Annotated in this window: 52 protein-coding genes (2 of these 52 running past the window's edge); 22 read left to right on the plus strand and 30 right to left on the minus strand. The window is 70.0% G+C overall.

The window, feature by feature from the left end:
- Together ACZ4EG_RS14295 and ACZ4EG_RS14300 are read right to left on the minus strand one after the other, a co-directional pair.
- Positions 1-603: the 5' portion of a phosphatase PAP2 family protein gene (locus ACZ4EG_RS14295; protein ID WP_453558682.1), read on the minus strand. The gene continues 261 nt to the left of window position 1, outside the view; 603 of the gene's 864 nt are visible here — the first part of the coding sequence; the start codon lies at positions 601-603; its stop codon lies off the left edge, out of view.
- Between the two features lie 183 nt (positions 604-786).
- Entirely contained in the window at positions 787-1,821 is a 1,035-nt protein-coding gene (locus ACZ4EG_RS14300) for a LacI family DNA-binding transcriptional regulator (protein WP_363298842.1), read from the minus strand.
- A 432-nt stretch (positions 1,822-2,253) separates the two neighbouring features.
- On the opposite strand from ACZ4EG_RS14300, the gene ACZ4EG_RS14305 reads away from it, so the two are divergent.
- The 5 genes from ACZ4EG_RS14305 (at position 2,254) to ACZ4EG_RS14325 (ending at position 8,927) form a co-directional block, all read left to right on the plus strand.
- On the plus strand, positions 2,254-3,528 hold the full coding sequence (locus ACZ4EG_RS14305) for an extracellular solute-binding protein (RefSeq protein ID WP_467790846.1): 1,275 nt from the start codon (positions 2,254-2,256) through the stop codon (positions 3,526-3,528).
- A gap of 105 nt (positions 3,529-3,633) precedes the next feature.
- Entirely contained in the window at positions 3,634-4,638 is a 1,005-nt protein-coding gene (locus ACZ4EG_RS14310; RefSeq protein ID WP_467790847.1) for a carbohydrate ABC transporter permease, read from the plus strand.
- Between the two features lie 13 nt (positions 4,639-4,651).
- A complete protein-coding gene (locus ACZ4EG_RS14315) occupies positions 4,652-5,572 on the plus strand; it encodes a sugar ABC transporter permease (RefSeq protein WP_453558676.1) in 921 nt (306 codons plus the stop codon).
- A 163-nt stretch (positions 5,573-5,735) separates the two neighbouring features.
- Complete coding sequence (locus ACZ4EG_RS14320; protein WP_453558763.1) at positions 5,736-7,418, plus strand: glycoside hydrolase family 13 protein; 1,683 nt, start codon at positions 5,736-5,738, stop codon at positions 7,416-7,418.
- A 135-nt stretch (positions 7,419-7,553) separates the two neighbouring features.
- Positions 7,554-8,927, plus strand: coding sequence for an alpha-amylase (locus ACZ4EG_RS14325; RefSeq protein WP_467790848.1), 1,374 nt, complete (start codon positions 7,554-7,556; stop codon positions 8,925-8,927).
- A gap of 10 nt (positions 8,928-8,937) precedes the next feature.
- On the opposite strand, the gene ACZ4EG_RS14330 is transcribed toward ACZ4EG_RS14325, so the two are convergent.
- Positions 8,938-11,010, minus strand: coding sequence for a carbohydrate-binding module family 20 domain-containing protein (locus ACZ4EG_RS14330; protein ID WP_467790849.1), 2,073 nt, complete (start codon positions 11,008-11,010; stop codon positions 8,938-8,940).
- A gap of 190 nt (positions 11,011-11,200) precedes the next feature.
- Here ACZ4EG_RS14330 and pulA point away from each other — a divergent pair, with 190 nt between their 5' ends.
- Together pulA and ACZ4EG_RS14340 are read left to right on the plus strand one after the other, a co-directional pair.
- The gene (gene pulA, locus ACZ4EG_RS14335) at positions 11,201-16,603 is read left to right on the plus strand and encodes a pullulanase-type alpha-1,6-glucosidase (RefSeq protein WP_467790850.1); all 5,403 of its coding nucleotides are present in this window, start codon (positions 11,201-11,203) and stop codon (positions 16,601-16,603) included.
- Between the two features lie 32 nt (positions 16,604-16,635).
- Positions 16,636-17,010: a 5-carboxymethyl-2-hydroxymuconate Delta-isomerase gene (locus ACZ4EG_RS14340; RefSeq protein ID WP_467790851.1), complete on the plus strand. Its 375-nt coding sequence runs from the start codon at positions 16,636-16,638 to the stop codon at positions 17,008-17,010.
- Here the strand turns inward: ACZ4EG_RS14340 and ACZ4EG_RS14345 are convergent.
- The 5 genes from ACZ4EG_RS14345 to ACZ4EG_RS14365 all read right to left on the minus strand — a co-directional run bounded on the left by ACZ4EG_RS14345 (position 17,007) and on the right by ACZ4EG_RS14365 (position 22,340).
- Positions 17,007-17,696, minus strand: coding sequence for a TetR/AcrR family transcriptional regulator (locus tag ACZ4EG_RS14345; protein ID WP_467790852.1), 690 nt, complete (start codon positions 17,694-17,696; stop codon positions 17,007-17,009). The genes ACZ4EG_RS14340 and ACZ4EG_RS14345 overlap by 4 nt on opposite strands.
- A 68-nt stretch (positions 17,697-17,764) precedes the next feature.
- Positions 17,765-18,814 (minus strand): PDR/VanB family oxidoreductase, encoded by a 1,050-nt coding sequence (locus ACZ4EG_RS14350; RefSeq protein WP_467790853.1) that lies wholly within the window; start codon positions 18,812-18,814, stop codon positions 17,765-17,767.
- The gene (locus ACZ4EG_RS14355) at positions 18,814-19,740 is read right to left on the minus strand and encodes a metal-dependent hydrolase (RefSeq protein ID WP_467790854.1); all 927 of its coding nucleotides are present in this window, start codon (positions 19,738-19,740) and stop codon (positions 18,814-18,816) included. Before ACZ4EG_RS14355 ends, ACZ4EG_RS14350 begins: the two co-directional genes overlap by 1 nt.
- 81 nt (positions 19,741-19,821) lie before the next feature.
- Positions 19,822-21,738 (minus strand): hypothetical protein, encoded by a 1,917-nt coding sequence (locus tag ACZ4EG_RS14360; protein WP_467790855.1) that lies wholly within the window; start codon positions 21,736-21,738, stop codon positions 19,822-19,824.
- A 50-nt stretch (positions 21,739-21,788) separates the two neighbouring features.
- A complete protein-coding gene (locus tag ACZ4EG_RS14365) occupies positions 21,789-22,340 on the minus strand; it encodes a tetratricopeptide repeat protein (RefSeq protein WP_467790856.1) in 552 nt (183 codons plus the stop codon).
- An 85-nt stretch (positions 22,341-22,425) separates the two neighbouring features.
- On the opposite strand from ACZ4EG_RS14365, the gene ACZ4EG_RS14370 reads away from it, so the two are divergent.
- Entirely contained in the window at positions 22,426-22,845 is a 420-nt protein-coding gene (locus ACZ4EG_RS14370; RefSeq protein ID WP_453558648.1) for a hypothetical protein, read from the plus strand.
- Between the two features lie 101 nt (positions 22,846-22,946).
- Here ACZ4EG_RS14370 and ACZ4EG_RS14375 read toward each other — a convergent pair whose 3' ends face one another.
- The 9 genes from ACZ4EG_RS14375 to ACZ4EG_RS14415 form a co-directional block, all read right to left on the minus strand.
- A complete protein-coding gene (locus ACZ4EG_RS14375; RefSeq protein ID WP_467790857.1) occupies positions 22,947-24,482 on the minus strand; it encodes a DUF1996 domain-containing protein in 1,536 nt (511 codons plus the stop codon).
- Positions 24,483-24,677: 195 nt separating this feature from the next.
- Entirely contained in the window at positions 24,678-25,331 is a 654-nt protein-coding gene (locus ACZ4EG_RS14380) for a LuxR C-terminal-related transcriptional regulator (protein WP_453558643.1), read from the minus strand.
- Positions 25,316-26,584, minus strand: a complete 1,269-nt coding sequence (locus ACZ4EG_RS14385) for a sensor histidine kinase (RefSeq protein WP_467790858.1) — start codon at positions 26,582-26,584, stop codon at positions 25,316-25,318. The genes ACZ4EG_RS14380 and ACZ4EG_RS14385 overlap by 16 nt, the downstream gene beginning before the upstream one ends.
- A 51-nt stretch (positions 26,585-26,635) precedes the next feature.
- A complete protein-coding gene (locus ACZ4EG_RS14390; protein WP_467790859.1) occupies positions 26,636-27,673 on the minus strand; it encodes an NAD-dependent epimerase/dehydratase family protein in 1,038 nt (345 codons plus the stop codon).
- A gap of 77 nt (positions 27,674-27,750) precedes the next feature.
- Positions 27,751-28,314, minus strand: a complete 564-nt coding sequence (locus ACZ4EG_RS14395) for a winged helix-turn-helix domain-containing protein (RefSeq protein WP_467790860.1) — start codon at positions 28,312-28,314, stop codon at positions 27,751-27,753.
- Positions 28,315-28,643: 329 nt separating this feature from the next.
- Positions 28,644-29,564: a DUF6891 domain-containing protein gene (locus tag ACZ4EG_RS14400; RefSeq protein ID WP_467790861.1), complete on the minus strand. Its 921-nt coding sequence runs from the start codon at positions 29,562-29,564 to the stop codon at positions 28,644-28,646.
- Positions 29,565-29,649: 85 nt separating this feature from the next.
- Complete coding sequence (glnII, locus tag ACZ4EG_RS14405; RefSeq protein WP_467790862.1) at positions 29,650-30,678, minus strand: glutamine synthetase; 1,029 nt, start codon at positions 30,676-30,678, stop codon at positions 29,650-29,652.
- A 415-nt stretch (positions 30,679-31,093) separates the two neighbouring features.
- Positions 31,094-31,837: a hypothetical protein gene (locus tag ACZ4EG_RS14410; protein ID WP_467790863.1), complete on the minus strand. Its 744-nt coding sequence runs from the start codon at positions 31,835-31,837 to the stop codon at positions 31,094-31,096.
- 120 nt (positions 31,838-31,957) lie between these two features.
- On the minus strand, positions 31,958-32,326 hold the full coding sequence (locus ACZ4EG_RS14415; protein WP_453558623.1) for an arsenate reductase family protein: 369 nt from the start codon (positions 32,324-32,326) through the stop codon (positions 31,958-31,960).
- A gap of 235 nt (positions 32,327-32,561) precedes the next feature.
- Between ACZ4EG_RS14415 and ACZ4EG_RS14420 the strand changes: the two genes are divergently transcribed.
- Complete coding sequence (locus ACZ4EG_RS14420) at positions 32,562-32,876, plus strand: hypothetical protein (RefSeq protein WP_363298820.1); 315 nt, start codon at positions 32,562-32,564, stop codon at positions 32,874-32,876.
- A 74-nt stretch (positions 32,877-32,950) separates the two neighbouring features.
- On the opposite strand, the gene ACZ4EG_RS14425 is transcribed toward ACZ4EG_RS14420, so the two are convergent.
- Positions 32,951-34,141, minus strand: a complete 1,191-nt coding sequence (locus ACZ4EG_RS14425) for a winged helix DNA-binding domain-containing protein (protein ID WP_467790864.1) — start codon at positions 34,139-34,141, stop codon at positions 32,951-32,953.
- A gap of 194 nt (positions 34,142-34,335) precedes the next feature.
- Between ACZ4EG_RS14425 and ACZ4EG_RS14430 the strand changes: the two genes are divergently transcribed.
- Positions 34,336-35,676, plus strand: a complete 1,341-nt coding sequence (locus ACZ4EG_RS14430; protein WP_467790865.1) for a DUF2252 domain-containing protein — start codon at positions 34,336-34,338, stop codon at positions 35,674-35,676.
- An 11-nt stretch (positions 35,677-35,687) separates the two neighbouring features.
- Here ACZ4EG_RS14430 and ACZ4EG_RS14435 read toward each other — a convergent pair whose 3' ends face one another.
- On the minus strand, positions 35,688-36,446 hold the full coding sequence (locus ACZ4EG_RS14435) for an alpha/beta hydrolase (protein ID WP_467790866.1): 759 nt from the start codon (positions 36,444-36,446) through the stop codon (positions 35,688-35,690).
- 99 nt (positions 36,447-36,545) lie between these two features.
- Here ACZ4EG_RS14435 and ACZ4EG_RS14440 point away from each other — a divergent pair, with 99 nt between their 5' ends.
- Complete coding sequence (locus ACZ4EG_RS14440) at positions 36,546-36,815, plus strand: hypothetical protein (protein WP_363298816.1); 270 nt, start codon at positions 36,546-36,548, stop codon at positions 36,813-36,815.
- A 19-nt stretch (positions 36,816-36,834) separates the two neighbouring features.
- On the opposite strand, the gene pspAB is transcribed toward ACZ4EG_RS14440, so the two are convergent.
- The 3 genes from pspAB to ACZ4EG_RS14455 all read right to left on the minus strand — a co-directional run bounded on the left by pspAB (position 36,835) and on the right by ACZ4EG_RS14455 (position 38,928).
- Positions 36,835-37,419: a PspA-associated protein PspAB gene (gene pspAB, locus ACZ4EG_RS14445; RefSeq protein WP_467790867.1), complete on the minus strand. Its 585-nt coding sequence runs from the start codon at positions 37,417-37,419 to the stop codon at positions 36,835-36,837.
- 2 nt (positions 37,420-37,421) lie between these two features.
- Positions 37,422-38,339, minus strand: coding sequence for a zinc metalloprotease HtpX (htpX, locus tag ACZ4EG_RS14450; protein WP_467790868.1), 918 nt, complete (start codon positions 38,337-38,339; stop codon positions 37,422-37,424).
- 133 nt (positions 38,340-38,472) lie between these two features.
- A complete protein-coding gene (locus ACZ4EG_RS14455; RefSeq protein ID WP_467790869.1) occupies positions 38,473-38,928 on the minus strand; it encodes a MarR family winged helix-turn-helix transcriptional regulator in 456 nt (151 codons plus the stop codon).
- A gap of 130 nt (positions 38,929-39,058) precedes the next feature.
- On the opposite strand from ACZ4EG_RS14455, the gene ACZ4EG_RS14460 reads away from it, so the two are divergent.
- The 8 genes from ACZ4EG_RS14460 (at position 39,059) to ACZ4EG_RS14495 (ending at position 45,974) form a co-directional block, all read left to right on the plus strand.
- Positions 39,059-39,385: a rhodanese-like domain-containing protein gene (locus ACZ4EG_RS14460; RefSeq protein ID WP_390709263.1), complete on the plus strand. Its 327-nt coding sequence runs from the start codon at positions 39,059-39,061 to the stop codon at positions 39,383-39,385.
- Between the two features lie 52 nt (positions 39,386-39,437).
- Complete coding sequence (locus ACZ4EG_RS14465; protein ID WP_453558608.1) at positions 39,438-40,016, plus strand: YceI family protein; 579 nt, start codon at positions 39,438-39,440, stop codon at positions 40,014-40,016.
- Between the two features lie 619 nt (positions 40,017-40,635).
- Positions 40,636-41,823: an aminotransferase class I/II-fold pyridoxal phosphate-dependent enzyme gene (locus ACZ4EG_RS14470; RefSeq protein ID WP_453558605.1), complete on the plus strand. Its 1,188-nt coding sequence runs from the start codon at positions 40,636-40,638 to the stop codon at positions 41,821-41,823.
- The gene (locus tag ACZ4EG_RS14475) at positions 41,813-42,313 is read left to right on the plus strand and encodes a DUF6190 family protein (RefSeq protein WP_453558602.1); all 501 of its coding nucleotides are present in this window, start codon (positions 41,813-41,815) and stop codon (positions 42,311-42,313) included. Before ACZ4EG_RS14470 ends, ACZ4EG_RS14475 begins: the two co-directional genes overlap by 11 nt.
- Positions 42,314-42,335: 22 nt before the next feature.
- Positions 42,336-43,142 (plus strand): dihydrodipicolinate synthase family protein, encoded by an 807-nt coding sequence (locus ACZ4EG_RS14480; protein ID WP_453558600.1) that lies wholly within the window; start codon positions 42,336-42,338, stop codon positions 43,140-43,142.
- Positions 43,139-43,975 (plus strand): iron-containing redox enzyme family protein, encoded by an 837-nt coding sequence (locus ACZ4EG_RS14485; RefSeq protein WP_467790870.1) that lies wholly within the window; start codon positions 43,139-43,141, stop codon positions 43,973-43,975. The genes ACZ4EG_RS14480 and ACZ4EG_RS14485 overlap by 4 nt, the downstream gene beginning before the upstream one ends.
- Entirely contained in the window at positions 43,972-45,267 is a 1,296-nt protein-coding gene (locus ACZ4EG_RS14490; RefSeq protein ID WP_467790871.1) for a methyltransferase domain-containing protein, read from the plus strand. Before ACZ4EG_RS14485 ends, ACZ4EG_RS14490 begins: the two co-directional genes overlap by 4 nt.
- Positions 45,264-45,974: a DsbA family oxidoreductase gene (locus tag ACZ4EG_RS14495; protein ID WP_467790872.1), complete on the plus strand. Its 711-nt coding sequence runs from the start codon at positions 45,264-45,266 to the stop codon at positions 45,972-45,974. The genes ACZ4EG_RS14490 and ACZ4EG_RS14495 overlap by 4 nt, the downstream gene beginning before the upstream one ends.
- A gap of 173 nt (positions 45,975-46,147) precedes the next feature.
- Here ACZ4EG_RS14495 and ACZ4EG_RS14500 read toward each other — a convergent pair whose 3' ends face one another.
- The gene (locus tag ACZ4EG_RS14500) at positions 46,148-46,405 is read right to left on the minus strand and encodes an SCO2583/SCO2584 N-terminal domain-containing protein (RefSeq protein ID WP_467790873.1); all 258 of its coding nucleotides are present in this window, start codon (positions 46,403-46,405) and stop codon (positions 46,148-46,150) included.
- A gap of 311 nt (positions 46,406-46,716) precedes the next feature.
- Between ACZ4EG_RS14500 and ACZ4EG_RS14505 the strand changes: the two genes are divergently transcribed.
- Positions 46,717-46,974, plus strand: coding sequence for a hypothetical protein (locus ACZ4EG_RS14505; RefSeq protein WP_467790874.1), 258 nt, complete (start codon positions 46,717-46,719; stop codon positions 46,972-46,974).
- 115 nt (positions 46,975-47,089) lie between these two features.
- Here ACZ4EG_RS14505 and glnA read toward each other — a convergent pair whose 3' ends face one another.
- The gene (gene glnA, locus ACZ4EG_RS14510; RefSeq protein ID WP_390709254.1) at positions 47,090-48,499 is read right to left on the minus strand and encodes a type I glutamate--ammonia ligase; all 1,410 of its coding nucleotides are present in this window, start codon (positions 48,497-48,499) and stop codon (positions 47,090-47,092) included.
- A 210-nt stretch (positions 48,500-48,709) separates the two neighbouring features.
- Between glnA and ACZ4EG_RS14515 the strand changes: the two genes are divergently transcribed.
- Positions 48,710-49,177, plus strand: a complete 468-nt coding sequence (locus ACZ4EG_RS14515) for an RDD family protein (RefSeq protein WP_467790875.1) — start codon at positions 48,710-48,712, stop codon at positions 49,175-49,177.
- A gap of 123 nt (positions 49,178-49,300) precedes the next feature.
- On the opposite strand, the gene ACZ4EG_RS14520 is transcribed toward ACZ4EG_RS14515, so the two are convergent.
- From ACZ4EG_RS14520 to lipB, 4 genes are all read right to left on the minus strand, one after another.
- Complete coding sequence (locus tag ACZ4EG_RS14520; RefSeq protein ID WP_390709252.1) at positions 49,301-49,999, minus strand: DUF4191 domain-containing protein; 699 nt, start codon at positions 49,997-49,999, stop codon at positions 49,301-49,303.
- A 59-nt stretch (positions 50,000-50,058) separates the two neighbouring features.
- Positions 50,059-50,256 (minus strand): SCO2195 family GlnR-regulated protein, encoded by a 198-nt coding sequence (locus tag ACZ4EG_RS14525; protein WP_263207964.1) that lies wholly within the window; start codon positions 50,254-50,256, stop codon positions 50,059-50,061.
- Positions 50,257-50,527: 271 nt separating this feature from the next.
- The gene (lipA, locus tag ACZ4EG_RS14530) at positions 50,528-51,493 is read right to left on the minus strand and encodes a lipoyl synthase (RefSeq protein WP_453558574.1); all 966 of its coding nucleotides are present in this window, start codon (positions 51,491-51,493) and stop codon (positions 50,528-50,530) included.
- Positions 51,494-51,627: 134 nt separating this feature from the next.
- Positions 51,628-52,425, minus strand: coding sequence for a lipoyl(octanoyl) transferase LipB (gene lipB, locus ACZ4EG_RS14535; RefSeq protein ID WP_453558571.1), 798 nt, complete (start codon positions 52,423-52,425; stop codon positions 51,628-51,630).
- A 239-nt stretch (positions 52,426-52,664) separates the two neighbouring features.
- Between lipB and ACZ4EG_RS14540 the strand changes: the two genes are divergently transcribed.
- Positions 52,665-54,101 (plus strand): regulator, encoded by a 1,437-nt coding sequence (locus ACZ4EG_RS14540; protein ID WP_390709249.1) that lies wholly within the window; start codon positions 52,665-52,667, stop codon positions 54,099-54,101.
- Positions 54,102-54,108: 7 nt separating this feature from the next.
- Here the strand turns inward: ACZ4EG_RS14540 and ACZ4EG_RS14545 are convergent, their stop codons facing one another.
- Together ACZ4EG_RS14545 and ACZ4EG_RS14550 are read right to left on the minus strand one after the other, a co-directional pair.
- Positions 54,109-55,464: an NAD(P)/FAD-dependent oxidoreductase gene (locus ACZ4EG_RS14545; RefSeq protein WP_467790876.1), complete on the minus strand. Its 1,356-nt coding sequence runs from the start codon at positions 55,462-55,464 to the stop codon at positions 54,109-54,111.
- A 161-nt stretch (positions 55,465-55,625) separates the two neighbouring features.
- Positions 55,626-56,438, minus strand: the 3' portion of a protein-coding gene (locus tag ACZ4EG_RS14550) for a TIGR01777 family oxidoreductase (RefSeq protein ID WP_467790877.1). The gene runs 87 nt beyond the window's last position; only the last 813 of its 900 coding nucleotides appear in the window; its start codon lies beyond the right edge, outside the window; it ends in the stop codon at positions 55,626-55,628.

Here is a 56,438-nt window from a genome sequence, read left to right on the forward strand (position 1 = left end):
CCAGCCGATGTGCATCGACGGCATCGCGGCGTACTGGTTCGACATGTGCTTCAGATCCCCCGAGGCCATCGAACCCCAGGTGTGGTGGACCATCACGGTGTCGACGAAGTGGCCGCCGTTCATCAACCGCGGCGGGGCGAGTGGATACAGGTAGTAACCGACCAGGGCCACGCCCGTCGTCGCGAACAACACCAGACGTGTCGCCGCGTAACGGCCCGGGTGGCTGCGGTACAGCCACACCAGCACGGCCAGCGTCACCACGAAGTGCAGCGTCGCGTAGTAGTAGTTCATGCCCACGACCAGCCAAGACGCCGAGTTCACGGTGTGGTTGACCGACTCCTCGACGGCGATTCCCAGCCGGTGCTCGGTCCTCCAGAGCCAGTCGGCGTTGCGCAGCGCCGCACCCCGTTGCTCCGGAACCGCGTTGCGGATGAGCGAGTACGTCCAGTAACTCACCGCGATCAGCAGGACCTCGAACCAGAGACGGGGCCGCCGCGGAGTGCGCAACCGGCGGAGGAAACCCTGTTCGCCCTCGCCCGTGACGGCCTGCGGAACGGCCACCTGCTCGCGACCTTCCGGTTCTGTCACGGTCGAGTCACTCATAGGCACAGAGTCTGCCAGAAAAGGCTTGTCCGACCGATCATCCCAAGGTCGGGTTCCTGCCGCACGTTCTACCGCGGGACGACTCCCGGGCCTCCTACCAGCGCAGTGTGCGGAATGGGGGATTTCTCCCCCTCAGGGAGGACTCCAGGCGGGTTCAGGAATCGGGCAGGGATCAGGGAGGAATCAGGGACGATTCCGCTCCCCGGGGGCCGAAGCGGTCGAGCCGCGCACCACCAGTTCCGGCATGAAGACGAACTCGCTGTGCGGAGCGGGCGTCCCCCCGATCTCCTCCAGCAGCGTGCGCACCGCGGCCTGCCCCATCGCCGGCACCGGCTTGCGGACCGTGGTGAGCGGCGGATCGGTGAAGGCGATCAGCGGGGAGTCGTCGAAGCCCACCACCGAGACGTCCCGGGGCACTTCCAGACCCCGCTGCCGGGCGGCCCGTATCGCACCCAGAGCCATCATGTCGCTGGCGCACACCACCGCCGTACAGCCGCGCTCGATGAGCGCCGTGGCGGCCGCCTGGCCGCCCTCCAGGGTGTACAGCGAGTGCTGCACCAGCTCCGTCTCGATCACCTCGGCGCTCAGCCCCACCTGGTCCTGCATCGCGCGCACGAAGCCCTCGATCTTGCGCTGCACCGGCACGAACCGCTTCGGCCCCAGGGCGAGACCGATGCGGGTGTGCCCCAGGGAGGCGAGGTGCGTCACGGCCAGCGTCATCGCCGCCCGGTCGTCCGGCGAGATGAACGGTGCCTGCACCTTCGGCGAGAAGCCGTCGACCAGCACGAACGGCACACCCTGCGCCCGCAGCCGCTCATAGCGCTGCATGTCGGCGGTGGTGTCCGCGTGCAGTCCGGAGACATAGATGATCCCGGCGACCCCGCGGTCGACGAGCATCTCGGTCAGCTCGTCCTCCGTCGACCCGCCCGGCGTCTGCGTGGCCAGAATCGGTGTGTAGCCCTGCCGGGTCAGCGCCTGGCCGATGACCTGGGCCAGCGCCGGGAATATCGGGTTCTCCAGCTCCGGGGTTATCAGGCCCACCAGGCCCTCGCTGCGCTGCCGCAGCCGTACCGGACGCTCGTAACCGAGCACGTCCAGCGCGGCCAGCACGGACTGGCGGGTGGTGGCGGCGACGCCCGGCTTCCCGTTGAGGACGCGGCTTACGGTCGCTTCGCTCACCCCCGCCTGCGCTGCGATGTCGGCAAGCCGTGTGGTCACGGCACCGGACTGTACCGGCCGTACCTCGCCTTGCGCACCAATGGGACGCCGTGCGCGGGCGGCCCCACGGCCCGCTGTGGGTTGCTGCGTCATCGCGCTCCCTCGTCCTTCTGGTCGGCTGGTCGGCGTCCGTTCCGCAAGGGATGATTCCCGTCTTGGAAAGCTGTGGCAAGAGCTTGCAGAGTCTTGCACAACTGTGCGCCTGCCCGCTGATCGGCTGGGCAGCAGGGTTGCGGCGGGGTCTAGCCGAGGTCACAACGAGGTAACCCTCGTGTTCTCTTGCACTTTTTTTCTGCAAGGTCTTTCGCAACGCTTACATCGCTGTTACGTTCTCGACGCCCGGCGGCCGCAAAGGCGCAGTCGGCAAGTCGCAGGAGCGGCGGACGGGACCGCTCTCTGCACCACTCGGGCTTTAACCCTCAAGGAGAACTCATGCGGCGTGGCATAGCGGCCTCCGCGCTGGTGGCGTCCCTCGCCCTCACGGCGACGGCGTGCGGCGGGAGCGACAGCGGCAGTGACAAGGCGGACGGCCCGGTCACCATCACCTGGTGGGACACGTCCAACGCCACGAATGAGGCACCGACGTACCAGGCCTTGATCAAGGACTTCGAGGCCGCCAACAAGAACATCAAGGTCAAGTACGTCAACGTGCCCTTCGACCAGGCGCAGAACAAGTTCGACACCGCCGCCGGCTCCAAGGGCGCCCCGGACTTGCTGCGCTCCGAGGTCGGCTGGACCCCGGCCTTCGCCAAGAAGGGCTACTTCCTGCCGCTGGACGGCACCGACGCCCTCGCGGACAAGGACAAGTTCAAGTCCAACCTGATCACGCAGGCGCAGTACGAGGGCAAGACGTACGGCGTGCCGATCGTCACCGACACCCTCGCGCTCGTCTACAACAAGGCCCTCTTCAAGAAGGCCGGCATCAGCGAGGCCCCCAAGACCTGGACCGAGCTGAAGGCCGACGCCGCGAAGCTCAAGGCCAAGGCCGGCGTCGACGGCTACTGGGGCTCCACCCAGGCCTACTACGCCCAGTCCTTCCTCTACGGCGAGGGCACCGACACGGTCGACGCCTCCGCCAAGAAGATCACGGTCAACTCGGACGCCGCCAAGAAGGCGTACGGCACCTGGCTGAGCCTCTTCTCCGGCAAGGGCCTGCACAAGGCCGACACCACCGCGGACGCCTACGCCCACATCCAGGACGCGTTCGTCAACGGCAAGGTCGCCGCGATCATCCAGGGCCCCTGGGAGATCACGAACTTCTACAAGGGCTCGGCCTTCAAGGACAAGTCCAACCTGGGCATCGCCACCGTCCCGGCCGGCTCCTCCGGCAAGGCGGGCGCCCCGACCGGCGGCCACAACCTCTCGGTCTACGCCGGCTCCGACAAGGCCCACCAGGCCGCCGCGCTGAAGTTCGTCAACTTCATGACCTCGGCGAAGTCCCAGTCGACCATCGCCCTGAAGAACTCCACGCTGCCCACCCGTGACGACGCCTACACCGACCAGGTCAAGGCCGACCCGGGCATCGCCGGCTACGGCACGGTCCTTGCCGCCGCCCAGCCGCGCCCCGCGCTGCCCGAGTACAGCTCCCTGTGGGGCCCGCTGGACACCGAGCTGCCCAAGATCGCCGGCGGCAAGGAGTCCCTGGACAAGGGCCTGAGCAACGCTGAGCTCGCGATCCAGAAGCTGGTTCCGGACTTCAGCAAGTAAGCCCCCTGTGGCCGCCGGATCTCCCTAGGAACATGGGGGGAGAGATCCGGCGGCCACCGGCCGTGCCCAGCCCGTCCCCCTTGAACATCCAGAAGGTGTCGAACCATGACAGTCGCCATCGACCGCGCGACCGGCAAGCGCCGCGGTGACCGCGCGCCTCGGCCCGGGCTGGGCCAGCGCCTGAAGAACGGATTCCAGAAGCACTGGTACGCCTACGCGATGATCGCCCCGGTGGCCGTCGTGCTCGGCGTCCTGGTGATCTACCCCCTGGTGTACGGCCTCTATCTGACCCTCACCGACGCCAACAGCCTCAACACGGCCCGCACCATCGGCGTCAACCACATCGATGCGACATACAAGTTCATCGGCCTCGACAACTACAAGGACATCCTGTTCGGCCCGACGTCGTACGACCGCTTCTGGTCGCACTTCATCTGGACGATCGTATGGACGGCGCTCTGTGTCGCCCTGCACTACGGCATCGGTCTCGGCCTCGCCCTGCTGCTCAACCAGAAGCTGCGCGGCCGCACCTTCTACCGGCTGATCCTGATCCTGCCGTGGGCCGTGCCCACCTTCGTCACCGTGTTCGGCTGGCGCTTCATGCTCGCCGACGGCGGCATCATCAACTCCTTCCTCCACACGCTCCACCTGCCGACACCGGACTGGCTGGAGGACACCTTCTGGCAGCGCTTCGCCGCCATCATGGTCAACACCTGGTGCGGTGTGCCGTTCATGATGGTCTCGCTGCTCGGCGGCCTGCAGTCCATCGACTCCACCCTCTACGAGGCCGCCGAGATGGACGGCGCCAACGCCTGGCAGCGGTTCCGGTACGTCACCCTTCCGGGGCTCAGGTCCGTCAGCTCCACCGTCGTACTGCTCGGCATCATCTGGACGTTCAACCAGTTCGCCGTCATCTTCCTGCTGTTCGGCAACACCGCCCCCGACGCGCAGATCCTGGTCACCTGGGCCTACTACCTCGGCTTCGGACAGCAGCCGCGTGACTTCGCTCAGTCCGCCGCCTACGGCATCCTGCTGTTGGCCATCCTGATCGTCTTCACCTCGTTCTACCGCCGCTGGCTGAACCGCAACGAGCAGCAGCTCGCGATCTGAGGCAGGAGCCCCCATGAGCACCACGACACCTCCCGAGATCACCGCCGAAAAGCCGGTGACCCCGCAGGCTCTTGCCGCGCAGAACGGCGGCCCCGCGCGCCGCCGGGGCGAACGCGGCCTCATCGCCTCCCTCGCCTCCCACGGCATCCTCGTCGTCGCGAGCCTGATCGCGCTCTTCCCGATCGCCTGGCTGACCTTCCTCTCACTCGGCCCGGACAAGGACGACTACCTCCACCCCGGAGGCATCTGGTCGAAGATGACGTTCGACAACTACTCGTTCGTCCTCCAGCACACGAACTTCTTCGACTGGATGAAGAGTTCGCTGATCGTCTCGCTGGGCACCACGGTCATCGGTGTGATGGTCGCCGCCACCACCGGCTACGCCGTCTCCCGCATGCGCTTCCCCGGCTACAAGAAGCTGATGTGGGTGCTGCTGGTCACCCAGATGTTCCCGATCGCCGTCCTCATCGTGCCGATGTACCAGATCCTCTCGGACCTGCAGCTCATCGACACCTACTTCGGCCTGATCCTCGTCTACTGCTCGACCGCGGTTCCCTACAGCGCCTGGCTGCTCAAGGGGTACTTCGACACCATCCCCTTCGAGATCGACGAGGCGGGACGCGTCGACGGCCTGAGCCCCTTCGGTACCTTCGCCCGGCTGATCCTGCCGCTCGCCAAGCCCGGACTTGCCGTCGCGGCCTTCTACAACTTCATCACCGCCTTCGGCGAGGTCGCCTTCGCCTCGACGTTCATGCTGGACGACAGCAAGTACACCTTCGCCGTCGGTCTGCAGAGCTTCGTCAGCGAGCACGACGCGCAGCGCAACCTGATGGCCGCCACGGCCGTGCTCGTCGCGATACCCGTCTCCGCGTTCTTCTACCTCGTGCAGAAGAACCTGGTGACCGGCCTCACCGCCGGCGGCACGAAGGGCTGAGCCCCTCAAGGAAAAGGCTCCCGCGCGCCTGACCGCGCGGGTGGCGGCCGCGGTGCTCCTCCGACCCCGCTGGCACCGCGGCCGCCTCACACACCCCCGGCCCTACACCCGCCGCCGTACGCAGACCCCCATGACCCGAACCGAGTTACGCATCAAGGACGCCATGAGCCAGCAGCACCCTGCCGCCCCGGCCCCGACCGCCGCCGTCGTCACCGTCGCCAAGCGCCGCGACTGGTGGCGGGACGCGGTGATCTACCAGGTCTATCCGCGCAGCTTCGCCGACAGCAACGGCGACGGCATGGGCGACCTGGAGGGCGTACGCTCCAGACTTCCGTACCTGCGCGACCTCGGCGTGGACGCCGTATGGCTCAGCCCCTTCTACGCCTCGCCGCAGGCCGACGCCGGCTACGACGTCGCCGACTACCGCGCCGTGGACCCCATGTTCGGCAACCTCCTGGACGCCGACGCGCTGATCCGTGACGCCCGCGAACTGGGCCTGCGCATCATCGTCGACCTGGTCCCCAACCACTCTTCCGACCAGCACGAGTGGTTCAAGCGCGCGCTCGCCGAGGGGCCCGGCTCGCCGCTGCGCGACCGCTACCACTTCCGCCCCGGCAAGGGCGAGAACGGCGAACTCCCGCCCAACGACTGGGAGTCCATCTTCGGCGGCCCGGCGTGGACGCGCGTGACGGAGCCGGACGGCACTCCCGGCGAGTGGTACCTGCACCTCTTCGCCCCCGAGCAGCCCGACTTCAACTGGGAGCACCCGGCGGTCGGCGACGAGTTCCGCTCGATCCTGCGCTTCTGGCTGGACATGGGCGTCGACGGCTTCCGCATCGACGTCGCCCATGGACTGGTGAAGGCGGCGGGCCTCCCGGACCTCGGCTCCCACGACCAGCTGAAACTGCTGGGCAACGATGTCATGCCGTTCTTCGACCAGGACGGCGTGCACGCCATCTACCGCCAGTGGCGCGTGGTCCTCGACGAGTACGCCGGCGAGCGCATCTTCGTGGCCGAGGCATGGACCCCGACCGTCGAACGCACCGCGAACTACGTCCGCCCCGACGAGCTGCACCAGGCCTTCAACTTCCAGTACCTGGGCACGGAGTGGGACGCCGAGGAGCTGCGGACGGTCATCGACCGCACCCTGGAGGCCATGCGCCCGGTGGGCGCCCCCGCCACCTGGGTGCTGTCCAACCACGATGTCACCCGCCACGCCACCCGCTTCGCCAACCCGCCCGGCCTCGGCACCCAGATCCGCACCGCGGGCGACCGCGAACTGGGTCTGCGCCGGGCCCGTGCCGCCACGCTCCTGATGCTGGCGCTGCCCGGATCGGCGTACATCTACCAGGGCGAGGAGCTCGGCCTGCCCGACGTCGTCGACCTGCCCGACGAGGTGCGCCAGGACCCGGCGTTCTTCCGGGGCGCCGGTCAGGACGGCTTCCGTGACGGCTGCCGCGTCCCGATCCCGTGGACCCGTACGGGCTCGTCGTACGGCTTCGGCAGCGGCGGCAGCTGGCTTCCGCAGCCCGCGACCTGGGCCGAGCTGAGCGTCGAGGCGCAGACGGGCTTGCCGGGTTCGACGCTGGAGCTGTACCGCTCCGCGCTGAGCGCCCGCCGCTCGCAGCCGGACCTCGGAGCCGGCGACTCCGTGGAGTGGCTGCGCGCCCCCGAGGGCGTCCTGGCCTTCCGGCGCGGGGAGTTCGTGTGCGTCGCGAACACGACGGGGGAGTCGGTGACGACCCCGGCGTACGGCCGTGTCCTGCTCGCCAGCGGTGAACTGACGGAGGCCGACGGCGAGGCGAAGGTGCCCGCGGACACGACCGTGTGGTGGACGACCGCGTGATCACCGCCGCATAACTTCTTGCATCAACTTTCAACGGCCCGCTGCCCTTTTGGGTGGCGGGCCTTTAACATCTCGCCAACCGAAAGGTTTCAGCAAGGTTTCAGCAAGAGCCTTCAACGACGAAGGAACCCCCACATGGCACGTAGAACCCTCTCCGGAGCGCTGGCTCTCACGGCCGCCGCCATTGTCATGACCCCGACGGTCGCACACGCCTCCCCGCCGGGCACCAAGGACGTCACCGCGGTCCTCTTCGAGTGGAAGTACGCCTCGGTCGCCCGCGAGTGCACCAACGCCCTCGGTCCCGCCGGCTATGGATACGTGCAGGTCTCCCCGCCTGCCGAGCACATACAGGGCCCGCAGTGGTGGACGTCGTACCAGCCCGTGAGCTACAAGATCGCGGGCCGCCTCGGCGATCGCGCGGCCTTCCAGAACATGGTGAACACCTGCCACGCGGCGGGCGTCAAGGTCGTCGTCGACACGGTCGTCAACCACATGGCGGCGGGCAGCGGCACCGGCACCGGCGGCTCGTCGTACACGAAGTACGACTACCCAGGCCTGTACTCCTCCTACGACTTCGACGACTGCACGGCCCAGGTCACCAACTACGCCGACCGCTGGAACGTCCAGCACTGCGAACTCGTCGGCCTCGCCGACCTCGACACCGGCGAGGAGTACGTCCGCAAGACCATCGCCGGCTATATGAACGACCTGCTCACCCTCGGCGTGGACGGCTTCCGCATCGACGCCGCCAAGCACATCCCCGCGGAGGACCTGGCCAACATCAAGACCCGTCTGACCAACCCCTCCGTCTACTGGAAGCAGGAGGTCATCTACGGCGCGAACGAGGCCGTCCAGCCCACCGAGTACACCGGCAACGGAGACGTCCAGGAATTCCGCTACGCCTACGACCTCAAGCGCGTCTTCAACAACGAGCGCCTCGCCTATCTGAAGAACTACGGCGAGGGCTGGGGCTATATGAGCAGCTCGGTGGCCGGTGTCTTCGTCGACAACCACGACACCGAGCGCAACGGCTCCACCCTCAACTACAAGGACGGCGCGAACTACACCCTGGCCAACGTCTTCATGCTGGCCTACCCCTACGGCGCCCCGGACATCAACTCCGGCTACGAGTGGGCGGACGTGGACGCGGGCCCGCCGAACGGCGGCACGGTCAACGCCTGCTGGCAGGACGGCTGGAAGTGCCAGCACGCCTGGCCGGAGATCAAGTCGATGGTCGCCTTCCGCAACGCGACGCGCGGCCAGTCGGTGACGAACTGGTGGGACAACGGCTACCAGACCATCGCCTTCGGCCGGGGGAACAAGGGCTATGTGGCGATCAACCACGAGTCCTCGTCCCTGACCCGGACGTACCAGACGTCCCTGTCGGCGGGCACCTATTGCAACGTCCAGAACAACACGACGGTGACGGTGAACTCCAGTGGGCAGTTCACCGCCACCCTGGGCAGCAACACGGCGCTCGCGATCTACGCGGGCAAGTCGAGCTGCTGAACCCCGCCTGCTACTTCCAGGTGTCGCTCGTCGTGTAGCCGGACGAACTGCCCGTCGTGTACGAGCGGTTCGTGCCGGACTCCCAGGTCACGTTCCCGGAGCCGTCCTTCTTGACGTATTTGTACTCGAATGACGTGCTCTTGGGGACGATGGCCGGCTTGCTCCAGGTCGGGTAGGACGCCGACGAGAGCGGGATCGCGTCGCTCGTGTTCCAGGAGCCGAGGGACGGGATGGAACCGACGACGTAGACGTTGGTGCCCCAGTCGGTCGTGGCGTTGACGTTGAAGGTGACATCGGTGGCGTTGGCGGTGGCCACGTTCCAGGAGCTGTTGACCGTGATGGCCGAAGTTCCCGCGGAGGCTGTTCGGTTGGCGTTGGATTCCCAGGTGACGTTGCCCGAGCTGTCCTTCTTGATGAACTTGAACTCGAACGACGTGTTGATCGGCACGCTCACCGCGCCCGACCGGATCGGGTAGCCGGACGACGACAGCTGGACCGCCTTCGACGTGTCCCAGCCGCCCAGTGCCGAGATCGAGCCGACGACGTACACGTTCGTGCCGGAGGCCGTCGGGGCGTATTCGTTGAACGTGGCGGTCACCGTCGAGGTCGAACCGCCGCCGCCCGTGTCGTCGCAGCCCACCGTGCAGGTGTAGGAGGAGTTGTAGAAGGCGATCGCGCGCTTGGCGGGGATGGTGAGCGTCGCGCTGCCGCCCGACACCGTCACCGTCGTCGCTCCGCCGTCGATGACGTTCTTGTACGTGCCGTCGGCCATCCCTGTGGTGAAGGTGTACGTGGCGGAGGACGAGCCGTTGTTCAGCGCGAAGAAGCCCGCGCCGCCGCGCCCGAAGCCGATCACGCTCGACGACTTGGTCTGCCAGTTGGAGACCGCCGCCGTGTCGACCGCGTTGTGCCAGGCCACCATGCCGACGACCGCCGTGTCCCGGTCGAGGCAGTACCAGGAGCCGCCGGCGCAGTCCGTGTTCGTCACGAAGCCCGAGGAGTTCGGCGGCGCCTGGTCGCTCTGGGTCCATTCCCAGCTGGCGTACACCGTCGGCGTCGACCACTTGTAGGCGAGCTGGAAGAGGTTGGCGAGCTTGTACGTGTCGCCGTCCTTGTACGACATGTGCAGGCCGTTGCGCTCGGTGTCGTGGTTGGTCACGAAGGACACCGAGTTCGTGGCGGGCAGGATGCCGGAGGAGGACAGCGACTCCAGGTCGCTCGCATTGCCCTGGAACGCGGACTTCAGCCTGCTTGCGTAGGTGAAGTCGAGGACGTCACCCGCGGCGTAGTAGTCCGAGGGCTGGGGGGTCGAGCCGGGATAGATCTCCTGGAAGACGTACGGCGCCGAGCCCGAGGCGGTGTTCGTCAGCTTGGACTCGATCGCCGCCAGGTCGGTCTCGGGGATGTGCTTGGCCGCGTCCACGCGGAAGCCGTCGACACCGAGGGCCAGCTGGGAGTTCAGGAAGCCCGCGATGCCGGTGCGGACGGTGTCGGTGCCCGTCTTCAGGTCGGGCAGGCCCAGCAGCTCGCAGTTCTGGACCTGTGTGAGGTTCGAGTAGTCCTGGATCGTCAGGTCGGAGGTGGGGCAGGACGACGAGTCGTGGTAGTCGGCGCGGTCCCACTCAGGGGTGTCGTACTTGCTGGTGATCGTGGTGCCGTTGTAGCCGGTGCCGGTCTGGGCGGCGGTGTGGTTGATCACCGCGTCTGTGTAGACCTTCACGCCCGCCGCGTGACAGGTGCTGATCATGGACGCGAACTTCGCCGCCGTACCGAAGCGGCTGTTCAGGTTGTACGAGTACGGCTGGTAGACGTCCCACCAGTAGTAGCTGGACTGCTTCAGGGACTCGGCCGGCGGGGCGACCTGTACCGCGCCGTAGCCCGCGGGGCCCAGCACGCCGGTGCACTCAGCGGCGATCGAGTCCCAGTTCCACTCCCACAGGTTGGCGATCACATCGCCCTTGGCTGTCGTGTCGGCCTGCGCGGGAGTCGGCGGCAGGGCGAGCGCGCCGGCGAGCGCCAGCGCGCCGGCGGCCATGGCCCCGGCCGTCCTGCGGAAGACACCCGGGGGTCGGTGCTTGGTCATGTGCGGCTCCGAGTTGTGAGGGTGAGGCTTCAACAACCCGTGAGCGTGCGGCGGTTGAGAAGGACACGTCAAGGTTGACGCTGAAACTTCTTGCTATGAGTTTCAAGGGTCTTGCTGTAAACCTTTCGGCAGCGATACGGTCGCGCGGGGTCGGACCCAAAAGAGCCGCAATCGCAAGGAGTTCCCGCCTGTGATACCGAGATGGCCGGCGCCGCCGAAGCGCCGAACCGCCCCTGTCAGACGGGTCGCGGCCGTCACTGTCGCCGCGCTCGCCGCAGCCTTTGTGCAGCCCCTCGCCGCCCACGCGGACGCCCCGCCCCCACCGCTTTCGGACGCGAAGCTCGCCGCTCAGCCCGCCCGGCACGACGACACGCGCGAGCAGTTCTACTTCGTCATGCCGGACCGTTTCGCCAACGGGGACAAGTCCAATGACAAGGGCGGTCTGACCGGGTCGCGCCTGAGCACCGGCTACGACCCCACCGACAAGGGCTTCTACCAGGGCGGCGACCTCAAGGGCCTGACCAAGCGGCTCGACTACATCAAGGGTCTCGGCACCACCGCCATCTGGATGGCGCCGATCTTCAAGAACCGGCCGGTGCAGGGCACGGGCGCCAACGCCTCCGCCGGGTACCACGGTTACTGGATCACCGACTTCACCCGGGTCGACCCGCACTTCGGCACCAACAAGGACCTCGAAACCCTCATCTCCAAGGCGCACGCCAAGGGCATGAAGGTCTTCTTCGACGTCATCACGAACCACACCGCCGACGTCGTCGACTACAAGGAGAAGTCCTACGACTACCTGTCCAAGGGCGCCTTTCCTTATCTGACCAAGGACGGGCGGCCCTTCGACGACTCCGACTACGCGGACGGCCGCAGGAAGTTCCCGGCCGTCGACGCCGACTCCTTCCCGCGCACCCCGCAGGTCACGAGCAACAGCAAGGTCCCGGCCTGGCTCAACGACCCGACGATGTACCACAACCGGGGCGATTCGACGTACGCCGGTGAGTCGACCACGTACGGCGACTTCTCCGGACTCGACGACCTGTGGACCGAGCGTCCCGAGGTCGTCAGCGGCATGGAGAAGATCTACCAGCGCTGGGTGAAGGACTTCGGCGTCGACGGCTTCCGGATCGACACCGTGAAGCACGTGAACATGGAGTTCTGGACGCAGTGGGCGACGGCGCTGGACAAGTACGCCGCCGCGCACGGCCGCAAGAACTTCTTCATGTTCGGTGAGGTCTACTCCGCCGACCCCGCCATCACCTCCCCGTACGTCACCCAGGGCCGCCTGGATGCCACCCTCGACTTCCCCTTCCAGGAGGCGGCCCGCCAGTACGCCTCCCAGGGCGGCAGCGCGCAGAAGCTGGCCGGGGTCTTCGGCGACGACTACAAGTACACGACCGACAAGGCCAACGCCTACGAACAGGTCACCTTCCTCGGCAACCACGACATGGGGCGGATCGGGTATTTCCTCGACCAGGACAACCCCAAGGCCACGGACGCCGAGCTGCTGAAGAAGGACCGGCTCGCCAACGAGCTGATGTTCCTCAGCCGCGGCAACCCGGTCGTCTACTACGGCGACGAGCAGGGCTTCACCGGCTCCGGCGGCGACAAGGACGCCCGCCAGACGATGTTCGCGTCCAAGGTCGCCGACTACCTCGACGACGACGAGATCGGCACCGACCGCACCCACGCGAGCGACTCCTACGACAAGAGCGCACCGCTCTACAAGGAGATCGCCGCTCTCGCCAAGCTCCGGAAGGACAACCCGGCGCTCTCCGACGGAGTCCAGACCGAGCGGTACGCGGCCGACGAATCCGGCATCTACGCCTTCACCCGCACGGACGCCAGGACCGGCGCCGAGTACGTCGTCGCCTTCAACAACGCCGACGAGGCGAAGACCGCCACCTTCGCGACCGGCTCCGCGGACATGACGTACCGCGGGATCTACGGCACGGACGCCACCGCGAAGACCGACGCCGACAAGAAGCTCACTGTCACCGTTCCGGCCGGCTCAGCCGTCGTCCTCAAGGCGGCCGGCACCCTCGCCAAGCCCGCCACCAAGCCGACGATCACCCTCAAGGCCCCGGACAGCGGCGCCACCGGCACCGTCGAGCTCTCCGCCGACGTCGAGGGCGGTCAGCTCAACCGGGTCGTCTTCGCCGCCCAGGTGGGCAACGGCAACTGGCGCGTCCTCGGCTCCGCCGACCACGCCCCGTACAAGGTCACCCAGGTCATCGGCAAGGACGTACCCTCCGGCACCGCCCTGCGCTACAAGGCGGTCGTGATCGACTCCGCGGGCCGGACCGCGAGCGCCACCGCCGCGAGCACCACCGGTACCCTGCCCGCCCCGGAGGTCCCCACGGCCTCCTCCCGCGACTACGCGATCGTCCACTACAAGCGCACCGACGGCGACTACGCGAACTGGGGCCTGTACGCCTGGGGCGACATCGCCGACGGCGAGGCCACGAACTGGCCCGCCAGCCACCCCTTCGTCGGCCGCGACGCGTACGGCGCCTTCGCCTACGTCAAGCTGAAGTCCGGCGCCTCGAACGTCGGCTTCCTGGTCATCGACAAGGACGGCAACAAGGACGTCTCCGCCGACCGGACCATCGACGTCACCAAGACGGGTGAGGTCTGGGTCGAGCAGGGCAAGACGGATGTACTGACGCAGCGGCCCGACCATCCCGCGCAGGACAAGACCAAGGCGGTCATCCACTACCACCGCGCCGACGGGAACTACGACGGCTGGGGCCTGCACGTCTGGACGGGCGCCGCGAACCCCACCGACTGGTCGAACCCCCTGAAGCCGGTGAAGACTGATGCCTATGGCGCGGTCTTCGAGGTGCCGCTCAGCGACGGTGCCACCAGCCTCAGCTACATCATCCACAAGGGCGACGACAAGGATCTCCCCGCCGACCAGTCCCTGGACCTCAAGTCCAACGGCTACGAGGTGTGGCTGTTGAACGGCCAGGAGAAGTACCTTCTGCCGCAGCCCGCGGGCAGCGCGGCCGCCCTCGACCTGACCACCTCCAAGGCGGTCTGGATCGACCGGAACACGGTCGCCTGGAACGGCGTCGACGGTGCCGTCTCCACCCAGCTGCTCTCCTCCCACGACGGCTCGATCGCCGTCAAGGACGGGACGCTGACCAGCGACGACGAGCGCTGGCTGCGACTGACGAAGACGACTCTCACCGACGCCCAGAAGGCGAAGTTCCCGCATCTCAAGGACTACACGGCCTGGTCCGTCGACCCGCGTGACCGGGACCGGGTGCGCCAGGCGCTGAGCGGTCAGATCGTGGCCTCGCAGCGCGCGGCGAACGGCGCGGTGCTGGCCGCGACCGGTGTGCAGATCGCGGGTGTGCTCGACGACGTGTACGACGCGACCAAGGCGAAGCTGGGACCGGTCTTCCACGACGGCAGGCCGACCCTCTCCGTCTGGGCGCCGACGGCACAGAGCGTCGCCCTGGAGCTGGACGGCTCCAAGGTGGCCATGCACCGCAACGCCACCACCGGCGTCTGGTCCGTCACGGGCCCGTCGTCCTGGAAGAACAAGCCCTACCGGTACGTCGTGAAGGTCTGGGCCCCGAGTGTCCGCAAGGTCGTGACGAACAAGGTCACCGACCCCTACTCGGTCGCCCTCACCGCGAACTCCGAGCGCAGCCTGGTCGTCGACCTGAACGACAAGGCCCTCGCCCCGGGCGGCTGGTCGACCCTGCACAAGCCCAAGGCCGTGCCGTTGAAGGACGCGCAGATCCAGGAGCTGCACATCCGGGACTTCTCCGTCGCCGACAAGACGGTCCCGGCGAAGGACCAGGGCACCTACCTGGCCTTCACCGACCAGGGCAGCGACGGTTCGAAGCACCTGCGTGAGCTGGCGAAGTCGGGCACGTCGTACGTGCATCTGCTGCCCGCCTTCGACATCGCCACCATCCCCGAGAAGAAGGCCGACCAGGCCACCCCCGACTGCGACCTGGCCTCCTTCGCGGCCGACTCCGACAAGCAGCAGGAATGCGTCGCGAAGACCGCCGCGAAGGACGCCTACAACTGGGGCTACGACCCGTACCACTACACGGTCCCCGAGGGTTCGTACGCCACCGACCCGAACGGCACCGCGCGCACGGTCCAGTTCCGCAAGATGGTCAAGGGGCTCAACGACGACGGACTCCGGGTCGTGATGGACGTCGTCTACAACCACACGGCGGCCAGCGGCCAGGCGGACACCAGCGTCCTGGACAGGATCGTGCCGGGCTACTACCAGCGGCTCCTCGCCGACGGAAGCGTGGCCAACAGCACCTGCTGCTCCAACACCGCGCCCGAGAACGCCATGATGGGCAAGCTGGTGGTCGACTCGATCGTCACCTGGGCCAAGGAGTACAAGGTCGACGGCTTCCGCTTCGACCTCATGGGCCACCACCCGAAGGCCAACATCCTGGCCGTGCGCAAGGCCCTCGACGCGCTGACCCTCGACAAGGACGGCGTCGACGGCAGGAAGATCATCCTCTACGGCGAGGGCTGGAACTTCGGCGAGGTCGCGAACGACGCCCGCTTTGTGCAGGCCACGCAGCAGAACATGGCCGGCACCGGCATCGCCACCTTCTCCGACCGGGCCCGTGACGCGGTGCGCGGCGGCGGCCCCTTCGACTCGGACCCCGGTATCCAGGGCTTCGCGTCGGGGCTGTACACGGACCCGAACGCGTCCACGGCCAACGGCACGAAGGAGGAGCAGAAGGCCCGTCTGCTGCACTACCAGGACCTGATCAAGGTGGGCCTGTCCGGCAATCTGAAGGCCTTCACCTTCACCGACACCGCAGGCAAGGAGGTCAAGGGCTCCGAGGTCGACTACAACGGCTCGCCCGCGGGCTACGCGGCCGCGCCCGGCGACGCCCTCGCCTATGTCGACGCGCACGACAACGAGTCCCTGTTCGACGCCCTCACCTACAAGCTGCCCAAGGACACCTCCGCGTCCGACCGGGCCCGGATGCAGGTGCTGGCGATGGCCACGGCCGCCCTCTCGCAGGGCCCGTCCCTGTCCCAGGCGGGCAGCGACCTGCTGCGCTCCAAGTCGCTGGACCGCAACTCCTTCGACAGCGGCGACTGGTTCAACGCCATCCACTGGAACTGCGCGAACGGCAACGGCTTCGGACGCGGGCTGCCCATGGCCGCCGACAACGAGTCCAAGTGGTCGTACGCCAAGCCCCTGCTGAGCTCGGTGAGCGTCGGCTGCCCGCAGATCACCGGTACCTCGGCCGCGTACCAGGACCTGCTCCGGATCCGTACGACGGAGAAGGCGTTCTCCCTCGGCGCGGCCGCGCAGGTGCAGTCCCGGCTCTCCTTCCCGCTGTCGGGGAAGGACGAGACGCCCGGTGTGATCACCATGGAGCTGGGCGACCTGGTGGTGGTGTTCAACGCGACGCCTCAGCAGCAGGAGCAGCGGATCGGCGCCCTTGCCGGGGCGGCCTACCGGCTGCACCCGGTGCAGGCGAGCGGCACGGACGCGGTGGTGAAGACCTCCTCCTACGCGGCCGGCTCGGGCACGTTCACCGTTCCGGCGAGGACCGTGGCGGTGTTCACCCGGGCGGCGAAGTAGGGTCGGGGCGTCGTCGTAGAACAGGAGTGTCCATGCCGCAGATCACCGTCGACTACACCGCCGTGCTGGAGGACTCGGATGCCTTCGACATGGACGGCTTCGCGCGGGCCCTGCACGAAGCTGTCGTCGAGATCGCGGCGGCCAAGCCGGAGGCGTGCAAGACGCTGTTCCGGGACGCGCTCTCCGCGTACGCCTACGAGCCCATGGATCGGCAGCCCGCCATCGTGCATGTGACCATCGGGCTCCTCGCCGGGCGCAGCGAAGAGACGAAGGCGAGGCTGACGGAGACCGTGCTGGAAATCCTCCGCAGGCATGTCACGCCGGAGGACGGAGTCACCCTGCGCGCCTCCGCCGAGGTGCGCGACCTGGATCCGTCCTACCGGAAGTTCGAAGGCCAGGACGGCTAGGACGCCAGGGACATGAGCCGGCCGACCAGGTCCGTGAACGGACCGTCGGCCGGCTCTTCCTTGAGCATGTCGCGCAGGAGGGCCGCCATCTCGTCGTCGTTGGCGGCGCTCACCGCGGCCAGCGCGGCGAAGTCATGGACGAGCTGGACCTCCAGCTCGGCGCGGGGGATGCGCCGGCCGTCCAGCCAGATCAGGGCCGTCGACTCGGTGAGCGAGATCCAGGACCGTATGACCAGTTCCAGTCGCGCGGGCGGATCGGTGACGCGCAGATGCAAAAGGATCTGTTCGTACGCGGCCTGCCGTACGGAGTCGATGAGCGCGTTCGTGGCGGACGAGCCGACTGCCGGGCCGCCGCGCATCAGGGCCGAGAAGCCCGGCCCGTGCTCGTCCACGAAGTCGAAGAACCGGCGCATCACGCGCAGCAGCCGGCGGCCCAGCGGGCCCTCCTGCGGTTCGACGAACCGGCCGGCCAGGTCCTCCGCGGCACGCTTCAACGCGGCCTCGTACAGGCTGAGTTTGCCGGGAAAGTAGTGATAGACCAGCGGGCGTGAGATACCCGCCGCCGAGGCTATCTCGTCGATCGAGACCTCGTCGGGCGAGCGGCGGCTGAACAGTTCGAGGGCGACGCCGATCAACTGCTGCCGTCGCTCCTCCACTCCCATTCTGCGGCGAACCCCGGTAGTCATGCGAACACCTTACCGATCGGATCCGGACCGTAACGGGCCGGACCGGTCGCTGCGTTCACATGGAACCGTCACATGTCCAGCACGAGACGCTCACTTCGCGCACGCGAGACACAGATCAGCATCGAGTCGGCCCGCTCTGCGTCCGTGAGCAGCTCGTCCCGGTGTTCCACCTCGCCCTCCAGCACACGCTGTTGGCAGGTCCCGCAGAAGCCCTGCTCGCAGGAGTACGCCGTGTCGGGCAGCTCCTTGCGTACGGCGGCCAGCACGGTGGAGTCGGCGGGGACGGTCGACGTCCGCCCGCTGCGCCTGAGTTCGAGCTCGAACTCCGCGTTGCCGTCGAAGGACGCGCGCGGTGCGAACCGCTCCAGGTGCAGTGCGGCGCCTGCCGGGAGCCGCTCCTCGACCGCTGCCATGAGTCCCTCGGGCCCGCAGCAGTACACGGCGGCTCCCTCGGTCACGTCCGCGAACAGCGCGTCCAGGTCCGGCCGCCCCTCCTCGTCCTCGGCGACCACGGTCAGCCGGTCTCCGGCGACCTTCTCGACCTCTTCCAGGAACGGCATCGAGGCCCGCGACCGCCCGCCGTACAGCAGCCGCCACTCGGCGCTCTCCGGCAGGGCCCGCAGCATCGGCAGGACCGGGGTGATCCCGATGCCGCCGACGACGAAGACGTACGAGGGCGCCTCGACGAGCGGGAAGCGGTTGCGCGGCCCGCGCACCTCCAGCTCCATGCCCTCGGCAAGCTGCTCATGCACCTCGCGCGAGCCGCCCCGGCCGTCCGGGACCAGCCGGGTGGCGACCGTGTACGAGGAGGTGTCCTCGGGGTCCCCGCACAGCGAGTACTGCCGCACCAGCCCGGACGGCAGTACCAGGTCGAGATGGGCGCCCGGCTCCCAGCGGGGCAGCGCCCGTCCCTCCAGGCGCAGCCGTACGACCCCGTCGGCCACCGTCTCGTGCGAGGTCACCAGCAGCCGCAGGGCCCGCGACCGCGGCCGGCCGGAGATCGGCGGGTCGAGGGCGGGCAGCGGCCACAGCGGGGAGTCCTGGACCCGGCGCCGCAGGGCCCGTCTGGCCAGCAGCGCGGCACCCGCGAGGACGACGACGGTCCGCAGCCTCGGCATCAGGACGCTCCCTTCTCGGCGGCCTGCGCCGCGGGGGAGGAGGCCAGATAGGCGACGGCCTGTGCGGTGCAGCCCTCCTGCGAGGGGTGGTAGGTCCGGCTGAGGTAGCGGGGGATGGACGTCAGCATGTCGCCGGCCGCGGGCAGGGTGCCGCGCCGGCCGCTCAGATAGAAGTCCTTGAAGGAGGCCTTGCCGTCGAGCAGTGTGGGGTCGTTCTCCATGAAGAAGCGGGCCCCGCGCTGCCACAGGAACACCAGCGCGGTGAAGGCCGTCGCCCAGGTGCGCGCCCGGCGTCGGTAGCTTCCGTCGACGTGCATGAACAGGTCGAAGGCGACGGAGCGGTGTTCGACCTCCTCGGCGCCGTGCCAGCGCAGCAGGTCCAGCATGGTCGGATCGGCCTGGCGCCGGTCCAGTTCGTCGGCGTTCAGGATCCAGTCGCCGAGGAAGGCCGTGTAGTGCTCGATGGCCGCGATGAGCGCCACGCGCTCCAGCAGCCACCACTTACGGGCCCGGCCCGGCGATGGGGGTACCACCCACGCGTTCAGCAGTGGGGGAGTGCGGTCGCCGAGCAGCTTCTCGAAGAACCAGTCGACCTGCGCGGTGTAGGGCGTCGGGTCGAGGCCGAGATCCTTGAGATGCGGCAGCACCTCGTCATGGGCCTGGGAGTGCATGGCCTCCTGGCCGATGAACCCGATGACGTCCTCGCGGAGCCGGTCGTCCCGGATGAGCGGCAGCACCTGCTTGTAGACGTGCACGAACCACCGCTCACCGGCGGGCAGCAGCAGGTGCAGCACATTCATGGTGTGCGTGGCGAACGGGTCCCCGGGCACCCAGTGCAGCGGGGTGCCCTCCCAGGAGAAGGAAACCTTGCGGGCCTTGAGCGGTATCCGCTCGGACTCCACCGGCCGGGCCTGCGTGTTAGACATGGCGTCAATGTACTGGCGGGTAAGTCCGAGGGGAACCCTTGTGCGCCCTACTTGTTGACAGAAGTGTCAGCTAGCCGACGGCTAGCGCAGACCGTGCAGCGCGGACCCGTCGTCGAGGGTGCCCGACAGCTGCGCCTGGGTGCCCTGCTTCGCCGGTACGGCCAGTGTGCTGCCCCGGCCGGCGGCGGTGACCCCGCCCGTCGTGCGGATCGACGCGGTGTCCCTGCCGCCCGCGGCCAGCAGGTACCACGTCCCCGCGTGGGACTTCCACAACACCCCGGCCAGCACATGCGGATCACGCGCGCCGCACGCCGTCACGTCCGTCGCCCTGGCCGCCACCGCCCCGTAGCGCCCGCCCGGTGTGTGGAACTGGGCCAGCGCCGCGGTTCCGTCGCCCCGCCAGGTCTCGGCGCGGGTGCACACCCACCTGGCCGTCCCGCTGTCCTCGGGCAGTGTCTGATCGGCGAACGCCCAGGCGTTGATGCTCCTGATCCCCGCCGCGCGCTCGGCGGACAGCGAGCAGGCGAACGGTGCCCAGGTGCGCAGCGCCTCCGCCCCGTTCGCCTCGTGCGGCTTGCCGGGCCGGCCCGTGGTGAGGTGGGCGGGGACCAGTTCGCCGAGGTCGGTGGTGAGCTGGGTGCCGGAGGCGTCGGTCAGTTGCAGCACGTTCCACGACGTGCACGCGCCGGGCTGCATGGCGGGGCTGGCCAGCGGTCCGGTGACACCGTCGGTCAGGCCGAGGTCCATCGCGCCCGCCCCGGGCTTCGTCAGGTCCCGCTCGGCGGCCGCCTTCACCCAAGGGGCCGTCAGATAACGGACGTTGCCGTCGGCGCGGCCCAGCACCAGCGCGCTGGCCCCGACGCCGGTCGCGCCGTCGGCGCGGGCGAGGTCGAGGGCCGCGCCCTGCGTGCCGTCCTTCGGCTCGGCGTAACGGGCGATGCGCAGGCCGTCGTAGAGGATCGCCACGCGGGCGTTGTCGACGTCGCCCGCGTACAGCAGCTGGGGCGGTCCGGCCGGGCCGCCGGTCTGGGTGCCGGGGGTCGCCGAGACGCGGACCGTCTCCCCGGGGCGGGCCCAGACGGCGAGGGCGCGGCGCAGCAGGGCGGTGTCGCCGGTGAGGGGGCCGCGCGCGGGCCAGACGGAGAAGTCGGCGCGCGCCGAGGTCTTCCAGGCGGTGGGCGCGATCCTGGTCAGCCGGCCGGGGTCGAGGGCGGCCTCGGCCGCCGGGTTCTGGGCGTACGCGGGGGCGGCGGCGCCGTCGGGGCCCCAGCCGCCGCCCGGCAGGACGACCAGGGCGCCGCACACCGCGAGGGCGGCCGCAGCGGCGAGCGCGGCCTTGGTGTGCTGCCTGCGCCGCATCAGGTCGGTGGGCCGGGCCTGCAGTGAGCAGGGGTCGAACTCGGGGGAGGCGAGCAGCCCGTGGTGCGCGAGGACGTCGTCGGCCTCCAGCAGCGCCTCGTCCGGGTCCTCGGCCCCGGCGGCCGCCAGCAGCTGGTGCACGTCGCCGTCGGTGAGCCGCTCCAGACCGCGCAGCACATACGCGGCACGAGCCGGGCCGGACAGGGTCGCAAGGCGCTGGTCCAGGGCGAGTTCGTCGGCGCCGCCCGAGCGCGGGAACAGGCGCAGGCCCCAGACCTGGGGGAGCAGCGGCGGCAGCCGCCACATCCCGCGGCCCCGCGTCCGGGTGGCCTTCAGGGCCGAACGCACCACCTGGAGGCGGACGAAGGCGTAGCCGGGGTCCGTGTCACGGCCCGTCGACTGGGCCGGGATCGCGGCGGCCGAGGTGCGGCCCCGGGGCAGCGCGCGCTGGGTGAGGGCGTGCGCGGTCAGGACGCGGCGACTTCGGCCGAGGCCCGGCGGCAGCACCAGATAGGCGAGCCGGACCAGGCGCGGGTAGTGCTCGACGAGCGCGGCCTCGGCCTGCTCGACGTCGACGACCGGGCCGGGGCCTTTGGCGGAGTGGGGTGCGTGACGCGGGGCTACATCCTGTGACTGCACGTCCTTCAGAACGAGTGAGCCGTTGGTTGGTCACCTGCCCTCCGGGCTGCTCAGTCCTCCGGCTCGACCAGCGCCCGCGCGTAGTTGGCCATCGACCGCTGGTAGCGCGGCAGATGGGGAGCGAGGGCGCCGAGGACCAGGGACAGCCCCTCGCGGTCCCGGCCGAGGCTGGACAGGCACAGGGCGAGACAGGCGCGTACCGCGTCGTCCAACTCGTCCGACGGGGCGTCCAGTTCGGGCGTGAGCAGCTTGACGCCCTCCTCCGCCCGCCCGATGTTCCTGAGCGAGCTGGACAGCTGGATCCTGGCCCGGCGGCCCTTGTAGCCGCTCAGCCCGCGGGCGAGCGCCTCGCGGTACAGCGGTGCCGCCTTGTCCGAGTGACCGGTCGAGTCCCAGGCGCAGGCCCGTTCGAACGGGCCCAGCGGGCTGTCCTCGGGCAGTTCGGCGACGAGCGCGTCGATCACGGCCCGGAAGTCGGCTGCGTCATCCTCCGCGTAGTCGTCGAAGGTGGCCCAGGCGGCGGTCACGCGATCTTCCCAGTCTTGGTTCACCGGCACACCCTCGCACGAGTGTGCCCACGGCGGCACTCGATTTGAGCGCATCGCCCCCGGCGCCCGTATCGAGGGGCGAGGCTCCTCGCGAGGGCTCTCTGCGGCATGCTTACGCCCATCAGGACCGGAGGAACAGATGAGGTTGACCCGACCGATGCTCGCCGTGACGGGCGTCGCGGCCGCGCTGCTGCTGGCGGGGTGCGGCTCCGGCGGCGGCAAGAGCGCGGCGGACGCCGTGCCGACGACGGCCACCGGCAGCCTGGAGAGCCTGGCCGCCGAGGTGAAGTGCAAGCCGAACATGCAGACGGACGCCGATGAGATCCGCCAGGCCATCTGCAAGAACACCGACGGCAAGTTCATCCTCGCCACCTTCGCCACCGACCGCGGCCAGCGCGAGTGGATCAACGACGCCAAGGACTACGGCGGTTACTACCTCGTGGGCCGCAAGTGGGTGGCCGTCGGCGACGACGGGGTGGTCAAGGCGCTGCGCGGCACGCTCGGCGGCGAGGTGGAGATCGGCACCGACCACGGCTCGCACGGTTCGCACAGCGGCTGACGGCCTGCGCGCCGGGCGCGGACAACGGCGAAGGCCGGTGGCGGGAGGGACCCGCCACCGGCCTTCTTCGATGGGCCACCGAGGCGGCCCACCTCAGCGGATCATCCGCACCGCTGACCGTTGTTGATGCAGTTGGCGATCTTGTTCGCCAGGTTGTTCTTCGTGACGCTGATGAAGTCGTCGTGGTCGGTGGCCGGCTTGTGGAGCTGCTCCGGGAAGCCGTCGACCGCGTAGGCGTTCTTCACCTGGCCGTTCTGGATGGTCGGCGGGGTGATGTTGTACACCAGGCGCATCGTCAGCTGCGGGATCGCCTTGAAGCCGTTGCCGCAGACGCCGCTGGCCGGGTCGGCGAAGGCCACGTGCGTGCGGTGGTTGGCGCTGTCGATGTTCTGGCCGTCCCAGCAGCTCTGGAAGGCGAACGTACGGACCACCTTGCTGCCCTGCGGGCAGATCGGGTACTGCTCCGTCAGCTGGACCTTGTTCTCGAAGCCGGTGCAGCTCCAGTGCGCGTTGGCGTTGGCCAGACCGTTGGTGGTGGTCTTGGCGTCACCGGTGATGATGCGCAGGAACTGCGGCATCGCGACGACCTTGCTGGCCGGGCTGCCGACGTACTTGATCTGCGCCTGGACCGGCGTCAGGATCTTGCCGACGTTGCCTTCCTTGCCGCCGCCGTCCGCGTTCTGGTCGAAGTCCTGCGTGCCGTCCTGGACTCGGACCACGGGCCAGTAGTACGACGACAGGTCGTTCTGGTTCTGGCAGCTGGTGGCGGCCTGCAGGAAGGTGTTGTTGCTGGAGAACGCGTTGACCTTCTGGTTGCCGACGTAGTCGTGCAGGTGGTGCGCGCCGTTGGCCACACCGGGCGCCACGATCACGTTGTCGGTGTTGTGGTTCTTGTTCGCGTTGACACCGCACCGGGTGGTGAACGTACCGGTCGAGGCGTTGCCGCCGTTCTGCGGCTTGCCCTGGACGTTCGCCGCGACCTTCGTGATGTCCACGAAGTCGGCCGCCACCGGGCCGTTGCCGGCCTGGCCGCCGCCGGCCTGCGCCTGCCCGCCGTTCTGCTGCTGCCCGCCGTTGTTCTGGCCCGTGCCGGGGCTGGCGGTGGCCGTGTTGCCGCCGTTCTGCTGCTGACCGCCGTTCTGGGTGCCGCCGGCCGTGGTCTGGTTGGCGGTCTGCGTCGTACAGGCGGCGAGCTGCGAGAGCGCGTTGTTGAACGTGCCGCCCACCCGCTGGATGTCGATCCTGATCCGGTCGATCGTGGCGGTCCGCTTCGACTTCAGCGGGTTGACGATCGCGTTCTGCACGAAGCTCGCGTCGTTCGTCTGCGCCTGACGCGTGGAAGCGAGCCGGGCGTAGGCCTCGGTGATCTGCTTGTCGAGGTTCGCCAGCTCCGCGGCCACACCGTTGCGGGCCCTGTACGGCACGTTCGTCAGCTTCTGGCCGACGTCCGGGCAGGAGATCGTCGCGACCTGCGCGGCCGCGGCCTTGGTCTGGTTCTGCGCCGAGTTGCTGGACTCGTGCGCGGATGCGTAAAAGTTCGCCCAGATCAGCCCGCCCCCACCGAGCGCTAGGGCCGCCGATGCGGCAATGGCCTTGGTGGCCAGCGGCGTACGGCGTTTGCGTGTGTTGCGTCCCATGGAACTCCTCTGACTTCCTTGGCGGGGCAGCATCGAGGCGCCCGACAGGAGTGAAGCTGCTTCCATCCATACGGACGGCGTCCCGGGCGTGTTCAGCCGCCTCACAAACTCATCAGAGGACCGGCCGTCGATGGCGCCTCAACAGCCCCTTGAACAGCAGGAGTTACCGCAAAGTAGCGGAGAACTCGCGGAAAGTCAGCGGTCCCGGTCCAGATGGGCGAGGACTGCCAGGACGCGCCGATTGTCGTCGTCCGACACCTCCAGTCCCAGTTTGGTGAAGATGTTGGAGGTGTGTTTGGCGATCGCCCGTTCCGTGACGACCAGTTGCGCGGCGATCGCCGCGTTCGACCGGCCCTGCGCCATCAGCTCCAGGACCTCCCGCTCCCTGGGGGTGAGTTTGCCGAGCGGATGGTCGTCGGCGGACCGCCGGGACAGCAGTTGCTGGATCACCTGCGGATCCATGGCCGTACCGCCCGCCGCCACCCGTCGTACGGCGTCCACGAACTGCTCCGCGTCGAACACCCGGTCCTTCAGCAGATACCCCACCCCGCCGCTGCCGTCGGCCAGCAGCTCGCGCGCATACAGCTGCTCCACGTGCTGCGAGAGGACCAGCACCGGAAGTCCGGGCCGGTCCCGCCGGGCCTTGAGGGCGCACTGCAGGCCCTCGTCGGTGTGGGTGGGCGGCAGCCGTACGTCGACCACGGCCACGTCCGGCTCCAGCTCGGCCAGCGCGCGGGCGAGCTCGGGTCCGGACTCCACGGCCGCCGCGATCTCGAAGTCGTAGGCCTCCAGCAGCCGGACGAGCCCGTCCCGGAGCAGGAACAGGTCTTCGGCTAGGACAACGCGCACGGAATCTCCATGGTCACCATGGTGGGACCGCCCGCGGGGCTGCTGACGGCCAGGACGCCGTCGAATGTACCCAGTCGCCGCTCGACTCCGGAGAGTCCGGAACCGGCTCCCGCCTCGGCGCCGCCCTTGCCGTTGTCGGTGACCGCGATCCGCAGCATGCCGTCGCTGTGGTGGAGGTCGGCCCAGATCCGGTCGGCGCCGGAGTGCTTGACCGCGTTGGTGAGCACCTCGCTGATCGCGAAATACGCCGCCGACTCCACCGGCGCGTCCGCGCGGCCGGGCAGCTCGACGGTCACCTCGGTGGGCAGCGGCAAGCGCAGCGCCAACGCCCGTACGGCGTCGCCCAGTCCGCGTTCGGCGAGCACCGGCGGATGGATGCCGCGGACCAGGTCGCGCAGCTCGCTGAGCGCGTCGGCGGAGGACTGCCGGGCCTGGGCGAGGAGTTGCTTCGCCTTGGCCGGGTCCTTGTCCAGGAGCATCTCGATGGTGCCGAGATCCATGCCCATCGCGACCAGCCGGGCCTGCGCCCCGTCGTGCAGATCCCGCTCGATACGGCGCAGTTCGGCGGCCGAGGTGTCCACCGCGTCACGCCGGGTCTCGGTCAACACCCGTACACGCTCGGCGAGTTCGCTCTGATCGGCGCCGAGGACGGCCCGGGTGAGCCGGAAGTGGACGACGAGCAGGCGCGGGGCGAGACGGTAGGCGGCGACCAGGAGGACCGCGGCGGTGGCGGCCGCGCCGAGCGCGGTCGGCTGGTCGGTGACCGGCACGAAGCCGTACCAGTAGGTCTGGCCGTCGGCGAGCACCCGCCACAGCCCGGCCGCCACCGCGAACCCCTCGAAGGGATAGAGGAGCAGGACGGCCGGAAGCAGCGCCGTGAGGTAGCCCGCCGTCATGTCCACCAGCAGCCAGCGCAGGTCCCGCCGGACCTGCGGGTCGCGGAGCATCCCGAAGCAACGTGCCCAGAGGTTGGCGTCCGGAGGTATCGGGAGGTACGCCGACGGGATCCGCACCCCGCACCACTCGGCCGCGAGCCGCCGCCGTACGTCCGCGAAGTCCCGCACACCGCCCAGCACATAGGGGGTCGTGACGATGCCGATGCCGATCGGGATCGTCGCGATGGAGACGACGGCCAGCGTGAAGACGAGCACGGCGACGGGCAGCATCACCAGGGCCAGCACGAGTCCCCGTACGGCGGCCAGCACCACTTCCCGGGTGCGCCCGCCGCCGCCGCTCTTCGTGTCGGTGTTCATGGCGTCAGTCTCGCCGACCCCCGGGCGCGGGTCACTGGGCCCGGAACCCGGTCAGGGGGTGGTGTCAGATACACCCCGGACTTCTGCACCCCGGACTTCCGCGAGCACCTTCGCCTCCACCTCCGGATCCAGCCCCTTGCGCGTCCGGTCCGGCCGCTGGGGCGCGCCGCCGCCGATGTCCCGCAGCCAGGTCCAGGTGTCGGCGACGGTCTCGGCGACCGGGCGGCACTCCAGCCCCGCCGCCCCGGCCCGCGAGACGTCCGCGGAGTGCAGGGCGTCGTACATGTCGCTGCCGGGCGGCACCCACACCGGCAATTGCGTCCACGGCTCGATGCCCGCGCCGAGGACGACGTCCGGGGCGGCCCACACCAGTTCGGCGTCCGAGCCGGTGACCTGTACGCAGGCGTCGAGAAGCTCGCCCATGGTGGCGTGCCCCTGCGGGCTCACCAGGTTGTACGGCCCGCTCAACCCCCGTTCGACCGCCCCGAGAACCCACTGGGCGAGGTCGCGGACGTCGACGTACTGCAGGCGCAGCTCCCGCGGTCCGGGCGCCAGGACGGGGCCGCCGCGGGCGATCCGGGTCAGCCACCAGGGCAGCCGGCCCACGTTCTCGTGCGGGCCGAGGATCAGCCCCGCCCGCACCAGCACCGAGCGTTCCGCGCCGAAGGCCTCGACGGCGGCCAGTTCACCGCCCCGCTTGTCCCGCGGGTACTCGGTCTGCTCCGCGTCGGCCGCGGCGCCCTCGACCAGCGACGCGTCCTCGCCGTACCCGGCGGGCGGGGCCCACGCGTACACCGAGCAGCTGGACACGTACACATACCGCCCGGCGCGGCCCCGCAGCAGCCGCGCCGACTCCCGCACGGCGCGGGGCGCGGCCGACCAGGTGTCGACGACGGCGTCCCACTCCTCGCTCCCGGCGAGGGCCGCCAGTCCGCCCGGGGCGGTGCGGTCGCCGTGCAGCGACCGCACCCCCGCCGAAGGAGCGTGCCGTCCCCGGTGGAAGACGGTCACCTCCCAGCCCCGCCCGAGGGCCGACTCGACGACGGCCCGCCCCACGAACTCCGAACCACCCAGCACAAGAAGTCTCATGCCCGAGATCGTGCCCGGCCGGGCCGCGGGACGGAACCGCGCTCTGCCGAGAGCAGAGGAGGTCAGGGCGGAGGAGGTCAGCGCCCGGTCGGCGGTGTGTACTTGTAGCCGACGCGCCGGATCGTCTGGATCGCCTTGCGGTGCTCGGCGCCGAGCTTGCGGCGCAGCCGGGCGATGTGGACGTCGACCGTGCGGCCGTCGCCGATGTGGCCGTAGCCCCATACGGTGCTGACCAGCTGGTCGCGCGTGTGCACCCGGTGCGGGTGCGTCACCAGATGCGCGAGCAGCTCGAACTCCAGGTAGGTGAGGTCGAGTTCGCGGCCGTCGACCTGGGCGGTGCGCTGCACGGTGTCGATGCGTACGAGCGGCTCGTCGCCGTCGGACGCCGGGTCGGGCCGGTCCGGCACCGCGACCGGCGGGAACGGCGGCTGCTCGTCCGCCGGGACCAGCACCAGATAGCCGACCATCGCGGGGCGGCCGGGCAGAGCGGGCAGGGTGTGCTGCGGCGCGGGCAGCCAGGTGGCGCCCGACGGCAGGAGGTCCGTGATCCGGGCCACCTCGTCCCGGTCCACGGCACGCAGCTGCTGACGTGCGGGGGAGGTCAGGGTGGAGGCGGAGGAGAGAGAACGAGTGGTCGCCATGAGGGGTCAGCTCTTTCGCGCGAGGAGTTCGTCGGGAGGACGGCGGCCGCGATTCGTGGTCGGGCGCGCCGAGGGACGTACGTCGTTCCGCGCCGGCCGAAGACCGGGGTGTACGGCTTTAGAGGGCCGGCGCGTTCATCGCGCGGCAACACACCCGGTCGAAGTCGTGGTGCTGACGGGAGGGCCAGAAGGGCTCGAGGTCATGGCGACCTGTCGCGCTGCGCTTCTGGAAGTCGGCCATGCGTCCATTGAAGCAGACACACGCCCACGACAGCAGTCTCCTCTCACTGCTCGGACGCCTTCCCGGCGCGAAGCCGGTGTCGCCCGCCTCACCCCACCAGGCGTCTGTGCCAGGTCAGGGAGGTGAGCTCGATCGCCTTGTCCGGATTGCCGTCCCACACCGCGGACAGTCCGGCGCCGGTGAGGGCGGCCATGACCTCGTGACCGACGGCCGTCGTGGTCTCGGCCGAGCCGTCGAACCCGCCGTAGTACAGGCTCAGTCCGTACCCCTCGGCGGCGCCTTCCGTGACCTGCTGGTGGAAGAAGACGAAGCCGCGCGCGCCCTTTCGTTCGGCCCCTATCTCCGACAGGCCGCAGCCCCGGCAGCACGTGAAGTTCTCGCGGGCCGTGATGCCGGTCTCCTCCAGCGCCCCGAAGGCAAGTGCGAGCCGCTCCGGGTCGGTGACCCCCTCCCAGGCCGCCTGCTCCGCCAGCCGCTCCAGCCACAGCCGGTCCACCAGTTGCCGGGCCTGCGCCCCCGACACCGGCCGCTCGTCCCCGTCGACCAGATAGTCCTCGGCGATCTCGGCCAGCACCGCGCGGGTGTCGTAACCGCAGCGCAGCCGCAGCCGTACCCGCTTCTCGACCTTCTCGCGCACGTCGTCCGGGAGTTCCGGCACCTCCTCGCGCGGCCCGAGGTCCACCGGCTCCCAGTCCACGCCCGCGTCCCAGCCGTCGCGCTGCCGCGCCCAGCCGGTCAGCAACTCCGCCACCCGGCCCGGGTCCTTGAGGTCCGTGCCGAACCAGTGGTCCGCACCGAGGCGGTGCTCCAGCCGGTAGTCCCCGCGCTTCTCGTGCCAGACCTGCGCGAAGACATACGGGATGTCCGGTATCCGCTGGAGCACGAGGAACCGGTCCCCGGCGCCCCCGATCCGCTCCACCAGCTCCCGCAGACCGGGGGCGGAAATGTGCACGTGCGCCTGCCCGTTCTCCGTCTCGACCTTGACGGCCAGGACCTCGTCGATCTCCATGCCGCCACCCTGACACGCCCCACCGACAACGCGAGGGGGCGCCCACCGCGAACGGTGGGCGCCCCCTCGGAGCGACTGCGGGGGATCAGACCTGGCCGGCCTTCTCCAGTGCGGAGCAGCAGGTGTCGACGAGCAGCCGCGTCACCACGTACGGGTCGACGTTGGCGTTGGGGCGGCGGTCCTCGATGTAGCCCTTGCCGTCCTTCTCGACCTGCCACGGGATACGGACCGAGGCGCCGCGGTTCGAGACGCCGTAGGAGTACTCGTTCCACGGAGCGGTCTCGTGCAGCCCGGTCAGCCGGTCGTCGATGCCGGCGCCGTAGTTCTTGACGTGGTCGAGCGGCTTGGAGCCCTCGCCGAGCGACTCGCACGCGGTGATGATCGCGTCGTAGCCCTCGCGCATCGCCTTGGTGGAGAAGTTCGTGTGCGCGCCGGCGCCGTTCCAGTCGCCCTTGACCGGCTTGGGGTCGAGGGTGGCGGAGACGCCGAAGTCCTCGGCGGTGCGGTAGAGCAGCCAGCGGGCCACCCACAGCTGGTCGGCGACCACCAGCGGGGACAGCGGGCCGACCTGGAACTCCCACTGGCCGGGCATGACCTCGGCGTTGATGCCGGAGATGCCCAGGCCCGCCTTCAGGCAGTTGTCCAGGTGGGCCTCGACGATGTCACGGCCGAAGATCTCGTCGGCGCCGACACCGCAGTAGTAGCCGCCCTGGGGGGCCGGGAAGCCGCCCTCGGGGAAGCCCAGCGGGCGGGCGCCGTCGAAGAAGGTGTACTCCTGCTCGATGCCGAAGATCGGCTCCTGCGCGGCGAAGCGCTCGGCCACCTCGGCCAGCGCGGCACGCGTGTTGGAGGAGTGCGGGGTCATGTCGATGTCGAGGACCTCGCACAGGACGAGGATGTCGTCGCCGCCGCGGATCGGGTCCGGGCAGGAGAAGACCGGCTTCAGCACCCGGTCCGAGGCGTGGCCCTCGGCCTGGTTGGTGGAGGACCCGTCGAAGCCCCAGATCGGAAACTCGGCACCCTTGGCGTCGTCCGCGAAGATCTTCGTCTTCGAACGCAGCTTGGCCGTCGGCTCGGTGCCGTCGATCCAGATGTACTCAGCCTTGAAGGTCACGGGGCCACATCCTTCGGGGGTGGGTCAGGCGCACTTGCGGGTGCTGCGGCGCTGCGGCACTGGGGCGCCGCTGTCGATGCCCGGAGCCTGTCAACAGGCGATTTCCCGATCATTGCTCGAATGTGAACCCCGTGTTACCTGGTGGTTCTGTGTCGCGTCTCACGTTGAGAGGTCCCGGTGGCCGGGGTATGCGGGCGCGCGGGCGGACGGTCGCCGGCTTCCCCTCCGTCAAAGCCGGTGACCGGTCCGCACCCGGCGCGGGACGCGCCGCGGGCCCCTGAACGTGCCGGTCCTGCCGCTCCTGGCCCGGAGCGGCAGGACCTGTGACCCGCACGGTTGTGACCCGCACGGTGGGGAGGCCGAGTCGCGCGCGCCGGACCGGCCCCGCCTCACCGCGTTCCTGGATGCCCGGGCGTCACCCCACCTTCTCGATGACCGCGCGGCGGATCAGGAACTTGCCGGGCTCACGGACCTGCTCGAAGGCCGCGTTGTTCAGCAGGACACAGCTACCGGAGACGGAGGTGACCTTCACCGTCGTGGACTTGTTGTTGTCCAGGTTGGTGACCTTCAGGGTGGTCCCCGCCGGGAACTGGTTGCTGGAGGCCGCCGGGGCACCGCCCTCGCCGGAGAGCGTCACGGTGGAGCCGTTGCAGACCTGCTGGCCCGAGCCCGCGGCAGCGCCACCCGCGTTGTTTCCCGCGTTCCCGGCGTTCCCGGCGTTACCTGCATTCCCGGCGTTCCCCGCGTTTCCGGCGGGGGCGGTCTGCGCGGGCGGTGCCGTCTGCTGACCGTTCTGCTGTCCGGCCTGCTGACCGCCCGCCGCCTGAGAGCCCTGAGCCGACTCCCCAACGACGCATCCGGCAGCCTTCTGCTGGACCTTGATCTGCTCGATGACCGCCTCGCGGTTGGCGATCCGGGCCGCCGACTGCGCGTCCGGGTTCGCCTTCTGGCCGTCGATGAACTTCTGGTTGTTGCCGAGGGCGGTGGCCAGCCCCTGGCATACGTTCGAGTCGGCGGCGGCCAGGGGTTTGGCGTTCTGCGGGCTCTGCGCCGCGTTCGACGTGGCCGCCATGGCGAAGGCCCCGCCGCCCGCCACCGCCGCGGCGCTGACAAGCAGCGCGACCTTCTTCTTCGTGCTGAGAGTTCGCCTGCGCGACATGCGCGCCTCCTGAAGAGGTAGGGGAGCGTACGCCGCTATGTACGAGATCCCGAACGGGGTTACTCAATGGTCACAGGGAAACGCTGAAGTAACCTGCGTCACTTCGGAGTTGAGATTTTCTCAGCTCTTGTGCCGGGAGAGGGCGTCCTGTACGGCCTCGTCCGTGCGCCCGACGACCGCCGTGCCGTCGTCCGCCGTGATGATCGGCCGCTGGATGAGCTTCGGGTGCTCGGCGAGCGCCTTGATCCAGCGGTCGCGCGAGGTCTCGTCCCGCGGCCACTCCTTGAGGCCCAGTTCCTTGGCGGCCGCCTCCTGGGTGCGGGTGATGTCCCAGGGTTCGAGACCGAGGCGGTCGAGTACGCCCTTGATCTCGTCCTCGCTCGGTACGTCCTCCAGATAGCGGCGGACGGTGTACTCGGCCCCCTCGGCGTCGAGCAGGCTGATGGCGCTGCGGCACTTGGAGCAGGCGGGATTGATCCAGATTTCCATGCGGCCCACGGTACGCGAACCCATAGAGAAGCAAGGTCTCTGTTCGATTTTCTCGGCACCTCGTAGATGTCCCTGCGGCACCCTGCGCAGCATCCGAAATCACCTTTCCCACCAGGGAATTTGGGTGCGACTGCGACCTCGCCGATTGTCAGTGGGGGCCAGTAGACTGGAAGCAGTGTTCGAGGATGTCGCCGGGGTTTCCGGACGGCATCCTGACCGCGACCGGAGGATGCCTGTGCCCGCTGCCGCACTGAAGTCGAAGCCGCTGCCCACCCAGTCCACCGCGAAGCGTTCCGTCCTGCTCGACTCGCCCTACGCGCCGACGCAGAAGAGCCCGTTGCCGGCGGGCCGTCCGCGCGAGTGGTACGTCATGCACAACCGCCGCCTCAAGGCGATGCGCCTCGCCATAGCCCTGCTCGACTCGGGCGTCTACGTCCCCAACCAGGCCCGCAACGAGACGATCCGCAGCACGGCGGAACTGATCGGCATTCACCCGCCGTCCGACACGACGTGCCACATGGTGCGGGCGTTCATGCGGTATTCGCGGTGACCGTGGCGCCGGGTGCCCCTGAGTTCTTGGGGTGCCCGGCGCCGACGGGGCCGTCCCGCCGGCGACTGGGCCGACTAGGCCGACAGCTCCCGCTCCAGCGGTGTCCGGAAGCGTGGGGTCACCCTGGAGCCGTTCAGCACGGTGCGCAGATGTTCCGCCTGCGCCGCGATCGCCGTCTCTCCCTCCCGGCCCACGCCCTCGGCGTCCAGGATCCGCCAGACGACCTCGCCGTCGGGCCGCTGGGCCCACCCCCCGACCACCCGTCCGTTCCACCACACGGTCGGCCCCACGTTCCCGCTGTAGTCGAAGAGACTCGGACGCAGCTCCGGTGCGAGGTACCAGTCCCGCTGCTGCCAGCCCATCGCCGTCGGGTCGAGCGCCGGGAGCAGCGCCGCCCAGGGTTCGACGGGTTCCGCCACCGGTCCCGCGTCTCCCTCCGTGACATACCCGGTGTCGCCCTCGTCCATCGAGACCGCCTCCGCCCCGATCGCGGACAGCGCCCGGCGGACCTCCGTCACCCGCCACCCCGTCCACCACTTCAGGTCGGCCTCCGTCGCCGGACCGCACGCGGCCAGCCAGCGGCGCAGCAGTCCGGCCTGGGCCTCGGCGACGTCCAGTTCGGGGTGTTGGGGGGCCACCGCCCAGCGGAACTGACTGGAGGTCCACGAGCCGAGGGGGCGGCCCCGGACGACCTTGCCCTCCACGCCCAGTACGCGCAGGAGCCGGGTGGAGACCGTGTGGACGCCCTCGTAGCTCTTCCCCGCCGCGTACACGAACTGCTCCCGCAGGCGCGGTTCGTCGGCCGCCAGTTCCGTCGCCGTCGCCTGCCCGCGCCGGGCCAGCGCGGCCAGCGTCGACTCCTCGACCTCCGCCAGCCAGGCCGCGTCCGGCGCGCCGGCCTTCGCCATGTCCTTGAGGAGCGAGGCACGCTCACGGGCGGCCACGGTCAGGCCCGTCGACGCGTGGACCACCGCCGTGAGGTCCGTGGGGAACACGAACACCGTGTGCCGCATGCCGTGCATCCGCACCAGCGTGCGGTCCTCGTACAACGCCCGCTCCGTCTCCGGCAGCGTCTTCACCGGGTCGGCCAGCCGCGCGCCCACCGCCAGATACACCGTCGCCGGGTCAGAGCCGTGCAGCGCTACGAGCGAGGCGGCGACCTCCTCCGGCGCCGCCGCCCGTGCCGCACCGGTCAGGCGGTGGCGCAGGGCGAGCCGGGCCCTTCGCTCCGCCGCCCCGATGTGCCGCTGTGTCCCGCCGCCCATGCCGACCTCCGCCCGTCGAGTCCGTCCACCGCGCCCAGCATGTCCTGCATGCATCTTCGCCGACGCCACTGACAGCCGGTCCCCGTCACCCGTTCTGCCTGCAGGACATGCGGGCACCCCCGCACACGGCCTTCACTTCGAATCAGAGACCGGAAGTTCAGGAGGTGCCGGGACCAGAGGGAGGCCGTGCTCGGATGACCACCCCCACCGAACGCGCCCAGCGCGGCAAGGCCGCCCGCAAGCGCGTCCCCCGCTCCTCCCACGCCCTCTGGCTCCCGCCCGTCGACCGGCCCGACCCGGTCGCCGTACTGCAGCGGCAGGGGCAGGACCGGCTGCCGGAGCTGCTGCCGGTCCGGTACGGGCGGATGGCGACCTCGCCGTTCGCCTTCCTGCGCGGCGCGGCCGCCGTCATGGCCGCCGATCTCGCCTCGCAGCCGAACACCGGGCTCGGCGTGCAACTGTGCGGCGACGCCCATCTGCTCAACTTCGGTGTGTACGCCTCCCCGGAGCGGGTGCTGCTGTTCGACCTTAACGACTTCGACGAGACCTTCCCCGGGCCCTTCGAGTGGGACGTCAAGCGGCTCGCGGCGAGTGTGGCGGTGGCCGGCCGGGAGAACGGGTTCCCCGAGCCGAAGGTCCGCGGTGCGGTCCTGGCCGCCGCGGCCGCCTACCGCGGGTCCATGCGGCGGCTCGCCGCGCTCGGCGAACTCGCGGTCTGGTACGAGCGCATCGAGGCCGAGAGCGTGCCGGCGATCGCCCGCTCCGCCCGCCGCCGCAGCCGCGTCGAGTCCACGCTCAGCCGCGCCCGCCGCCGCACCAGCCTGCAGGCCCTCGGCAAGCTGACGGAGACGGTCGGCGGGCAGCCGCGGATCATCCAGGTCCCGCCGCTCCTCGAACCGGCAGGCGCCCCCGACATGGCCTCCCTGCGCAAGATCTTCAGCGACTACCGCTCCACCCTCGCCGAGGAACGCCGCGTCCTCCTCGACCGCTACCGCTTCGTCGACGCCGCCCGCAAGGTCGTGGGCGTCGGCAGCGTCGGCACCCGCTGCTTCATCGTGCTCCTCCTCGGACGGAACGGCGACGACCCCCTGTTCCTGCAGATCAAGGAGGCCACCAAGTCCGTACTGGAGGACCATCTGCCCAGTGGGCCGTACATCCATGCGGGGCACCGGGTGGTGGCCGGGCAGCGGCTGCTCCAGGCCGCCGGCGACATCTTCCTGGGCTGGATGACCGGGCCGCAGGGCCGCGCCTACTACTGGCGTCAGCTGCGCGACATGAAGGGCTCGGCCGATGTCGCCGGGATCACCCCGGCCGGGCTCGTCGAGTACGCGGGGCTGTGCGGCACCGCCCTGGCCCGCGCCCACGCCCGCTCCGGCGACCGTATCGCCATCGCCGGTTACCTGGGCACCACCGACGTCTTCGACCGTGCCCTCACCGACTTCGCGCAGAGCTACGCCGACCAGACCGTCACCGACCACGCGGCCCTCGGCGCCGCCATCGCGGCGGGCGTGGTGCAGGCGGCACCGGGGGTCTGAGCGCGGCCGGGTCAGACGTGGCGCTCCAGCAGACCGACCACATACTCGTCGAGGCCCGTCAGCAGCGCGTCCGCGAACTCCCGGCAGTCGTCCGGACTGTCTCTGAACCAGAGGCCCAACTGGTGGGTGGCGTCGGGGAGTTCCAGGCGGGTGAACCAGGCCCGGGTGGACAGTGACTCCTGTACCGCCTCCGTCACCGCCGGCGGGATGACCGTGTCCGTGCCCGGCACCACGAGCACGGCGCGCCCCTCGTACGCCCGCAGCGCGTCGAGCGCGGGCGAGCGGCGCCAGCTTTCCGGGGTCCGGATGATCCCGCTGAACCGCCCGTCGCCCTCGCCGAACGGCACGTCCCACGCCTCCGGCGCATAGACCGCGGGGGCGCACAGCCCCAGCGCCGCGACCCGATCGCCGTAGTGTCGGGCGAGGTCGGCCACCGTCTGCCCGCTCATGCTGAACCCGACCAGGACCAGCGGCTCGCCCGCGGGTACCCGCGCGTCGAGCACCGACACGGCCTGCTCGAACCGCCGCTGCAGGCTCAACTCCCGTAGCGCGCCGGTGCTTTCGCCGTGCCCCGAGAAGTCGAAGGCGAGCCCCCGGCAGTCGCGGGCGGCGAACTCCGTGAGCAGCGGCCGCAGTCGCTCCTTGCTGCCCCGGCCGGCGCCGTGCAGCAAGGCGACGGTGGCCCTGCCGGCCCGCCCGGGATCACCGCCGTACAGACCGCTGAGGCGTTCACCGTCGTGGGTGTGAGTGAAGGAGACCGGTTCGTTCATGGCGCCCATTCACTCACGGAAATCGAGATGCACCGCGAGTGACCGCATCCCTACGCTGGATGCACACCGACCACACTTCGACGCCAACGGAGGACCGTCATGGGCACCATCGTCCTGTCCGGGACCGCCGTCCTGGTGATCCTGGGATTCGGAAACCACATGTGGTGGCTCGCCGCCGTCGCCGCGCTCTACCTGTACGTGCAGTACGGGCGGGGTACGACCCCGACCGCCGGAGGGGATTCGGCGGGTGCGCCCGCCAGCTACCAGGCATACCGCGAGCGCCGTGACCGCCAGGCCAAGTGGGAGCGTCGCTACCGTCGCGAGCGCCCCCACGAGGCCCGGCGTCAGGAGCGCGAGAAGAGCGGGTGAGCCGCGCGGGAGCCCTCGGTCACAGACCGGGGGCTCCCCACACCGGGAACCAGCGGCTCAGGTCCTGCTCGATCCGCAGATCGTTCGCGAGGGTCGCCTTTATTTGGAGTTCCAGCGCGTTGTCGCGCCGCTGTGCCCCGCCGGGCCGCGGCGCGAAGGGGTAGAACGTGCCCCGCTTGTACAGATAGACGAGGGCCAGGCTGCGGCCGGAGTCGTCCCGGAACCCGGCCAGCGAGCACAGCAGCTGCGGTCCGAAGCCGTTGGCCTCCATCGAACTGTTCACCGCGTGCAGATCGTTGACCAGCTGCGGGAGCTGGTCGGGCGTGCGCTGCGAGACCAGCCAGGAGTAGCCGTAGTCGTCCTGGCGCAGTTCCACCGGGGACCCGGCGCGCTCGGCGTCCGCGTCGAGCAGCGCCTGGACCTCCCGGTGGGTCTGCTCGAAGGCCGCGCCCTCCACCGTGGCGAAGCACACCGCGCCGCCTCCGGTGGGGGTGAACCCGGCCGCAACCTCCAGCGTGATGGCCGCCGAGGGCAGCGCGAACAGCTGGTCGAGGTCGGGTGCGACGGGCTTCGTACGGCCCAGCAGGATGTCCAGCAGCCCCATGCTCAGCCCGCCTTCCCCGGCGTCGCCGCCTCACCCAGTTCGGTGGAGATCCGCCCCAGTTGCTCCAGCCGCTGCTCCAGGCTGGGGTGGGTCGAGAAGAGCCCCGCCAGACCGGGCTTCGCGCCCAGCGCCGGGGTGAAGAAGAAGGCGTTGAAGGCCTGGGCCGTGCGCAGGTCCTCGGTCGGGATGCGGGCGATGTCGCCGGAGACCTTGGTGAGCGCGGAGGCCAGCGCCGAGGGCCGTCCGGTGAGATGGGCGGCCGCCCGGTCCGCCGCCAGCTCGCGGTACCGGGACAGGGCCCGGATCAGCAGGAAGCTGATCGCGTACACGGCCATCGAGATACCCATCACGATCCCGAAGACGGCGATGGTGTTCTGGTCCCTGCGGCCGCGGAACAGCGACGAGTAGAAGGCGAACCGGACGATCAGGCCCGCCAGTACGCCCAGGAAGGACGCGATCGTGATCACGGCGACGTCCTTGTGCGCCACGTGCGACAGCTCGTGCGCCAGCACGCCCTCCAGCTCGGCGGGCTCCAGCCGGCGCAGCAGACCCGTCGTCACACAGACGACGGCATGGTCCGGGTTCCGTCCGGTCGCGAACGCGTTCGGCAGATCCATGCTCGACACGGCGACCACCGGCTTGGGCATGTCCGCCTGGGCGCACAGCCGGTCGATCACCCCGTGCAGATCGGGGTACTCCTCCCGCTCCACGACCCGGCCGTGCATCGCGTAGAGCGCGACCCGGTCGGAGAACCAGTACTGCGCGACGAGCATCCCCGCCGCGACCACCACGACCAGTACCCAGGACTTCAGCAGCACGATCAACGCGGCGACGAACCCCACGTACAACAGCCCGAGCAGGAACAGCGTGACCCCCATGCGCACGGTCAACCGCCGATCGCTCCGGAAGCGGCTCTGCATCTTGCATCACCCCGCAGTCAGGCACTCGTCCCGTTGTCCAGTGTGCACCTGCCGGCGGCCATGAACAGGTACCGATCGGCCCTGGGTGCGGCAAAGATTCCCGGTGGGCGCGGGGGTGCGCCGGGCGGCCGGGTCAGCCGCACTCCACGCCGTCGTCCCGCTGCGCGACCTTGTGCAGCGCCTTGGCGACGACCTGGGCGTCGTCGTCGGTCAGGTGTGCCGAGAAGTGGCGGCGGATGCTGCGCAGGTACACCGGCGCGGTGGCGCGCAGGGCGCCGGCGCCCTCGTCGGTGATGGCCGCCCAGGACACCCGGCGGTCGTGCGGATCGGGCATCTTGCGCACCAGCCCGGCGCGCACCATGTCGTCGACCAGGCGGCTGACCCGGGTGCGGCTGAGGACGACGCGGTTGGCCACTTCCTGCATGCGCAGGCCCTCCTCGCCGGCCGCCTTGAGTTCGAGCAGTACGTCGTACCACGTGAGGGGGACGCGGCCTTCGCGCTGGACGTCGCTCTCGATCGCGCGCAGGGCGGCGTTGTGGGCGAGCAGCATCGCCCGCCATGCCTCTAGTCCGTAGTCCCGGTCAGCCATCGGGCGATTCTACCCGCCGTTGCGTGCGTGCGCACACACTGGTTATGGTGTGTGCGCACGCACGGAAATCGGGGCCGGGGTCCGGCCGCGTGGGTGCGCACGGAGCGCGAGTCTTCATCGGAGGTGCCACATGGCGCAGAACCTGACCCGTGACGAGGTCAAGCAGAAGATCGACGCCGGCGCGGTGACGGTCCTGGAGGCCCTGCCGGAGTCGTACTACAAGGAGGCCCACCTGCCGGGCGCCCGCAATCTGCCGCTCGACGAGGTGGACACCCTCGCGCCGGAGCTGCTGCCCGACAAGCGGGCCGAGGTGATCGTCTACTGCACGGGCACCACCTGCCCGAACTCGGGGATCGCCGCCAAGCGGCTGATCGAGCTCGGCTACGAGCGGGTCTACACGTACAAGGACGGCAAGGAGGACTGGATCGGCGCCGGGCTGCCGACCGAGTCCGCCTGACACCGAGCCGGCCAGTGACGAGGAAGTCGGAAGAGGGAAGAGGGTACGACCGATGACCGAAAGCGCAACGACACCGACCCGGCTGGTCGACGGTGTGGAACTCCCGGCGGCCGGCACCTGGAAGGTCGACCCGGGACACGCCGAAGTCGGCTTCATGGGACGCCACTTCATGCTGACCAAGGTGCGCGGCCGGTTCACCGGTGTGGACGCCACCGTCCGCATCGGCGAGCGGCCCGAGGACAGCAGGGTGACCGCGGTGATCGACATGGCCAGCGTCGAGAGCGGGGACCGGACCCGCGACGACCATCTGCGGTCGGGTGACTTCTTCGACACGGAGAAGCACCCGCAGGCCGTCTTCGAGTCCACCTCGGTGACCTGGAACGGCAAGAGCGGCACGCTCGACGGCAATCTGACGATCAAGGGAGTGACCCACCCGGTCTCGCTCGACGTCGACTACCTGGGCTACGCCCGCGACCCGTGGGGCGGCGACCGGACGGTGTTCTCCGCCAGCGGGAAGATCAACCGCGAGGACTGGGGACTGACCTGGAACATGGCCCTGGAGACCGGCGGCATCCTCGTCTCCAAGGAGATCGAGCTCTCGCTGGAGATCGAGGCGGTGCGGGAGGTCTGAGCCACCGGCCGACCGGAGGGTGATCGATCCCGCCCTCCACATGGCTGGTTGCCATGCCCTGCGGCGGTCCGGAATCCGACCCGGGCCGCCCTTCGCCATGCGGGTTCGGCACCGTGCCGGACCCGCCGTCAGGCATGCCCTCAGAACCCCAACTGCCGCTCTGGCGTGGGAACTTGACAGGTCTCGGAGCGCTGAACGTACAGTCGGCTCCGGTCGCCGGACGCGTCAGTGACGGGCAGGGAAAGAGAAATCCACAACAGGCCTGTTTCACTTGTCCGTTCGAGAACGGCTGTGTAATCGTACGGATGCGGACCGGAGTCCGCACACGGGGGACGGACGGGGGACACATGGCAGGGATCAGAGATTCCGTGCACGTCGATCCGGGCTTCTCGGCCGGGAGGTCGGCACCTTTCACCCGCTGAGAGGCCGCCCCCCGAGCCGCCGGGCGCGTCTACCCGGCAGTCGCCACCCTCTCGCACCGCCACCGCTGCCGCCGCGGCACGGGCACGTATGTCCGCGGCCGGTGAAGACATCGCCGCCCGGACCCGGAAGTCCGGTCCGAAGCGGTTCGGCACGTCTGTCTCCACAAGGTTGTTCCCGCACATGACCCGGAGGAAGCGTGAACTCGCACAGCACCCTGGTCGGTTCCGACAACCGGCAGTTCACCGATCTGACCCAGCACGAGATCCAGGCCCTGCGCACCCGCTTCAACCTGGCCGACGCCCACACCCACCAGCGCCAGTCCGCCACCCAGCAGGACATCGTCGCCCGGCTGCCCGAGCTGTGGTACGAGGCGGAGAACGGGCTGCAGGCCACCTACGAACAGCGGTTCATCGAGTCGTTCTTCCGCCTCCACGGCCAGCGGACCGCGCCGGCCCGCAGGAAGACGATGCTCTCCTACGCCGCGTCCATCTCCACCATGGTCGCCGGCATGTACCTCAAGCAGCAGCGGATGTCGGTGACGCTCGTCGAGCCCTGCTTCGACAACCTCTACGACGTCCTCGACAACATGGGTGTGCCGCTCTACCCGATCGACGAGGCCGCGCTGCACGACCCCGACCGCATATACGCCGAGCTCAAGCGCCGGGTGCGCACCGACGCGCTGTTCCTGGTCGACCCCAACAACCCCACGGGCTTCACGCTGCTGCAGTACGGGCGCCGGGGCTTCGAGGAGGTCGTCCGGTTCTGCAAGGACCACAACAAGCTGCTGATCTTCGACTTCTGCTTCGCCTCCTTCACCCTGTTCGGCTCCGAGCTGGAGCGGTTCGACGTCTACGAACTGCTGGAGAGCTCCGGCGTGTCCTACCTGGCCATCGAGGACACCGGCAAGACCTGGCCGGTGCAGGACGCCAAGGCGGCCATGATCACGCCCAGCGACGACATCCACGAGGACGTCTACAACCTGCACACCAGCGTCCTGCTCAACGTCTCGCCGTTCGTCCTCAACATGCTCACGCAGTACGTCGAGGACTCCCGCGCCGACCAGCTCGCCTCGGTGCGCGAGGTGCTCGGCGTCAACCGGGACGCGATCGGCAAGGCCCTCGACGGCACCGTCCTCGAACTCCAGAACCCGGTCGCCGACGTCAGCGTCGCCTGGGCCCGCATCAACCACCCCGAGCTGACCGCCAGCGAACTGCAGCGTGTCCTGGGCGCCCGCGAGGTCTATGTGCTGCCCGGCCGCTATTTCTTCTGGAGCCAGCCGGACAAGGGCGAGTCCTATCTGCGCTTCGCCCTGGCCCGTGAACCGCGCACGTTCGCCGACGCGATGGTGCGGATGCGCGAGGTGCTCGACCGCCATGCCGGCTGACGAGTACGGCGACGCCGCGCTGTTCCTCGGCATGAACAGTGCCGACGAAACCCTGCGGATCGCCTGCAAGACGTTCTTCGTCACCCGCCTGGACCGGACGCTGGTGATGAGCCTGGAGCAGGTCGGCCGCTGCGACGACGTCATCTGGGGCTACGGCCGTGAACTCCAGGACGCCTACTACCCGTTCATGGACAACCTGCACACCGTCATGGACATCCGTCGCCTCGGCTACGACGCGGCCGACCTGCGGCGGGCCCTGGACGGAGACGGCATCCCGGACCGGCTCCCGGCGCACGAACGGCTGCTGCTCGGCATGGTCGGCAACCGCAAGGGACTGCTGCACAGCGCGAGCCCCCGGCTGCCGCACCACACGGGGCTTCCGGTACGGGCGCCCGCCCCGGTCGACGGGCCGGAACCCGACTTCCCGGAACCGCTCGAAGCGCTCTACCGCCAGTCACTGGCGCTGCGCATCCCGGCCGACGCCCTGTGAGACGGCGAAAGGAGACCGCACGGTGATCGGGGGACTGGTCGTCGCACTGGTCACCCCCGTCACGGACACGGGGGATGTGTCCGAGGACGGGGTGGCCCGGCTGGTCGCGACGCTGCGGCCGCACGCCGACGCCCTGCTTCCGGCGCTCAGCACCGGTGAGGGCACCCGGCTGACGGACCGCCAGTGGCGGACGATGGTCGCGGCGACCGTCCGGTACGCCGACGGGCTGCCGGTGTTCGCGGGCATCCTGCGGCCCACCACGGCCGAGGTCGCCGCCCGCGCCCGTACCGCCGAGGAGCTCGGCGCCGCCGCGGTCGTGGCGACCACGCCGTACGGGCCCGGTGTGCGCCAGGAGGACATGGTCCGCCACTTCACGGACCTCACCCGGGCCACCGCCCTGCCCGTGATCGTCTACCACGAGTCCTGGGTCTCGGGAAACGCACTCGACCGAGACACCCTGCTGCGGATCTGCGCACTGCCCGGCATCGCCGCGGTCAAGGACTCGGCGGGCGACCCCCGCGCCACCCGGGAGCTGATCGCGGCCCACCCCGGCGTGCCCGTACTCCAGGGGCTGGAACACCTGCTCCTGGAGTGCGGGCCGCTCGACGGCTGCGTCGTCGCCCTCGGCAACGTCGAGCCCGGGCTGTGCCGGGCCCTGCTCGGTGAGCCGAGCGCCGCGGATGCCGTCCGGCTGACCGAGGCGTGCGCCCGCCACGGGCTCGACCGCGACGACTGGTACCTGACCCTCAAGACCGAACTGCACCGACGCGGAGTCCTGGAAGCCGCCCGGGAGGTCCCGGAGCCCATGGACAAGGAGGTCCCGCGGTGAACGTCACCGCACACCCCACCGACAGCCCGCACAAGCGGCTGTTCCTGCTCAACCGCGCCCGGCCCACCGCCGGGACGGTCGCCCGCATCGAGGAGCTCGAAGCGGACTGGATCGGCCCGCTGCTCGCCCGCCTCACCGAGCGCACCGAACCCCTCGCCGCCCGCGCCGAGTGGCTCACGCGGCTGGACGAACTGCTCACGCACGAGCGCGCGGGCAGCCCGGCCGGCAACTATCTCGCCGAGAAGGCCACCCGCGAGGAATTCACCCACGTCGTCCGGGAGTTCGCGCTCGACGGACTCACCGAGGCACAGAACTTCTTCCCCGCGATACCCCGGCTGCCGCTGCGCGCCCAGATGGCCGTGATGCGCGTCCTCATCGACGAGTTCGGCTGTGGCAACCAGCGCCAGGCCCACTCCCAGCTCTATCTCGACCTGCTCGCCGAACTCGGCCTGCCCGAGGACCTGGAGAGCTTCCTCGACACCACCGGCGAGGGGACCTACCAGTTCCTCAACGTCTTCTACTGGCTCACCCAGCGCGCCGAGGACATCGCCTACTTCCTCGGCGCCCTCGCCTACCTGGAGGCCAGCATCCCCGACGCCTTCAAAGTCCAGGCCCGCGCCTGTGAACGCCTCGGCATCGCGAACGGCCGCTACTACACCGAGCATCTGCACATCGACACCTTCCACATGCGGGAGATGCAGCTGGCCATCAAGGAGTGCGAAGCGGCCGGCGGCATCGATCCCACCCGGCTGTGGATCGGCGCCCAGCTGCTGTCCGAACTGATCGGCGGCGCCTTCGAGGCGGCCGTGGCCCGGGCCCGGGAGGCGGTATGAGCGACGCGGTGCTCGAAGAACTCCCCGGCGACCGGGTCCTGGTCAAGGTCGCGGGCCGCGAGTTCGAGATCGACGCGGCGTGCCCGCACCGGCTGGGCCGCCTGGTCCACGGCTACGTCAACCCGCGCACCCTGCGCATCACCTGCCCCCTGCACCGCAGCAGCTTCGACCTGGCCACCGGCTGCCCGGTGACCGGCCCCGCAGAGACGTCCCTCACGGTCCACCGGGCCGGTGTCCTCGGCCAGGACTACCGGCCCGAGCAGGTGTGGCTGCCGGCCTCCGAGCGGCTCCTCGACTGGGACGACGGCTTCCACGACCTCATGCTCGGCGACCGGCTGCGCATGACCGCGTACCGCACCGCGATCGCCGAGGCGGTACGACCCGGCGCGACCGTGCTCGACCTCGGCACCGGCACCGGCATCCTGGCCCGCTGGGCGCTGGAGGCCGGCGCCGCCCGGGTCTACGGCATCGACCTCAACGAGAAGATCCTCGCCACCGCGGCCGACCGGCTCGCCGCCGCCGGCTTCGGCGACCGCTTCCACCCGCTGCCCGGCATGTCCTTCGACCTGGAGCTGCCCGAACCCGTCGACCTCGTCGTCTCCGAGATCATGGGCAACCTCGCCGACAACGAGAACTGCGTCGCCATCCTCGACGACGCCCGTCGGCGCTTCCTGCGTCCCGGCGGGGCCATGCTGCCGCGTGCCGTCGAGAGCTATCTCGTCCCCGTGGCCGCCGAGCGGGCCCATGCCCAGCTGCGCGACGGCGCGCCCCAGGACGCCGGCAGCCGCGCGGGCTTCGCCGAACTGCTGCGCCGCCGGGGCGCGCGCAACCCGTTCGACCTCTACTACGACACGGTCGTCCCGGCCGCCGCCCGGCTCGCCGCACCCCGGCTGCTGCGTCGCTACGACTTCCGGGACGGCGCCGGGCACCCGGCCGAGTACAGCGTGCCGCACGTCCACACCGTCCAGCGCGACGGCGTGTTCACCGGCTTCCAGGGCTACTTCGTCGCCGACCTGTCGGACACCGTCGCCCTGGACATCTCCGGCGACGACATCGGCGCGGACGACCCGGGGGCCCGTACGACCTCCGACAGCTGGAAGCACGCCTACCTGCCGGTCGCCGAGCCGGTCGCGGTACGGCGCGGCGACCGGATCGCCGTCACCGTCAGCCGGAGTGTGCCGACGGGGGAGGACTCCTTCGGGCAGGTCTACCGGTGGCGGGGCGGTGTCGTCTCCGGAGAGGTCACCATCGCCCGTTTCGACCAGCGGACCCGGCCCGAGGAGACCTCGTGAGCGACGATCCGCGGCTGCCCGCGACCCCCGGCACGATCGCCGTCTTCACCGACCTGAACTGCTCGTTCGCCCATGTCGCGGTGCACCGGCTGCACGAGACGCGGCACCGGCTGGGCCTGGCGGGACGCATCCGGTTCGACTTCCGGGCCTTCCCGCTGGAGCTGTTCAACCGCGAGGTCAACGCCCGGCCCGGCGTCGACTCCGAGATCTCGGTGCTCGGCGCGGTGGAACCGGACGCCGGCTGGCGCCTGTGGCAGGGCCCCGACTGGGCGTACCCGGTCACCATGCTCCCCGCGCACGAGGCGGTGCAGGCGGCCAAGGCGCAGAGCTGGGAGGCGAGCGAACGCCTCGACCGCGCCCTGCGCCGCGCCTTCTGGGCCGAGGGCCGGTGCATCTCGCTGCGCCACGTCATCCTCGACATCGCCGGGCGGACGGGCGCGGTCGACGTCGGCGATCTGGCCACGGCCCTGGACACCGGGTCGTTCCGCGCGGCCGTGATGGCCCAGTACGACACGGCCCGCGACGACCGCGTCAACTGCAGCCCGCACATCTTCCTGCACGACGGCACGAACAGCGCCAACCCCGGAATCGAGGCCCACTGGCTGGGCGGCGATTTCGGGGTCGGCTATCCGGTGATCGACAAGGACCGCCCGGAGATCTACGAGGAACTCCTCGGCCACGCGGCGTCCCTGCTCCCGGCGACGTGACGCGCTTACGGGCGGGGCCGGGCCCACCGAAGTCCGGTGGGCCCGCCAAGCGGGGCGATATCGACGCAGGGTGATCGGCGGTCGCTCCCAGGAGCCGCCGGCCTGCGCGGCCGGCCTCGTGATCTCCGCGCCGGCGCGGGCCGCGAGCTGTGATCGTCCCCTCCGGTGCGGATCTAGTACGGAGCCCGCATCTGGGCGTACCCGAGCAGGACTATCACCGCGGCGACGCAGCCGAGGACTATCGCCGTGGACACCCATGACGAGCGGCGGGGCCCCACCGGGTCCGGGTCGGCGCGGAACGGTGCCGGGTCCGGGGGATTTTCCTTCCAGCGGGCGGCGAGCATCCGGGCTCGGGCGGAGGGCTCCTTGTGATGGGCGGAATTCGCCCAGCGGTGATCGAACTCCCGCTCCCAGTCGTCCTGTTCAGTCATCCCCGTTCAACCTCTCTCGTCCGAAAGAACCAAGGAGGATGATCCCCCGAGTGTAGGAAGCCTGGGAAGCGCGGAAGGTTGCCCAGGATGCCGAGTGGACGGCGGACCACTAGCATCTGAAGGTGAGAGAGCCGCAGTGCGGGGTACGCCCTACGCCGGCGTAATCCCTGCTCACCAGGGAAAACCGACAGCGCTGCTCCTGGTAGACCAGGCGGCCAGACCTACGACCGCGCCGAACTTTTACCTCTGAGGTCGCGGCCATCCGATTCGTGCTTCACATACCGCACGAGGGGTGGAAGGAAGGTACGTCCATGAAAGCACAGCGTGCTAGGCGTCTCGTGGCGGCGTCCGCCGTCGGTGTGCTGCTGGCCGGCGGCACCACCATCGCCACAGCAGGAACGGCCTCGGCCGCCACTCCGACCCAGGTCACGACCAACCGCGGCTGCTTCAACGGCGGCTGGTGGAACAACTGTGGCTTCGGCTTCGGCAACTTCGGTGGCTTCGGCTTCAACAACGGCTTCAACAACGGGTTCAACACCGGCGGCGTCGTGGTGATCCTGGTCGGCTGACGAAGGCGGTGTGACACACACAAGCACCCCAGCGCACGGCTGAGGGCCGCCACCTGCAGTGTTGCAGGTGGCGGCCCTCAGCCACTTACTCGGGCGTCGCTACGGACAGACGTCTTTACACGTCGAAGTAGAGCTCGAACTCGTGCGGGTGCGGACGCAGCTGCAGCGGAGCGATCTCGTTCGCGCGCTTGAAGTCGATCCACGTCTCGATCAGGTCGGACGTGAAGACGTCACCGGCGAGCAGGAACTCGTGGTCGCGCTCCAGCGAGTCGAGAACGGCCGGGAGCGAGGTCGGGACCTGCGCGACGTTCGCGTGCTCCTCGGGAGCCAGCTCGTAGAGGTCCTTGTCGATCGGCTCGGCCGGCTCGATCTTGTTCTTGATGCCGTCGAGGCCCGCGAGGAGCAGGGCCGAGAAGGCGAGGTACGGGTTGCCGGAGGAGTCGGGCGCGCGGAACTCGACGCGCTTGGCCTTCGGGTTGGAGCCCGTGATCGGGATACGCATCGCGGCGGAGCGGTTGCGCTGCGAGTACACCAGGTTGATCGGCGCCTCGAAGCCCGGGACCAGACGGTGGTAGGAGTTCACCGTCGGGTTGGTGAAGGCCAGCAGCGACGGGGCGTGCCTGAGGATGCCGCCGATGTAGTAGCGGGCGGTGTCCGACAGGCCCGCGTAACCGGCCTCGTCGTAGAACAGCGGGTCGCCGCCCGCCCACAGCGACTGGTGCACGTGCATGCCCGAGCCGTTGTCACCGAAGATCGGCTTCGGCATGAAGGTCGCCGTCTTGCCGTTGCGCCAGGCGACGTTCTTCACGATGTACTTGAAGAGCTGGAGGTCGTCGGCGGCCGCGAGCAGCGTGTTGAACTTGTAGTTGATCTCGGCCTGGCCGGCCGTGCCCACCTCGTGGTGCTGACGCTCGACCTTCAGGCCGGCCGCCTCCAGCTCCAGAGAGATCTCGGCGCGCAGGTCGGCGAAGTGGTCGACCGGCGGGACCGGGAAGTAGCCGCCCTTGTAGCGGACCTTGTAACCACGGTTGTCCTCGAGGGCACCGGTGTTCCAGGCGCCCGCCTCGGAGTCGATGTGGTAAAAGGACTCGTTCGCGCTGGTGGCGAAGCGGACGGAGTCGAAGACGTAGAACTCGGCCTCGGGGCCGAAGTACGCGGTGTCGGCGATACCGGTGGAGGCGAGGTAGGCCTCGGCCTTCTTCGCCACGTTGCGCGGGTCACGGGAGTACTGCTCGCCCGTGATCGGGTCGTGGATGAAGAAGTTGATGTTGAGCGTCTTGTCACGGCGGAACGGGTCGACCCGGGCGGTCGACAGGTCCGCGCGCAGCGCCATGTCGGACTCGTGAATGGCCTGGAAGCCACGGATCGAGGATCCGTCGAAGGCGAGTTCCTCGTCCGGGTCGAACGCCTCGACGGGCACGGTGAAGTGCTGCATGACGCCCGGCAGGTCGCAGAAGCGGACGTCGATGAACTTGACGTCCTCGTCCGCGATGAACTTCTTGGCCTCGTCGGCGTTCTGGAACATCCAGCTCCTCCTACTCCCGACCGTCCTCGCCGGGGTGGTAGTTCGTTCGTGCGGCCAGTGCGGTGGCACACGCTGTCCCCGACCCTAGGGACGGGTGATTTCTCGGGCGTGACCCATTTGTTTCGCAGAAGTTAACCGGCTTCGGTTCCACGGTAGCCCCGACACACCCCGCCGTGCCCCCGGCATTCGAGCGGGCAGTACCGTGGACAGGTGGACAACAGGCAAGCAATGGGATCGTGGCTTTCCGGGCCGCGCGCGGCCATGGAAGACGCCGGTGCCGAATTCGGATACCGCGGCGAACAGCTCGGTCTGCCCAAGGAGGGGCCGGGTTCGATCGCGCGCCCGGGGCGCCGGCTGGGGGCGCTGGCCGTGGACTGGGGCCTGTGCCTCATGATCGCATACGGCTTGATCACCGACAGCTATAACAAGGCGGCGCAGGTCTGGGCGCCGCTCATCCTGCTCGTGCTGCTGGTCCTCACCCTCGGCACGGTCGGCTCCACGCCGGGCAAGCGGCTGTTCGGGCTGCGGGTCGTCGCCCTGGACACCGGCCGGGTGAACCCGCTGCGCGCGCTGCTGCGCACGGTCCTGTTCTTCCTCGCCATCCCGGCACTCGTCTGGGACCGCGACGGCCGCGGTCTGCACGACCGGCTGGCCGGGACGGTCGAGGTCCGCATCTAGCGGCTCTCCAGCGGCCGTACGACGACTCTCCACCAGCGGCCCCGCGACGACGCGCCGGCGGCCGTACGACGAAGGGGGCGCCCGGTGATTCCGGGCGCCCCCTTCGTCGTACCTCTGGGAGAGTCAGCGGGCCTTGCCGCCCTTGGGCATCCGCATGCCCTTGGGCATCGGGCCCTTCGGCAGCGGCATGTTGCTCATCAGGTCGCCCATGGCACGCAGCCGGTCGTTGGTGGTGGTGACCTGCGGGCCGGTCAGGACGCGCGGGTACTTCAGCATGGTCGTGCGCAGCTTCTTCAGCTCGACCTGGCCCTCGCCCGTGCCGACGATCACGTCGTGCACCGGGACGTCCGCCACGATGCGGGCCATCTTCTTCTTCTCGGCGGCGAGCAGGCTCTTCACCCGGTTCGGGTTGCCCTCGGCGACCAGCACGATTCCGGCCTTGCCGACCGCGCGGTGCACCACGTCCTGGCTGCGGTTCATCGCGACCGCGGGGGTCGTCGTCCAGCCCCGGCCGATGTTGTCGAGCACGGCCGCGGCGGCACCCGGCTGGCCCTCCATCTGCCCGAACGCGGCCCGCTCGGCCCGGCGGCCGAACACGATCGCCGCCGCGAGGAACGCGAGCAGCAGGCCCAGGATGCCCAGATAGAGGGGGTGACCGATCAAGAAGCCGATCGCGAGGAGGACACCGAAGGTGCCGACGCCAACAGCCGCGAGCACAAGACCGATCTTCTTGTCGGCCTTACGGGTCATCTTGTACGTAAGGGCGATCTGCTTCAGTCGCCCTGGGTTCGCAGCGTCCGCTGCGGTTTCCTTCCTCGCCATGCCACGAAGTCTACGTGGCCCCGGGAGTGCCCACGACGGCAGTGCCCGGAGCGGGGGTGTCAGGGGCGGGTGGCAGCCTGCTCCAGGACGCGCTGCGCCTCGACCCGGTCCTTGGCGCGACGGCGGTCCTCCAGGACCGAGGTCCAGGCATTGCGGCGGGCGGTGCGCTGGCCGCCGCTCATGAGCAGGGACTCGACGGCACGGAGTGCGTCGGTGAAGGTCGGGATGGCGGTGGCGCGAACGGGCGCGGCCTGCATGGTGGAGGTCCCCCTCGACGGCGTCGGGTACGGGTGTACGTGGCGTGATACCAGGGTCACTGATTGGTGTTACCAGGGTGTGACTGACCGGTCAAACGCCAATGAAGCCTTGATGGGGCGGGGGTGGAGTGAATACGCGGCCCTGACGGCGCCCCCATCTGCGAGGACTTTCAGGACCGCGTGTTCTCGGTCGCTACTGGCCGGTAATTTCTTGTGCGGGAATTCACACGGTTGTCCCGCACTCGTACGGAGCAACGATGGTGACGATCTGTCAGACGGCCTGGGTGGCGACGTAGGTGCCACGCTTCTCTATGGCCATCTGGTACAGACGCCCGGCGCGGTACGAGGACCGGACCAGCGGGCCGGACATCACGCCGGAGAAGCCGATCTGCTCGGCCTCCTCCTTCAGCTCCACGAACTCCTGCGGCTTGACCCAGCGGTCGACCGGGTGGTGACGCACGGACGGGCGCAGGTACTGCGTGATGGTGATCAGCTCGCACCCGGCCTCGTGCAGCTGCTTCAGCGCGTCGCTGATCTCCTCGCGGGTCTCGCCCATGCCGAGGATGAGGTTCGACTTGGTGACGAGGCCGTAGTCGCGGGCGTCGGTGAGGACCTTCAGGGAGCGGTCGTAGCGGAAGCCGGGGCGGATCCGCTTGAAGATCCGGGGAACCGTTTCGAGGTTGTGCGCGAAGACCTCGGGCCGGGTGGAGAAGACCTCTTCGAGGTGCTCCGGGACGGCGTTGAAGTCGGGGGCGAGGAGCTCGACCTTGGTCCGCCCGGCCGCGCGCTGCGCGGTCTGCTGGTGGATCTGGCGCACGGTCTCGGCGTACAGCCAGGCGCCGCCGTCCTCCAGGTCGTCGCGGGCGACGCCGGTGACGGTGGCGTAGTTCAGGTCCATGGTGACCACGGACTCGCCGACGCGGCGCGGCTCGTCACGGTCGAGGGCCTTGGGCCTGCCGGTGTCGATCTGGCAGAAGTCGCAGCGCCGGGTGCACTGGTCGCCGCCGATGAGGAAGGTGGCCTCGCGGTCCTCCCAGCATTCGTAGATGTTCGGGCAGCCGGCTTCCTGGCAGACCGTGTGCAGACCCTCGCTCTTCACGAGCTTCTGCATCTCCGTGTACGCGGGACCCATTTTCGCCCGCGTCTTGATCCACTCGGGCTTGCGCTCGATGGGGGTCTCGCTGTTGCGGGCCTCCAGGCGCAGCAACTTGCGTCCGTCGGGTGAGACTGCGGACACGACCGGCTCCCTGCTGATTGCTTTGAGTAGTCTTCGATTCTTCGGCGTACACCAGCGTACGCCCGTGGTTGTTGGGCCTTTCCCGTGAGGCCAACCTCACCTCGACGGGGTCCATTCCCAAGGTCGGACGGAGGTCAGGCGGTCGCCTTCTCGATCACCCGCGGCTTCAGGTCGGCATTTTCGAGGATGTCCTTCAGGTGTCGCTCGACCGTCGGCAGGATCTCCTCGACCGTGATCTCCCGGCCCAGTTCGTTGGCGAGGGAGGTGACCCCGGCGTCCCGGATGCCGCACGGGATGATCCGGTCGAACCAGGCGTTGTCCGGGTTCACGTTGAAGGAGAAGCCGTGCATCGTGACGCCCTTGGCGACGCGGATGCCGATCGCGGCGATCTTGCGGTCCTCGCGGCGCTGCCCCGCGTTGGACGGGGCGTACTCCGGGCCGTTCAGCCTCGGGTCGAACTCCTCGTCGGTCAGCCGCGGGTCGAAGTCCAGGGAGAGTCCGCCGAGCGCCGGCCGCTGCTCGACGGGGTCTCCGAGCACCCACACGCCGCTGCGGCCCTCGACCCGGGTGCTCTCGACGCCGAACTCGGCGCAGGTGCGGATCAGTGCCTCCTCCAGGCGCCGTACGTGCGCGACCACGTCCACCGGGCGGGGGAGCTTCTGGATCGGGTAGCCGACGAGCTGGCCGGGGCCGTGCCAGGTGATCTTGCCGCCGCGGTCCACGTCGATGACCGGGGTGCCGTCGAGCGGCCGCTCGCTGTCCTCGGTGCGGCGGCCCGCCGTGTAGACCGGCGGGTGTTCGAGCAGCAGGACGGTGTCGGGCACCTCGTCGGCGAACCGCGCCGCGTGCACCCGGCGCTGCTCGTCCCAGGCCTCCTGGTACTCGACGGCCCCTGCGCCGAACCCCATGCGGACGAACCGCAACTCACTCACGGCAAGCGCCTCCCTCGGCGACGGGTGTGTCAGGCATGTAATGCGCCCAAGCCACTGTACGACCGGTCCGCCTACGTCAGCCCAGGGGGCAATCCTCACACGATCGGATGAATGAACTACAAAGTGTGCGACTGGTCGCTCACTCTCCGCTACATTCGCGCCGTTCATGAGGCCATAAGGGCTGCTCACAGGCAATCCGGGCACTTCAACGGCCTGGAAGGCAGGAGACCGCACCGCAGATGACGGAACGACCCGCGCAGCGCACTCCCAATCGCCAGCTCGCCGCGCTCATCGCAGAAGCGGGATTCTCCAACGCAGGTCTGGCCCGTCGCGTCGACCAGCTCGGCCTCGAACACGGGCTGGATCTCAGATACGACAAGACATCCGTGACCCGGTGGCTGCGCGGACAGCAGCCCCGGGGCACCACGCCCGCGCTCATCGCCGAGGTCTTCACGCGCCGCCTCGGGCGCCGGCTCACGGCCCAGGATCTCGGCCTGGACGCCTGTGCGCCGGTGTACGCCGGGCTGGAGTTCGCGTCCACCCCCGAGGAGGCCGTCGACATCGTCAGCGGGCTGTGGCGCAAGGACTCCGGCAGCCATGCCGAGCTGCGCAAGATCGCCTTCACCCCGGCGGGGCTCGTCGTGCCCAGCCGGGACTGGCTGATCGGCCGGGCCGACGACCGGGTGGCCCGCGGCGAACCGCTGCCCAAGGTGCCGCCACAGGGGCGGCCCGTCGTGCCGCGCCCGCGCGGCCAGGCCGAGCGCGGCCCCGGTCAGAAGGTCACCGGGGGCGACATCGCCGCGCTGCGCTCGGTCGGCGAGCTCTTCCGCACCCTCGACGACGCCTACGGCGGCGGCCACGCCCGCCAGGCCCTCGTGCGCTATCTGGAGCACGAGTGCGAGCCGATGCTGCGCGGCACCTACGGCGAGCAGACGGGCCGCCGCCTGTTCGCCGCGGCCGCCGATCTGACCCGGCTCGCCGGCTGGACGTCGTACGACATCGCCGCGCACGGACTCGCGCAGCGCTACTTCGTGCAGGCGCTGCGGCTCGCACAGGCGGCCGGGGACCGGACGTACGGCTCCTACGTCCTGGTCACCATGAGCCGCCAGGCCGTCTACCTCGGGCACGGCCGCGAGGCCGTCCAGCTGGCGCGGGTGGCGCAGCAGGGCGTGGGGACCACCGCCCCGCCCGTCGTGCAGGCGCTGCTGCACTCCGCGGAGGCCCGCGCGCACGGCGTGCTCGGCGAGGTGCGGGCCTGCACCGGCGCGCTGGTCCGCGCCGAGCGCGCCCTGGAGGCGGCCCGGCCCGGCGACGAGGTGCCGTACTGGGCGCGCTTCTTCGACGAGGCGCAGCTCGCCGACGAGTTCGGGCACTGCCACCGCGACCTGCAGCAGTTCCGCGCCTCGGCGCAGCACGCGGAGCGCTCCCTGCAACTGCGCGCCCCGACGTTCGCCCGCAGCCGCCTCTTCTGCCGTGTCGTCCTCGCCACCGCCCGCCTCGGTCTCGGCGAGCTCGACCAGGCCTGCCTGCTGGGCGCGGAGGCGGCCGGGCAGGCGGTGGAGATGCGCTCGGTGCGGGCGATCGAGTACGTCAAGGACTTCGAGCGCCGTCTCGAGCCCTACAGGGACGCGGCACCGGTACGGGGCTACCGGGACAAGGTGGCGGCGCTCGGGTGACCGTCGGCTAGGCGGCGCGCTTCATCGCGGGCAGGGGGTCCGCCCGGTGCAGCGAGCCGGCCGCGCCCAGGTCCGCCAGGATCGCCGCGGCGGCCCGGTGGGCCGAGTGCAGGGCGCCCTGGACGGTGCTGGTGTCGCGGTGGTCGCCGCACACGTACAGGCCCGCCAGGAGCCGTACCGGGCGGCGCGGATCGTGCGGTGGGCGCATCGCCGGGACGGCCTCGGCGGTGTGGTGCACGGCGAGGGTCTCCCAGCGGCGGGTCGAGGTGCCGTACAGCCGGGACAGGTGCATCCGTACGGCCGTGTCGACCCCCTCCGGGGGAGTGCCCAGCACGGTCGACGAGACGAGCGCCCGGCCCGCGGGCGCGCGGCTCGGGTCGACGGCGCTGACCATCGCGGTGTGCGCGACCGGGCCGCCGCGGTCGGCGTCCAGCAGCAGCGAGGCGCCGGTGCCCAGGGGCTCGTCGGTCGTGTGGTGCACCACCGTCACCGGGTGGAAGTCCGGCACCCGCAGACCGGGCAGCAGCTCGGCCGCGGCCCGCGCGTCGGTGGCCAGCAGCACGGCACGGCAGCGGATCTCGCCGTGCTCGGCGGTGGTCACCGAGGTCGTGGAGACCGAGGTGGCCCGGACCCCTGTGTGCACGGTGCCGGGCGGCAGCGCGCGGGCGAGCAGCTCGGGCAGCGCCTCGGCGCCGCCCTCGGGCACGCTGAGCCGCCCGCTCGCGAAAGCGCGCAGCGCGAGGTCGGCGCACCGGCTGGACGTCCTCAGCTCCGGGTCGCACAGCAGGGCGGCCAGCAGCGGGCGCAGGAACCCGTCGATCGTGCGGGTGGGCACCCCGCGGACGGCGAGCGCCTGTGCGGCGGGCAGTTCGGGGCGGGCCAGGATGCGCTCGACGGGCGTGGCGGCGATCCGGGCCAGCGCCACCCCGAGCCGGGCCTGGTCGACGGCGCCGCCCATGGGCGCGCCCGCGCGCGCGGGCGACGCGACCGCGCCCCTGGGAGCGCTCGCGAGGGCGCGCACCGCGTGGAGTGCGCCCCTTGCGCTCCCTCCGCCCGCCGGAGCGCCCGCGCGGTGCCGGCGTCCGTCGTGGTGCAGCAGGACGCCCGGGGCGAAGGGGCGCAGAACGAGGGCGTCGAGCCCTGGTGTCAGGCGTAGCTCGGGATAGGAGGTGGACAGGAGCTGTCCGATCCGGTCGAGCCGGAAGCCGTCGACCTTCTCCGTCGACATGCGGCCGCCCACGTAGGGGGCGGCCTCCAGGACTGCGGTCGTTACGCCCGCGCTGGTCAGCCGATGAGCCGCCGACAGTCCGGCGATTCCGGCTCCCACGATGACGACGTCCGCCTGGTACACGGGCTCAAGCACGAGGCCCCTCCTCGATGTTGCGCGGCCGGTGGAGACGTGATGCCCCCAACTGGCTCCAGGGATACCCGAGTTCGGGTCGAGGTTAGGGCCGTGATCGGTCGAGGACAGTCGCGCACCGACAGAGCACGGTCGCACGACGGTCGCATACAGTCATTTCTTGGCTACGCCAGAGCCGCGCGGAGCGCGTCCTCGATCCCCGGGAAGGCGAACACGAAACCCGACTCCAACAGCCGCTTCGGCAGCACCCGTTGGCTGCCGAGCACATCTTCCGCCATCTCGCCCAGCACGGAGCGCAACACCGGCGCCGGGATCGGCAGGACGGCCGGCCGGTGCAGTACCCGCCCCATCGCCGCCGTGATCTCACGGTTGGTCAGGGGCGTCGGGGCAGTCAGGTTGACCGGCCCGGACAGGTCCTCGGTGTCGATGAGATGGCGGATCGCGGCCACCTCGTCGTGCAACGAGATGAACGACCAGTACTGCCGCCCGTCTCCCATCCGCCCGCCGAGCCCCGCCTTGAACAGCGGGAACAGCCGCGCCCACGCACCGCCCTCACGGGCCATAACCAGCCCCGTACGGGCGAACACGGTCCGTACGCCCGCCTCCTCGGCCGGCGCCGCCGCCGCCTCCCACTCCACGCACAGGGAGGGCAGGAAACCGTCCCCGGGCGGCGCCGTCTCGTCCACGGCACGGTCCCCGGTGTCGCCGTAGACACCGATCGCGCTGCCGCTGACGAAGACACGCGGCGGCTCGTCCAGTGCGGCGACCGCCTCCGCCAGCGCCGCCGTGCCGAGCACCCGGCTGTCCCTGATCTTCCGCTTGTACGCGTCCGTCCAGCGCCGGTCGCCGATGCCGGCGCCCGCGAGATCGACCACGACATCACAGCCGACCAGCCCCGCCGTGTCCACGTACTGCCCCTCGGGGTCCCAGCAGACCTCCTCCGCGCCGTGGGCCGCACGACGGACCAGCCGCACCAC

The sequence above is a fragment of the Streptomyces sp. NPDC025638 genome, assembly GCF_055558775.1.

Coding starts and splice junctions, on each gene's coding strand:
- ACZ4EG_RS14305 (WP_467790846.1), top strand. CDS start 2,254: ATGCGGCGTGGCATAGCGGCCTCCGCGCTGGTGGCGTCCCTCGCCCTC.
- ACZ4EG_RS14310 (WP_467790847.1), top strand. CDS start 3,634: ATGACAGTCGCCATCGACCGCGCGACCGGCAAGCGCCGCGGTGACCGC.
- ACZ4EG_RS14315 (WP_453558676.1), top strand. CDS start 4,652: ATGAGCACCACGACACCTCCCGAGATCACCGCCGAAAAGCCGGTGACC.
- ACZ4EG_RS14320 (WP_453558763.1), top strand. CDS start 5,736: ATGAGCCAGCAGCACCCTGCCGCCCCGGCCCCGACCGCCGCCGTCGTC.
- ACZ4EG_RS14325 (WP_467790848.1), top strand. CDS start 7,554: ATGGCACGTAGAACCCTCTCCGGAGCGCTGGCTCTCACGGCCGCCGCC.
- ACZ4EG_RS14330 (WP_467790849.1), bottom strand. CDS start 11,010: ATGACCAAGCACCGACCCCCGGGTGTCTTCCGCAGGACGGCCGGGGCC.
- ACZ4EG_RS14340 (WP_467790851.1), top strand. CDS start 16,636: ATGCCGCAGATCACCGTCGACTACACCGCCGTGCTGGAGGACTCGGAT.
- ACZ4EG_RS14345 (WP_467790852.1), bottom strand. CDS start 17,696: ATGACTACCGGGGTTCGCCGCAGAATGGGAGTGGAGGAGCGACGGCAG.
- ACZ4EG_RS14350 (WP_467790853.1), bottom strand. CDS start 18,814: ATGCCGAGGCTGCGGACCGTCGTCGTCCTCGCGGGTGCCGCGCTGCTG.
- ACZ4EG_RS14355 (WP_467790854.1), bottom strand. CDS start 19,740: ATGTCTAACACGCAGGCCCGGCCGGTGGAGTCCGAGCGGATACCGCTC.
- ACZ4EG_RS14365 (WP_467790856.1), bottom strand. CDS start 22,340: ATGCGCTCAAATCGAGTGCCGCCGTGGGCACACTCGTGCGAGGGTGTG.
- ACZ4EG_RS14370 (WP_453558648.1), top strand. CDS start 22,426: ATGAGGTTGACCCGACCGATGCTCGCCGTGACGGGCGTCGCGGCCGCG.
- ACZ4EG_RS14375 (WP_467790857.1), bottom strand. CDS start 24,482: ATGGGACGCAACACACGCAAACGCCGTACGCCGCTGGCCACCAAGGCC.
- ACZ4EG_RS14385 (WP_467790858.1), bottom strand. CDS start 26,584: ATGAACACCGACACGAAGAGCGGCGGCGGCGGGCGCACCCGGGAAGTG.
- ACZ4EG_RS14390 (WP_467790859.1), bottom strand. CDS start 27,673: ATGAGACTTCTTGTGCTGGGTGGTTCGGAGTTCGTGGGGCGGGCCGTC.
- ACZ4EG_RS14395 (WP_467790860.1), bottom strand. CDS start 28,314: ATGGCGACCACTCGTTCTCTCTCCTCCGCCTCCACCCTGACCTCCCCC.
- ACZ4EG_RS14400 (WP_467790861.1), bottom strand. CDS start 29,564: ATGGAGATCGACGAGGTCCTGGCCGTCAAGGTCGAGACGGAGAACGGG.
- ACZ4EG_RS14410 (WP_467790863.1), bottom strand. CDS start 31,837: ATGTCGCGCAGGCGAACTCTCAGCACGAAGAAGAAGGTCGCGCTGCTT.
- ACZ4EG_RS14415 (WP_453558623.1), bottom strand. CDS start 32,326: ATGGAAATCTGGATCAATCCCGCCTGCTCCAAGTGCCGCAGCGCCATC.
- ACZ4EG_RS14425 (WP_467790864.1), bottom strand. CDS start 34,141: ATGGGCGGCGGGACACAGCGGCACATCGGGGCGGCGGAGCGAAGGGCC.
- ACZ4EG_RS14430 (WP_467790865.1), top strand. CDS start 34,336: ATGACCACCCCCACCGAACGCGCCCAGCGCGGCAAGGCCGCCCGCAAG.
- ACZ4EG_RS14435 (WP_467790866.1), bottom strand. CDS start 36,446: ATGAACGAACCGGTCTCCTTCACTCACACCCACGACGGTGAACGCCTC.
- ACZ4EG_RS14440 (WP_363298816.1), top strand. CDS start 36,546: ATGGGCACCATCGTCCTGTCCGGGACCGCCGTCCTGGTGATCCTGGGA.
- pspAB (WP_467790867.1), bottom strand. CDS start 37,419: ATGGGGCTGCTGGACATCCTGCTGGGCCGTACGAAGCCCGTCGCACCC.
- htpX (WP_467790868.1), bottom strand. CDS start 38,339: ATGCAGAGCCGCTTCCGGAGCGATCGGCGGTTGACCGTGCGCATGGGG.
- ACZ4EG_RS14455 (WP_467790869.1), bottom strand. CDS start 38,928: ATGGCTGACCGGGACTACGGACTAGAGGCATGGCGGGCGATGCTGCTC.
- ACZ4EG_RS14460 (WP_390709263.1), top strand. CDS start 39,059: ATGGCGCAGAACCTGACCCGTGACGAGGTCAAGCAGAAGATCGACGCC.
- ACZ4EG_RS14465 (WP_453558608.1), top strand. CDS start 39,438: ATGACCGAAAGCGCAACGACACCGACCCGGCTGGTCGACGGTGTGGAA.
- ACZ4EG_RS14475 (WP_453558602.1), top strand. CDS start 41,813: ATGCCGGCTGACGAGTACGGCGACGCCGCGCTGTTCCTCGGCATGAAC.
- ACZ4EG_RS14490 (WP_467790871.1), top strand. CDS start 43,972: ATGAGCGACGCGGTGCTCGAAGAACTCCCCGGCGACCGGGTCCTGGTC.
- ACZ4EG_RS14500 (WP_467790873.1), bottom strand. CDS start 46,405: ATGACTGAACAGGACGACTGGGAGCGGGAGTTCGATCACCGCTGGGCG.
- ACZ4EG_RS14505 (WP_467790874.1), top strand. CDS start 46,717: ATGAAAGCACAGCGTGCTAGGCGTCTCGTGGCGGCGTCCGCCGTCGGT.
- glnA (WP_390709254.1), bottom strand. CDS start 48,499: ATGTTCCAGAACGCCGACGAGGCCAAGAAGTTCATCGCGGACGAGGAC.
- ACZ4EG_RS14520 (WP_390709252.1), bottom strand. CDS start 49,999: ATGGCGAGGAAGGAAACCGCAGCGGACGCTGCGAACCCAGGGCGACTG.
- ACZ4EG_RS14525 (WP_263207964.1), bottom strand. CDS start 50,256: ATGCAGGCCGCGCCCGTTCGCGCCACCGCCATCCCGACCTTCACCGAC.
- ACZ4EG_RS14540 (WP_390709249.1), top strand. CDS start 52,665: ATGACGGAACGACCCGCGCAGCGCACTCCCAATCGCCAGCTCGCCGCG.